Below are 47,976 nucleotides of genomic sequence, written 5' to 3'. Positions count from 1 at the left end.
AGCATTACCATATAATGCAGTAAAGTGAAAGTTAATATTATAATTTAACGGAACGACAATTTGTGTTCGTCCGATAAGATGTCTCACTACAATAGTGTTGTTTTCTTTAATGTTAGCTGCTTTGGTCATGTCAATATGCACATCACCAATACCATGTTGAATTTGTAAGTCTTCCCATTTATAAACATATACCGGCGTACGTTGCTCTCCAAACCATTTTTGCTTAATAAATTCTGGAGAATCCACTTCTTCCTCTGAAGCAATAATCTTGAATGGCTTAAATTTATAAATTAAATATCTAATTATTAAGACGATTAAAAAGATAAATAAAATAATAATAGTATATTTATTCGACAACAGCGTAAATGCTATGAGTAGAGCCCCTATCCAGAAAGATAGCAAACCTCTTACTTTATGAAAATATACATATCCTATATAAACCAATATGCATCCAAGTAATAGCACAAGTAGAAAGCCAATTTTCTCAAAAAATATGTAGTAAAAATTGGCTATAATCATTAATGCAGTAAAAATTATTAACATTTCTGTCGATATATATTTGTGTGTCATGATTCGCCACCCTTCTTTAAGCGACTAAACTTATGCGTTCGATAAAATCACATTCAGTTTCTGTATTGATTTTTTCTTTGGCTTGTTGAGATAGATCTGCTTCAATACGTGCATAGTCTGCTTCCATTTTATTAAGCATTGCTTTAATTGAATCGATTTCTTTATTGTCAATTTCTTGAGCACAATTAACATGAGTATAATCTATCATATCGATGTATTTATTTTCTAATTTTAATGTCAAGCTGTCAATCATGTTACGAATGCGTTCTTTTTTCTCAATCAGATAAGCTATATACTGTTCGATGCTTTCTAATTTTAAATCTAATTTTTCTTTGTAAGATTTTAATCCTATCTCATATGTGTTTTTACAAATGTCATTTAAGTATGTCGTAATATAGTTCATGAAACCACCTCATCATTGATTAGGTTTCATTATAAAAAATTACCGGAACCATTTTAATAGGCTCCGGAACCATCTTACATTAGGACTTTAGACCTAAAATTAAAATTTAATCAATTTTAGTAGTTAATAATGGACCATCTTTCGTTACGATAACCGTATGTTCAATTTGTGCAACCAAACTTTTATCTTTCGTTTCAAATGCCCATTCATTTTTACCTTCTGATACATATGTAGCATGAGTTGAAATAAATGGTTCAACCGCTAATACAGTACCTTCTTTCAGTAACGTTTTATCCTTGGGATCAAAGTAGTTCATTACATGACTTGGTGCTTCATGTAATGATTGACCAACACCATGACCAGTTAAGTTTTTAATAACTGTAACATCGTTTTTTCGTGCTGTCGCATGTACCGCTCTACCAATTTGGCTTAATTTAGTACCTGGTTTAATTTTTGTCATTGCAGCTTCAAAGGCTTCTAAAGCTACATCACATACTTTTTGTTTTAAAGGATTATCTGATTCTCCAACAACAAATGAAATACCTGTATCAGCATAATAACCATTTTTAAGTGCAGATACGTCGATATTAACTAAGTCACCTTCACGAATCACTCTTTTACCAGGAATTCCGTGAGCAACTTCTTCATTCACACTAATGCAAGTTTGCCCTGGAAAATTTTCGTCGTGTATTGGAGCTGAAATTGCACCATGCTGTTCAAATAAATCTTTGGCAATGTCATCAAGCTCTTTTGTAGTAATACCTACTACGGTTGCTTCTTGCATTTTGTCTCTAACAAGCGCACATATATAACCTATATCTTTCAAAGCTGCTAGTTCTTCTTCTGTTTTAACAATCATTTTATCCCGTTCCTTTTTAAATAATTTATCTTACTTATTATTATAGCAGATTTTTTTGTTATAATAATAGACAGTATTTAAGCATATATAGTTTAACATTAACGTATTTTAAATGACACACTTTAAAAATGACTAAATTATGTAATGGAGATTTTCTAATGAATGACAAATGGTATAAAAGATTAGTTGGAGCTCGAACATTAAAAACGGGTTTAGCAACATTTTTAACGGCACTATTTTGTATGTTACTAAACCTAAACCCTATATTCGCTATATTAAGTGCGGTTGTTACGATTGAACCTACTGCAAAGGCGTCAATAAAAAAAGGCTATAGACGATTACCCGCAACTGTAATTGGCGCATTATTTGCAGTGATATTTACTTTTATTTTTGGAGATCAATCACCTTTTTCCTATGCATTTGCAGCCACACTTACCATTTTGGTTTGTACTAAATTAAACTTACATGCAGGTACTACAGTCGCAACATTGACTGCTATGGCCATGATTCCCGGTATACACGATGCATATATTTTTAATTTCTTTTCAAGACTATTAACTGCAGTAATAGGATTAGGCACTGCAACCTTAGTAAATTTTATTATTTTTCCTCCGAAATATTATGATCAAATCGAAAATTTATTACGTGATACTGAAGAAAAAATGTATGCTTTATATAGTGAAAGAATGCAAGAGTTATTATTAAGTCAATTCAAATCAGACTCATCAATTAAAAAATATAATAAATTACTAATAGCGACGCAAAAGATTGAAGCTTTATTAGCTTATCAATCCGACGAATTATCTTACCACAAATATGGTGAAACAGAATGGATTAAATTTAAAAAGTTTCAAACTTTATCTACCACAGACAGACTATTTATTTCACATCTATCAAATATTATTTATTTGCCTAAAAAAACAGTGGTTCATTTTGATAATAACGAAAAATTGGCAATGCTTAAAATAGCTAATAATATCAATCAAATCATTGCGACAGGCCATTTCGAAAGAGAAAAGAAAAGTGCCTCTATATTGAAAAACTCTGTTAAAAATTTAGATGAATTTGATGCTCATCAACTTAAAAGTCATATTATATATGAAATACTGTTAATTTATCGTATTCTTGATGATAGATACGCTTAATAACTTTATTAAACAATTAACAAGGGAACGTGACAAAAATCTATTTTTATAAGAAGAGTATCTCACGGCCCGGCAAGGATGATTAGCGTTGAAAGTAGCTTGTTATAAGCGCATTTTCAATTCAGTCCTGTTCTGCTCATATAAAAGTAGAGCCTGAAGACAATCTGTCTCAGGCCCTTTATTTATTATTATTTTTTCACTCGATCTACTATAACTTGCTTAGCCGCTTCTTCGATGTCATTATCGACTTTTACCGGTGCAAATGGAATACCTTTACGTTCACAAGCCTTAGTTAATAGATAGTCAGTAATTTCATGGTTTTTCGGCAGTATGGGTCCATGTAAATAAGTACCTAATAAGTTTTTATAATGAATGCCTTCTTTACCATCGTTATCATTATTACCAAAGCCATGTGTCACATTACCTAATGTTCCAAAATCATGATAAGTTCTGCCACCATGATTTTCAAATCCAACGATAGTACCAAACGTTTCGCTTTCAATAACGATATCACCTGTTAATCTATCTTTTTGTGACTGAGTATAAAAGTCTAGAATGTTCAGACCTTCTAATTCTGTACCATCTGGCGTAATATATTTACTACCTAAAAATTGGTACCCGCCACAAATTGTTAAACCAGGCATACCCTCTTCTATTGCATCTTTAAGCATTGTTTTAATCTTACTTAATTCTTTAGTAGCAAGTGATTGTTCTCTGTCACTCCCACCGCCTATAAAGAAAATATCACAATCATCTAGCGTAATACCTTCAGTTTCATTAATATCAATCACATTAACTTTGATATTTCTAAGTTTAGCTCTTTGACGAAGGGCAATGATATTTCCTATATCACTATACAAATTTAGTTTATCTGGCATAAAATGATATATATTTAATTCATTCATACTATTTATCCTCCTTAAATGAGCGATTCAATTGTTCTAACATTGGAGATAAAGAGGTATAGTTCGGTATTGCAACAGTGAAACTATTGTAGTTCATTGATAATGCAGTAGCCTTATAGATATCTTTCTCCACAATAACTGGTACGACTACTTCAGCTAATTTCAAGCGTAAATGTAGTTCTTCGGCTCTTGTACCTGTAACTATGATTACTTCGATAGATTGTCTCGAAAGTTTTTCAAAATCGGCGTCATAAATCCAAGAAGTGTCACGTCCATCGGCAGCATTATCATTTAAGCTTAAAAGATAGACCTTATTACCTTCAATTTGTTCACCAACTGATAAACTTGAATTCATGCCTGCAGGGTTTTTAGCAAGATTGATCATAGCCTCTTTTTGGTTATGTTTGAAATACTGCATTCTACCGTTATGTGACGTATAAGATTCAAAACCATTACGAATTGAGTCATTACTTAATCCTAATTCTTTTAATACAGAATATGCGGCTAAAGCGTTATAGGCATTAAAATCACCTGCTATTTTCATGTCAAATTTAGCGTTATTAACTACCATGTCTATGAAAGGTGATAAATTAAAGTTTGTGACTTCATATTTTGGTTGTTCTCTTTTAAATCCACATTCACAATGATAATGACCTATTTGATTGTAGTGAATATAATCATAATGTAATAAGCGACCACAGTTAGGACAATATTTACTTTCATTCATAGTACTTTGTTCGAATTCGTGAACATGCTTTTGCATGCCATAATATAAAACATTGTCACTAGCTATTTTTAATCTACTAACAAATGGATCATCAGCATTAAGTAACAGTTTGATACCTTTATTACTAATAGCTTGAGCGATATTATTTACCATAATATCTATTTCTCCAAAACGGTCCATTTGATCTCTAAAGAAATTTGTAAACACCATCATAGTAGGTGTTACTTCGTTTAATACTCTAGGGATGCTCCCTTCATCTATCTCGATAATTGCTATTTTCGTATTGTTGTTGTTTTGTAAAATAAATGCTGATGTAATACCAGCAGCCATATTGGCGCCTTCATTATTATGTATAATCTCTATATTATTTTCTTTTAATGTGTACCCAATTAAATTCGACGTCGTTGTCTTACCATTAGTACCACTTATAAAGACTATTTCATCTACTTTTGTAGCTAAATTTCTTAATATATTTTTATCTAATTTTCTTGCAACTTGGCCAGGTAAATCTGTACCTTTTTTACCTGCTGCTCTACTTGCTTTACGTGCTAGCTTTGCCAAAGTTGTAGCTGTCCAATGTCTCATAAATAACCTCCCTATATTACTCGCACAAAATATTATAACACGTCTTTTTTTCTTTCTATAGCATTCTCAATTAAAAATATTCAACCCGCCCTAGATTATAATAATTATTATTTACTAATGAGAATAGATTTGCTATACTTATATTAATTAAGTATAGGAGGCCGATTACTTATGTTAAATAAAGAATTATTAAATGCATTAAATGAACAGATGAACCACGAATTCTATGCAGCACATGCATACATGGCTATGGCAGCATACTGTGACAATAAATCTTACGAAGGTTTTGCTAATTTCTATATTCAGCAAGCTAAAGAAGAGCGTTTCCACGGTAAGAAAATCTATGACTATATTAATGACCGCGGTGAGCGCGCTGAATTTTCAGCAATCTCTGCACCTAAATCAGAATTCAACAGTATCTTAGAAACATTTGAAGATGGTTTAGCTCAAGAACAAGATGTTACACGTAGATTTTATAATCTATCTGACATCGCAAATAAAGATAAAGATTATGCTACAATTTCATTCTTAAACTGGTTCTTAGATGAACAAGTAGAAGAGGAATCTATGTTTGAAACACATATCGATTATTTAAAACGCATTGGTGATGATCATAATACTTTATATTTATATGAAAAAGAGCTTGCTGCACGCACATTTGATGAAGAATAAATTTAATACATGTTCGAGTTAGTAATTTCATTTAAGGTTGAACTTAGGTTATAGACGAAACTTATATAGTTATATAAGTAGTTTATCTTGCCTATGTTCATCCTTATTTTTTATTATATAATAAAAAGTGCGTGATGCACTTGAAATATGGTAAAACGATTAATGTTTTATCATCTCATTTATGAAGGGAAGTATTGTAATGGCTGAAAATGCATTTGTAGCATTGGACTTCGAAACAGCTAATGGTAAGAGAACAAGTATTTGTTCTGTAGGTATGGTAAAAGTAGTGAACCATGAAATTGTGGAGACTTTTTATACGTTAGTTAATCCTAATGACTATTTTTCACAACAAAATATAGCCGTTCACGGCATCCATCCAGAAGAAGTAGAAACAGCTCCTAATTTTACTGAAGTATATCCGTATATGTTAGATTTTATTGATGGCTTACCCGTAGTAGCTCATAATGCTGCTTTCGATATGAACGTACTTCATGAAAGTATTAAATCATGCGGTCAAGAAACACCGAGTATGACTTATTTTTGTTCACTTCAATTAGCACGTCGTACTATAAATAATCATCGTTATGGTTTAAATCATATGATGCAGTTTTATAATTTGGATTTTCACGGACATCACGATGCTTTAAATGATGCCAAAGCTTGCGCAATGATAACATTTCGCTTGTTAAAACATTATGATAATTTAGCCACTATGCTAAACGTGTATGGTAAGCAATTGAAAGACAAAGATTAAACGTTTACAAATAATCATAAATTGTCATGTTTTCATAAGTAGATTTTTCCAAGTTCCCTACCGTTACACCTACCAATCTAATTGGAATCTCTGGTTCTTTAAGGTCTGTATATAATGCATATGCAATATTATAAATATCTGTTTCTGAACGTACAGTTTCTCTTAAACTTTTTTGCTTTGAAAAGGTTTCAAACTTGTACGTTTTTATTTTTACTGTGACTGTTTTTCCTGACTTGTGTAAATTAGCTAATCTCTGCGCAGTCTTTTCACTTAACTCCCAAATTTTTTGTAATATTTGGTCGTCGTCATTAACGTCAGTAGCAAATGTACGTTCTGTCCCTACCGACTTGCGTATTCGAGTTTGCTTAACAGGGTTATGATCAATCCCTCGTGCTTTATTATATAAGCCATGCCCTCTTTTCCCAAATAACCTTATCAATTCTCGTTCACTTTGATTATACAAATCTTGACCTGTGAAGATGTTATTATCATGCATTTTTTGTTTTGAAGCCTTGCCGACACCAGGAAAATCACCAATGTCCAAATTCATCAAAATATCATGCACATTATTATAGTCAATAACAGTTAAAGCATTAGGTTTATTCATGCCACTCGCTAATTTAGCTAAAAACTTATTATATGATACGCCTGCAGAGGCAGTTAATCCTGTTTGTTCTGTTATATCACGGCGTATATATTGTGCTATATGCGAAGCAGGCAAATCTTGTCGTACGAGGTGAGTAATATCTAAATAGGCTTCATCCAAGGATAATGGTTCTACAATTTCCGTATAACTTTTGAAAATTTCCATTATTATATTTGAAGCTTCTTTATAAGCTTCAAATCTCGGTGTGACATAATAACCATTCGGACATAATTTATGAGCTTGCGCCATTGGCATCGCTGAATGTACCCCATATTTTCTTGCCTCATAAGAAGCCGTCGAAACTACGCCTCTACCACTAGCTTTACCACCTACAATCACAGGTTTCCCTTGAAGTTTTGGATTGTCTCTCATCTCCACTTGAGCAAAAAAGTAATCCATATCAATATGAATAATGCGTCTTTCTCCCATTTAGATTCACCTCCCATAAATAAAAATTTTATTAATTTAAGTATACTACTGCCCTTTATAGTTCTAAATAAAAAAATCCCCAAAATGTGTTAACAACATTTTGGAGTTCCGCTATATTTTAATGATTAACATTATTTAGCTTCTGTGTGCATTTCGACCGGTGATTGCGTGTAATAATAAATACCCTGTTCTGTATTTTCAACATATTTCACATTTCTGTTTAATAGTCCTATTGTAAAATATAAATCAAATAGACAATATCCAATATGAAAACTGCTAATAAAAATAATTGATGAATAAGATAAAAACGTAAAGGCTACAATGAGTAGTAATGTTAAAACAAACAGTGGCGCTAACATAATGAGTATATATTGCCATTTTTTATAATACGTCACGGGCATATGCGTTGAAATTAATCCATAATGGTAACGGTAAGAAGGTTTTGTTGAATTTTTTGCAAAAACTCGGAACAATATATTATGTATTAATTCATGGATAATAACGACACCAACTAGACCTAAAATGCCATAAATGATATTAAACAATATATCTTGTTCGATGATATGCGTATATAAGTAAGCTATTTTATATGAGATTAAAATAGTCATCATTACTATCGCTACTTGTAAAATCACAAATCGTTCCATCATTTTTTTATTATCAAACAAACTAATTTTAAACACAATATATCCCTCCTAACATATTTATCGAATATTTATACTTTGATTATAGATAGTAGATAAATAAAATTCAATCGAATATATTGCCTGTAATCCAATTTTAATAAACCTAGTCATTTTGCAATATTTTACATATTTTGAAATATTTCATTATTTCAATTCAAATAAGGCTACTGTTTCAACGTGTGTTGTTTGCGGGAACATATCGACTGGTGTAATTTCCATTAAATTATACTTTTCTTGTAACATTGTAGCATCTCGTTGTTGAGTTGCAGGGTTGCAAGAAATATACACTATCTTTTGTGGTGATAAAGTAAGTAAAGTTTGAATAAAGGATTCATCGCACCCTTTTCTTGGAGGATCCACCATAACAACATCTGGCTGAATTCCTTCTTGTTGCCATTTTAATATAGTATTTTCAGCCTTGCCACAGACAAAAGTAGTATTTTCTAATTGGTTTAAAGTCGCATTTTGTTGCGCATCTGCAATTGCTTCTGGAACAACTTCGACACCATAAACATGTTTAACTTGTGATGCCATTGATAAACCTATCGTTCCAATCCCACAATAAGTGTCTAAAACGATTTCATTACCTGATAATTGTGCATAATCAATCGCACGTTGGTACAATTTTTCAGTTTGAGCAGAGTTTATTTGATAAAATGAACGATCACTAATTTTAAATGTTACGTCTGATAAACTGTCTTCTATTTTATCTTTCCCATATAACGTTATTGATTCATCGCCCATAATGACATTGGTATGTATCTTATTGATGTTCTGTTTAATACTTGTTACGTTAGGAAACGTTTCTAACAATTTTTCAATAATTGTTGGAGCTTGTTTAAACTTTTTACCATTTGTTACAAATATTATCATTACATCGTCGCTATGATGCCCAGTACGAATAACAACGTGTCGCATCAGTCCTTGTTTTGAACGTTCGTTATAAATACTTACTTTTAAGTCATTAAATAATTGTTTAACGACATTCATCACTTGTTGATGTTGATTATCTTGAATCAAACATTCATCCATATCGATGATGTCGTGACTACGTTGTCGATAAAAACCCATTTTCACCTCTTTGTCTTGAGTTAAACCAACTGGTATTTGTGATTTATTTCTATAACGCCAAGGGTGCTCCATACCTACCGTATCGTGAATCGTTGTTTCTTTAAAATCAGCTTTACGATGAAACAAATTAACGACTTGTTCTTTCTTCATCGCTAGTTGCGCCTTATAGCTCATATGTTGTAATTGACATCCCCCACACTTAGTGTAATAAACGCAAGGTGGTTCAATTCGTTCCTTACTTTCTAGTACTACATTTATTAATTTACCAATCGCAAAATTCTTTTTAACTTTAATAATTTTATATTCAATTTCTTCGTCAATTAATGTATTAGGTACAAAAATAGGATAATTATCAATTTTTACGACGCCGTGACCCTCATGTGTTAAATCAATAACTTTACCGTTTTTTATGTCATTTTTTTGAATCGTATTCAACTCATTCACTCCAAATTAAAAGAGGTTAGGTTGCAATGATGTTGTGACCTAACCTCAAATGATGATAATTTTTAGTTATTGCTCAGTTAATTCTTTATTTTTAACATCTTTCGGTGTAAATACTTCTATATGTTGTTTCAAGTTTAAGAAATTACCTGGTAGTTTACCGCCATATTCTCCATCCACATTCAATTGCATGTTTGTATAGGAAGATATGTTAATTGAGCTTGCTTTCTCATAATGTACTTTAGGATGTTTGGTATGTTCTCCACGAGATGCCAATGTCATAATATGACCTAATTCTGCTAGATTTGCTTTTTCCACGATTATTAACGTGAATTTACCATCATCTAATTTAGCATCAGGGACTAATTTTTCAAATCCAGCCATAGAATTTGTTAATCCTAATAAAAACAACATTGCTTCCCCTTGAAAGACCTCACCGTCATATTCGATTCTAATATCGACGGCCTTCATTTGTGGCAACATTTCAAAACCTTTAATGTAATATGCAAATGGTCCTACAATCGATTTTAATTTACTCGGCGTTTCATAAGAGACTTGTGTTAATTGTCCACCTGCAGCCAAATTAATAAAATAGCGGCTGTTCATTTTACCTATATCTACCTTTGTAGAGTGTTGATCAATTATTACATCTATAGCACTCATAATATCGCTAGGTAAATGTAAGGCACGGCCAAAATCATTTACTGTCCCCATCGGGATAATACCTAATTTAGGTCTATCAGGTTGTTCTGCAATACCATTTACAACTTCATTCAATGTCCCGTCGCCACCTGCGGCAATAAGTACGTCATATTGACCTTCAAGAGAACGTTGTGCTTCAATTGTGGCATCACCTATTTTTTCTGTTGCATATGCGCTTGTTTCAAATCCTGCTTTTTCTAATTTTATTAGTACATCTGGTAACGTACGTTTAAATAGCTCTTTACCAGAAGTTGGATTATAAATTATTCTAGCTCTTTTTCTCATAGTTTATCCCTCAACTTAGTATACTCATTACCTATATTAAAGTATTTATAGTTCAGTTGAAAGCATTTAAATTATTCAATTTAATAATGCGTTAACTTTTTAATACAACAAGTAACCTGTAAGCAATATAAATTGCTTACAGGCATAAGATTTAACCTTTAATTACGTTAAACAACTCATTTAATAATTAGCGTTTGTCTAACTCTTGTTTTAATAGTTGATTGACTAATTGTGGATTGGCTTGTCCTTTTGACGCTTTCATAATTTGACCAACTAAGAAGCCCATAGCTTTGCCTTTACCATTTTTGTAATCTTCTACTGATTGTGGATTATTATCTAAAGCTTCATTAACAAATTTAAGTAATGTAGCTTCGTCTGAGATTTGTACTAAACCTTTATCTTCCATAATTTGTTTAGCGTCTCCACCATTTTCAGCAAGTTCTGGGAATACTTTTTTCGCAATTTTACTACTCATCGTACCGTCTTCGATTAATTTAATCATACCTGCTAAGTTTTCAGGCGTTAGTTTTGTATCTTGCAGTTCGATTTGATTTTTATTTAAGTATTCGTTAACGCCACCCATTAACCAGTTAGATGTTAATTTAACATCAGCGCCTTCTTTAACTGCGCCTTCAAAGAAATCAGACATCTCTTTTGTAAGTGTTAACACATGGGCATCATATGTTGGTAGACCGAATTGTGAAACATATTTTTCTTTTCTTTCATCTGGTAATTCTGGGATTGTTTGACGTACACGTTCTTTCCATTCTTCATCAACGTAAAGGGGTACGATATCTGGTTCTGGGAAGTAGCGGTAGTCGTCAGAACCTTCTTTGACACGCATTAAGATTGTTTTACCATTTGATTCATCGAAACGACGTGTTTCTTGTAAGATTTCTCCACCATTTAATAGTTCTTCTTCTTGGCGTTTTTCTTCATATTCTAAACCTTTACGAACATAAGTAAATGAATTTAAATTTTTCAATTCAGCTTTAGTACCAAATGCTTCTTGTCCATATGGACGTAATGAAATGTTGGCGTCACAACGTAATGATCCTTCTTCCATTTTACAATCAGAAACACCAGTATATTGAATAATAGAACGTAATTTTTCTAAATAAGCATACGCTTCTTGTGGTGAACGGATGTCTGGCTCAGATACGATTTCGATTAATGGTGTGCCTTGTCTATTTAGGTCTACAAGTGAATATCCATCTTTATGCGTTGATTTACCCGCGTCTTCCTCCATATGCAAACGTGTAATGCCGATACGTTTTGTTTCACCATCTACTTCAATATCAATATATCCATTTTCACCAATGGGTTGATCAAATTGTGAAATTTGATACGCTTTTGGATTATCTGGATAGAAATAGTTTTTACGGTCAAATTTAGATTCTGTTGCGATATCCATATTTAAAGCCATAGATGCTCTCATTGCCCAATCAACAGCTCTTCTATTTACGACAGGTAAAACACCTGGGTAACCAAGATCTATAACATTAGTGTTTGAATTTGGTTTAGCACCAAAGTGTGCTGGTGATGGAGAAAACATTTTTGAGTCTGTTTTTAATTCGACGTGGACTTCAAGTCCGATAACTGTTTCAAAATGCATTATTTCCACTCCTTATAATTTTTCATATTTATCATGAAAGTTAAATTGTGTTTCATATTGATAAGCGACACGGTATAACGTTTTCTCATCGAATGGTTTACCAATGAATTGTAAGCCAATTGGACGATTATTTGAAAGCCCACAAGGTACTGAAATACCTGGTAAACCAGCTAGATTTACTGGAGTAGTTAATAAATCATTCGCATACATTGTTAATGGATCGTCAATTTCCTCACCAATATTAAACGCTGTTGTTGGTGTAGTTGGACCGACAACAACATCATAATTTTCAAAGATATTATCAAAATCATTTTTTATTAAAGTTCTAACTTTTTGAGATTTTTTGTAAAATGCATCATAATAACCAGAACTTAATGCAAATGTACCTAATAAGATACGACGTTTAACTTCTTCGCCAAATCCTTCACTTCTTGACATTTTATATAATTCTTCTAATGATTTAGCTTCAGTCGAATGATAACCATATCTGATACCATCGAAACGAGATAAGTTTGATGATGCTTCAGATGATGCAATTACATAATATGATGGGATGCCATATTTTGTATTTGGTAACGACACTTCATCAACTGTTGCACCAAGTGATTTTAATGTTTCTACTGCACCTTTCACGGCAGTTTTAACATCTTCAGATACACCTTCGCCTAAATATTCTTTTGGTAATGCAACTTTTAATCCCTTAATATCTTGACCAATTTCAGCTGTATAATTTGCATCATTTACAGGTGCACTTGTAGCATCATTTTCATCTACACCAGTAATAGCTTCTAATACTAAAGCATTATCTTTAACATTACGTGTTAATGGACCAATTTGGTCTAAAGAAGATGCAAACGCAACTAGTCCAAAACGTGACACACGACCATAAGTAGGTTTCATCCCTACAATACCGCAATAAGCTGCAGGTTGACGAATTGACCCACCAGTATCTGAGCCTAAACTAAATGGTACTAAGCCTGCTGCAACTGCCGCAGCTGAACCCCCTGAAGATCCACCAGGTACTGCAGTGTGATCGAATGGGTTAACTGTTTTTTTGTAATAAGATGTTTCTGTAGAACCACCCATTGCAAATTCATCCATGTTTAATTTTCCGATTAATACTGCATTTTCATCTTTTAATTTGTTCATAACAGTTGATTCATAAATCGGTACAAAACCTTCTAACATTTTACTTGCACATGTAGTCTCTACACCTTCAGTAATGATGTTATCTTTGATACCCATAGGAATACCAAATAGTTTACCTTCAATTTGGCCTTTGGCTTGTAAGTCATCAAGTTCTTTTGCTTTTGCTAAAGCATGCTCTTTGTCTAATGCAAGAAAAGATTTGATTGTTGGATCTGTTTCTTCTATCGCATCGTATATATCATTAACGATTTGTGACGGTGTTATTTCTTTATTTTCTATAAGTTTAATTAGGTTTTCCACAGATTCGTAACGGATGGTCATTTTAAGCGTCCTCCTCATTCATGATAGATGGTACTTTAAACTGTCCATCTTCCGTTTCTTTCGCATTTTTTAATGCAAGCTCTTGAGGAATACCCTCTTGCGCTTTGTCTTCACGTAATACATTTTGTAAATCTAATACGTGATTTGTAGGTTCAATATCGCTTGTATTTGCAGAATCGATTTGATTAGCAAAATTTAAAATTGTTTCTAATGTTTCTTGCATTTCAGTCGTTTCATCTTCAGAAATTTGAAGTCTAGCTAAATTAGCTATATGTTTAACTTCTTCACGTGTAACTTTAGCCATTATATTAAAAAGCCTCCTTTTACTCATTCACTACAAAATTGTATCAAAATTTCACCCAAAAATCTAAATTTTTCGTTAAAAATACATTGATCATTCAATATATAATAGTTCACATGATCTATTTTTTAATTTTTCAACTGAATTTATATCTATGATGTAATATTTTTATATAAAAACACGTTGCCACAAATTTTCATGCGACAACGCGTCAATACACTAACTTTTGATTATTTAGTTGCTATTCGTATAAATGTGAACTTTTGGTTCATCTTCGTCTTTCGATTTACTAATTAATGCTTTTGGATTATTACCATCTTTGATATGAATTTCATATTCGTCAATATCACTAAAGTATTTATCCGCTTGTTGCGTTACATATTGTGTAATACCGATTGTTTCGGCTTTACTATAATAATCAATAGGTAAATCCACAGATAATGATTTCGCTTTTTTATTTTCAAACTTCACTGTCCCTACTGCTTGCGTAAAATTATTGAAATAAGATTGAAGGTTGTCATTAAATTGTTTAAAGTTATTGTTTAAAGTTTCGTCTATATCACCCGCTTCATCAGAAGGGAGTAATACAGATTTTTGGCTAATATTTTTCCATTCATTTATACGAGTCTTACCTTTTTCAGCAGTTGTACCTGCAACAAATTCACCAGGAATAATAGCATTCTCTCCGGATTGTTTATAAATTGCAAAGTGGATTGGAATATTTTTCAAGTCTTTATTTTCTCTTAATCTTGATAAAATTTCACTAGCCATCTCTTTACCTTGTTTTTTAATTTCTTTATCATCTAACTTTTTACTGAAGGTATCCCCATCTTTTTCTTTTTGATAGTAATAGGTACCATTCATAGCTAAGCCAATTGTCATGCCTTTAATCTTTTTACCTTTAGTATCGCCGTCATCATAAAAATCTTGTTCTAATATATTTGATAAATACGATGGCGCATTTTCAGCTATTTTTTCAGGGTCTGTTTCACCATTATGTGAAGGGTTTAAACCTAAATTTTCATTAGCCTTTTTATCTTTACGTTCAGAACTACTCATTTTATCGATTTCGCCTTTAGTATATTTCGGTTTTAAATAAGCGTTAGTCGTATCTTTATCTAAATATTGTCCATCTTGATAAAGGTAGTCTTTAGTTGGAAAGACTTGCTTACTCAAATCTAACAAACCATCTTCAAAATCTTCGCCATTATAACTATTTGCCATATTATCTTGTAGTAAACCACGACTTTGGCTTTCTTTAAAAGGCAAAATTGTTCTGTAATTGTTGCCTTGAACATTTTTATCTGTAGCAATTTTTTTAACAGAACCCGACTCATTTTTCGTAGATTGTTTATTGTTAGATGCGTCTTTTTTGTCATTGTTATTAGTGCCACATGCTGATAATAAAATTATTGCGGATAAAAATAATATTAACGTCCGTTTCATGTAAGATCCCCTCTAATTAGTAATTTCATTTTGTTTATTTATAAAATCATTTTCAGACCACACTGTCGTGCCAAATTTTTCTGCTTTAGTTAATTTAGAACCCGCATCCGCACCTGCGATGACTAAATCAGTACGTTTAGTCACACTATTAGTCACTTTAGCACCTTGCAATTCTAACCATTCAGCTGCTTCATTTCTGGTCATCTGTTGTAATTTACCAGTTAGTACAATTGTTTTATCTTTAAACTCTGGGTGACCTTCTATATCAGAAGTTCTTATTCCCTTATATTCCATATTAACATGCTTTTGTTGCAATTTATCAATAAGTGAGCGAATGTCGTCATTTTCTAAATAAGTAACGATTGATTGTGCAAGTTTATATCCAAAATCATGTATACTTACGAATTCTTCCTCGGTCACTTCAAATAGACGTTCAATTGAACCATATTTTTCTGCTACGACTTGGCTTGCTTTTACGCCTAAATGTCTGATACCTAGTCCAAATAGTAAGTGTTCCAATGAATTCTCTTTAGATTGCTCAATTGCTGACAATAAATTATCTACTTTTTTCTCGCCCATACGCTCCAATGGTAATAAGTCTTCTTTAGTTAAATAATAAATATCTGCAACGTCTTTAATTTTATTATTATCATAAAGTTGATGAATTATTTTAGTTCCTAGTCCATCGATATTCATAGCTTGTCTTGAAACAAAGTGTATTAACCCTTCTATCAATTGCGCCTGACATTTGGGATTGATACATCTTAAAGCTACTTCGCCTTCTATTCTGACTAACTCGTGGTCACAGCTTGGACAATGCGTTGGCATATGATAAGGAACTGCATCATCTGGTCTTCTTTCAACAATACTGTTTATCACTTCAGGAATAATGTCTCCTGCTTTCTTAATAACGACACTATCTCCGATACGTATATCTTTTTCATGAATTAAATCTTCATTATGTAATGAGGCTCTAGAGACTGTTGTGCCTGCCACTCTAACTGGTTCTAAAATTGCAGTGGGTGTAACGACACCAGTACGTCCGATACTTAATTCAATATCTAACAATTGAGTCACAACTTCCTCTGCAGGAAATTTATAGGCGATTGCCCATCTTGGTGATTTTTGTGTATAACCCATTTCTTCTTGTTGAGATAAATCGTCAACTTTTATTACGATACCATCAATATCATAAGGTAATGATTCACGTTGCGCTGTCCAATATTCTATATAGTCTAATACTTCATCAATATTGTTCACTTTTCTGCGTTCTTGATTAGTTTTAAATCCTAATTCATCTAATTCTTTCAGCGCGTCATTTTGACTCTCTGCAGCAAAATCAGTAAAGTCATTTACACTATATAAAAACACACTTAATTTACGTTTTGCAGCTAATCGTGCGTCCAGTTGTCTTAATGAGCCTGCCGCAGCATTTCGCGGATTCGCGAATGGTTGTTCATCATTTTGTTCTTTTGCTTCGTTTAATTTAAAGAAGGAAGAACGCGGCATATATGCCTCACCACGTACTTCGAAGGTTACTGGTTTATTAATTTTTAAAGGGATTGCATGGATCGTTTTGAGATTTTCGGTTATATCTTCTCCTGTTGTCCCATCTCCACGCGTAAGACCTTGAACAAATCTGCCATTTTCATATTTTAATGATACTGCTAAGCCATCAATTTTCAGTTCGCACATATATGTGACTTCACCAATTTGCTCACGAATACGTTGGTCAAATTTACGTAAATCTTCTTCATTAAAGGCATTACCTAAACTTAACATCGGCGTATCGTGATTTACTTTTTCAAATGTAGCTTGAGCTTCGCCACCTACACGCACTGTTGGGGAATCATCTGTTTTATATTCAGGATGTTGTGTTTCTATTTCTATTAATTCATGTAGTAATTTATCATATTCACTGTCAGGCACAGATGGATTGTCTTTAACATAATATTCGTAACTATATTGATTTAACAATTTGTGCAATTCATCGACGCGCGCTTGAATATTTTCAGTCATAAGTTATTCCCCCTTTTTTTCGATAGGTGCAAATTGTGCTAATAAACGTTTAGGTCCTTCTGATTTAAAAATAATGTCTAGTTCTACTGAACCATTCTTTTCTGAAACATTACTGACCATTCCTTCACCCCATGATTTATGGATAACTTTGTCTCCAATATTCCACGTCGTATTGTTTTGTTGCTTGCTAGAACGAACTTGTTTACTAAATCCTCTTTTTTGAGGTTGTTTTGTCGCGCTGTTAAATTTAGACGCAGCTTTATTTGTACCTTTAACATCTTCTAACAGATTTTCAGGAATTTCTTTAAGGAAACGAGAAGGTAAATTGGATTGAGAACGGCCAAATAACATTCTAGAAGTTGCATGTGTAATATATAATTCTTCTTCAGCTCGTGTAATAGCAACATAGCAAATTCTACGTTCTTCTTCCATTTCATGATCATCATCGCTTTTTATTGCTCTAATATGTGGGAACAATGATTCTTCCATACCCATAATAAAGACAATTGGAAATTCAAGGCCTTTAGCAGAGTGCATTGTCATTAATGTTACGCCATTTTCTATTTGAGCTTCATCTATATCAGCTACGAGAGATAAATCTGTTAAGAAATTAATTAATGATTGTTCTTCTAAAGGCGTATTTTTTTCATAATCTTTAGGAACAGACATAAATTCATCAATATTTTCTAAACGGCTACGTGATTCTAGCGTTTGCTCTTTTTCTAACATCTCTCTATATCCAGATTTTTTCATTATTTCTTCAACAATTTCACTAATTTCTAAGAATTCTTGTTCTTTAATTAAATTTTGAATTAATTCATAAAAATTAATACATTCTTGCGTAACTTTTTTAGATAAACCAATAAAATCAACTTCACCTAAAGCATCAAACATACTAATATCATTATCTACAGCATATTTTTGAATTTTTTCGACAGAAGACGGACCAATTCCCCTTTTAGGAATATTGATAATACGTTGTAAACTAATGTCATCATTACTATTAGCAACTATTCTTAAATAGCTTAGAATGTCTTTAATTTCTTTTCTGTCATAGAACTTTTGTCCACCAACCATTGTATATGGAATGTTTGATTTCATGAATGTTTCTTCTAGCACACGTGACTGAGCATTTGTACGATAAAGTATAGCCATATCTTTGTATTTTTTATTATTTCTTTGTTGCTTCATTATTTCTTTCACTACGTATTCCGCTTCATCACGTTCGGTCATAGCTTCATAATAATGTATTTTTTCTCCTTGTGTGTTTCCTGTCCATAATCCTTTTGGTTTACGCTCTGAGTTATTTTTAATCACTTCGTTTGCAGCAGTTAAAATTGTTTTTGTTGAACGATAATTTTGTTCTAAAAATATTGTTTTAGCTTCAGGATAATCTTCTTCAAAAGACAAAATGTTTTGAATGTCAGCACCACGCCAACCATAAATAGATTGATCAGAATCCCCTACTACACAAAGGTTTTTAAATTTACTAGCTAATAATTTAACTAATGTATATTGTGCTTTGTTTGTATCTTGATATTCGTCGACATGAATATATTGAAATTTATTTTGATAATACTCTAAAACTTCAGGCACACGTTCAAATAAATTAATTGTAGTCATGATTAAATCATCAAAATCTAATGCCTCATTACGTGATAATTGACGTTGATAACCTTTATACACAGTTGCTACCATTTGTGAATGGTAATCATTTGCTTCTTTTTGCGCATCTTCTGGCGTTTTCAATTCATTTTTCAAGTTACTAATTGCCCCAATAAACATTCTTGGCTCAAAACGTTTACTATCAATATTCTCAGATTTAAGTACATCCTTAATAACTGATTTTTGGTCTGTTGGGTCGATAATAGTGAAATTACGTTCAATGCCAATTCTATCTGCATCACGTCGTAAAATTCTTACACACATTGAGTGAAACGTAGACATCCAAATGACTTGGGCTTCTTCCCCAACTAAGGATTCAACTCTCTCTTTCATTTCGCGCGCCGCTTTATTCGTAAAGGTAATAGCTAAAATATTGTATGGAGACACACTTTTCTCGTCTAATAAATAAGCGATGCGGTGTGTTAATACTCGCGTTTTTCCTGATCCCGCACCAGCCATAATTAATAATGGACCTTCTGTAGTTCGTACCGCTTGGCTTTGTTCATCGTTCATTTTATTTACTAACGCGTTCATTTAGGTAACTCCTTTATTTTTACTGTTTTTAATGCTTTTTTAATATCTTTATATATAACGTCACCCACAATTATAGTGTCGGCAATAGCTGCCATTGAGCATGCCGATTCGTAACTGTCAATGCCTCCGCCATAAAACAATTGTGTTGTTGTTAACATATTCGCGGCTGTTTTTACCATATCTAGGTCACCTTGTAGACCACTGTATTCTAAATACATAACAGGTAATTTATACATTTCGTTAATCATTTGTGCATAAGCTTCAATATCATCAGCCGTTAGATTTGTTTTAGCCTGTGTCTTTTGCGCAACCTTACTGTCTGGATTTAATACGACATAGCCTTCAAATATGACTTCATCAAAATCTATGACATGGCCAAATTGTTTCAATGCATCTAATAAAATACCATTATGATATGTAACATCTTCGCTATTTAATACTGTCGGTACAAAATAAAAATCAAAGCCAGGCATTACACTTTCAACATTTGAAACCTCTAACGCTAATGGTAAAGGATATCTTCTAACACGACTCATTAATTGAATGACATTATCTTCTGTCACATTGTCCGTCCCACCTATAACAATGGCATCGGTATTAGACATACACAGTTGCTCTAAATCCTCATCACTGATGGACTTTGCAGGATCTAATTTAAATATATGTTTCCACTCTTTAACGTTATACATTTTTGGTTTCTCCTTCATATCGCATACATATGATTATAGCATTTTTATTATTTGAGTTCTAAAATTGACGCAAAAAAAGTCTGGGAGACCATATAATCTCCAGACTCTATTTTTTATATTTTCAGTAGATGTACGAATTGAAAATGCGCTTGTATCAATTTTTTACTATGCTAGTCATCTTTGCTGGATAAAATCATCTTATACAAATAAGATTTCTGTCTCGCTTCCTGTTCATACTATTTAAATTAATGCTTAATTCGATAAATTGTAATACGTTTCTAAATTAGTATTCGCGTCTTTAATAATTTTCGCTAATTCTGGGCCTACATATCTGACATGCCAAGCCTCATAAGAATAACCCGTTTCTTTTTCTTGTCCTTTTGGATATCGAATTATAAAACCATATTCAGGTGCATGTTGTGCCAACCATTTGCCTTCTTTTGATTTACCAAAATCTTTTTTAAAATCTTTTATAGGCGCATCGGTACCAATATCAAATGCCAAGCCTGTCTGATGTTCAGAATGTCCTGGAACAGCTGTATAATGTTTCGCTTGTTCCTGACCTTCCTCTTTAACAGATTTCTTCATTATGTCTTGCTGATCTTGATAACTTCTATAACCACTACGGAATTTCAAATCAACATTATCTTTCTCAGCTGCTGCTAATAATTTGTTTAATTGCTTTTTGGCATGTTTATCTTCACCAGGTTTATGAGAAGGTGGCAATGCATAATGCTTATTTACTATTACATGCCCATTTACTTTCGTTACACCATGTTCTTTCGTAATGATTGGTAACGCATTTTTTGGCTTAACAATTTGATAAGTTAAATTTTTGTTATCGCCATTATGGCGCGTAAAGAAATAAAAACAAATAAATACAATAAAACTAATGATTAAGACAATAGTTACGCCTCCGAAAAATTTTTTCTTCACTACCAGTAACTTCCTTTCATAACTCTAAATCGAACATTTTTCACTTTAACATTTTAATTTTAATAATTATAAAAATTGCTTACAATTATTATACGAAAAATGTCATATTAAACAAGTGTAAACTTTTAATTAAAATCAAAAACTGAGAGAGTAGCTATAATAGTACTCTCCCAGCTTATAAATAATAAATATGATTATTTATATAGAAATCAACATTATGTAAACATTGTTATATTTTAACAAATGCTGATTAGTCAGTAGTTTCGATATTCATACGCTCTAATATCATTGTATATGCGTCGTTACCCCATTGGAGTGATCTTTTCACGCGTGAAATTGTTGCAGTCGACGCACCAGATTCTTGTTCTATTGTCGCATACGTATAACCTTGCTTTATCATTTTAGCAACTTGTAATCTTTGAGATAAAGATTGTAGTTCATTAACAGTGCATAAGTCATCAAAAAATTGATAACATTCTTCACGTGTCTCAAGAGTCAATATCGCATCAAATAATTCATCTAACGCTTGTCCTCTTAATTTTTCAATTTGCATAAAAAACAACCCCTGTATATTTCAATTTAATCCAATTTTAACGTACTAACGCATTAAAGTGTAGTAATTTCCCTTGAAAAAATTAAAATAATCTCAAAAGCTTACTAAAAGAACTGATATTAAGCTAATCCCGCTCTTTCAAAAATTGTATCTACTTGATTTAAATGATGTTTAGGATCGAAACAATCATCTAGTTCTTCAGGAGTTAATAATTCAGTAACATCACTATCTTGTTCTACTAATTCTCTGAACGGTGTTTTAGTTTCCCAAGATTCCATCGCTTTAGGTTGAACTTTATCATATGCTGCTTCGCGAACCATACCCTTGTTTATTAAAGCTAATAATACACGTTGAGAGAATATTAATCCGAAAGTCTTGTCTATATTCGCAGACATATTTTCTTCATAAACTGTTAGTCTATCAACGATATTAGTGAAGCGATTTAGTCCATAGTCTAATGCGATTGTAACGTCGGGTAACATAATACGTTCTGCAGATGAATGAGAAATATCTCTTTCATGCCATAGTGGAACATTTTCGTACGCCGTAGTAATATATCCTCTTATTACACGTGATAAACCTGTAATATTTTCAGAACCAATCGGATTACGTTTATGTGGCATTGCTGATGAACCTTTTTGTCCTTTAGCAAATGCTTCTTCTACTTCACGTGTTTCTGTTTTTTGTAAGTTTCTAATTTCTACGGCAAATTTTTCCATAGAAGTAGCAATTAATGCAAGCGTTGCAATATAGTATGCATGTCTGTCTCTTTGTAGTGTTTGTGTTGAAACTGGTGCTGCACCAATGCCTAGACGCTCACATACATGTGCTTCAATTTCTGGTGGAATATTAGCGAATGTCCCTACTGCACCACTCATTTTACCTACTTCAATTTCTTCTCTAACACGTTTAAAACGTTCTAAATTACGTTTCATTTCAGTGTACCAAAGTGCCATTTTCACGCCAAACGTTGTTGGTTCGGCATGCACGCCGTGTGTACGACCCATCATCAATGTATATTTATAGTCTTGAGCTTTTTTAGCTAACACTTCGATAAAACGTTCTAAATCTTTTTCAATAATTTCGTTTGCTTGTTTAATAACATAACTTAATGCTGTATCAACGACATCTGTTGAAGTAAGACCATAATGTACCCATTTACGTTCTTCTCCTAACGTTTCCGATACTTGACGTGTAAATGCTACTACGTCATGTCTAGTTTCCTGTTCGATTTCTTGTGCTCTGGCAACATCTACTTTAGCGTTGTCACGTATTTTTTGTACGTCTTCTTGTGGTATGTACCCTAATTTACTCCACGCCTCACAAGCCAAAATTTCTACTTCTAGCCATGCTTCATAACGGTTTTGGTCTGTCCAAATATTAGACATTTCTTCTCTAGAATAACGTTCAATCATTTTATTAAGCTCCAATCATCTTATTTTATATGTTACAAACAGCAAAACATGTACATTATAGATAACTTTATCTATAAAGTTCGTGTTTGTAAGTTCAATTTTAGTTTAACAGAATTAGCGTCAAAAGTATAAACCTTTAAAGCTAACATGTCTTAACATTAAAAATGGCTGAGATACAAAACTTCGTTATCTCAACCATTAGCTGATAATTTATTCGATTAATTTGCCGACAAATTCTATTTCTTGTTTTAAAACGTCAATGCTTCCATTATTATCTTCTTTGTACACTGGTTTTTCAAAACGTTTTACAGGCATGTAACCTTGTTCTCTCATACGTTGTAAACAGTCTTGAATAGTTTCGTCTTCTGCGACTTGAAATTTTTGTTGTTTCTTCATATAGATTCAACTTCATCCGTATCATATTGTTTAAGTTTTTTCGTTTTTAATCCTTTTGCCCAGAAACCACCATGAATTGTACGCGGTTCATATGCAATTACGAAAGCTTTTGCGTCTATTTGTTTGATCGTTTCAATTAATTTAAATTCAAATCTTCTAGGCGTTAAAATTTGAACTACTAAACGATAACCATCTCTACCATGCGCAGTGTAGTGTGTAACCCCATATCCTAAATCTCTTAGTTGCGTTGCTAAATCTAATTCATATTCAGAAGAGGTTACATTCACGACTGTATAGCCAAGTGCCAACTTCTCTTCAATTTTCATTCCTACAATAATACCAATTGAGAAACCGAAGGCATAAGCAACTATATTTTGAATTTGATCTAAACTAGACATGACTAATCCTAGTCCAACTACATAAACAAGTACTTCGACAAAGCTCACTACTGCAGCAATGTAACGATAGCCTTTTAACGTTAAAATAGTACGCATAGTTAAACAAGTGACATAGGCAACATTAATTACAAATATTGCCAATACCATTAACCATGGATTTGATGCTATAACAGACATGACTCTTTCCTTCTTTCATTACATTAAAATCTAGATTATTTTATCAGCGTAATCATCATTTGTCACGATAAATTAATTTTTAGGCCAACTATAACGGGTATAGGCTAACTCTCTTTTATGTGCGTTTTTAACATAATGTTGTTCTATTTTGTCTTTTGCATCACTTGCCACGGCTTTATTTTCTAAATAATCATCTATTTGAGCGTAAGTTACGCCTAAAGCTTCTTCATCGGGTAACTGTGGTTTATCATCTTCAAGATCTGCCGTCGGTATTTTATTATAAAGTTGTTGTGGCGCATTTAAATATTTTAACAATTGGCGTCCTTGACGTTTATTCAAACCAAAAAGTGGTGCAATGTCAGCTGCGCCATCACCGTATTTAGTATAAAAACCTGTTACATTTTCTGCTGAATGATCAGTTCCGACAACTATACCTGATTGATTTGCAGCAATCGCAAATTGCACTTTCATACGCTCTCTAGCTTTTTCATTTCCTTTTTGGAAATCTGTCAGCGTATAGCCTGCTTCTTTTAATGAATCAATACTTTGGTCTACTGCTGGTTTAATATTGACTGTAACTATTTCATCAGGTTCAATAAATTTCAGTGCTTCTTCTACCTCGTTAGCATCTTTTTGTTGTCCATAAGGTAATTTAACTGCAATGAACTTGCACTCTCTATTTTCGTTTCTTAATTCAGTCACAGCTATTTGAAGTAATTTACCCATTAGTGTTGAGTCCTGACCACCGGAAATTCCTAGCACTAAAGACTTTATAAATGAATGTGATTGCACATAATTTTTTATAAAACGTAAGATGTTTCTCATTTCCACTTCATTATCAATTTCAGGTTTAACTTGCATTTCTTTCACGATAATATCTTGTAAATTACTCATGTTCTTCCTCCATCTTTTTAACATGTTCTGCTACTTCAAAGATACGCTTATGTTTATTTTCCCAACAAGCTGTACTTAAATCGACTGGGTATTCTTGTGGATTTAAATAACGCTTATTTTCTTCCCAAAAATAGGACAAACTATCTTTTAAATATGATTGAGCTGCTTGTTCATTTGGTAAATCATAAACTAATTTACCTTCTTTAAAAATATCATGATGTAAGTCTTTTGCGATAAATGATTTTATAAATTTCATCTTATAAGTATGCACAGGATGAAATAATTTTAATGGGGATGTTGCTTCTGGATTTTCATCTTGTAAAGTAATGTAATCGCCTTCTGCTTTTTGCGTATTTTTATTGATTATGCGATAGACATTTTTCTTACCTGGTGTTGTTACTTTTTCAGCATTATTAGAAAGTTTAATTCTATCTGAATAATTGCCTGTTTCATCTTCAATAGCAACCAATTTGTAAACTGCACCTAAAGCAGGTTGATCATATCCAGTAATTAACTTAGTACCAACTCCCCATGAATCTACTCTAGCGCCTTGTGTTTTCAAACTAGAAATTGTTTCTTCATCCAAATCATTTGAAACGATAATTTTAGCTTCTGTAAATCCTGCTTCATCTAACATAGCACGTGCCTCTTTCGATAAATAAGCTATATCACCAGAGTCTAAACGAATACCAATAAAATTTATTTTATCGCCTAATTCTTTAGCTACTTTTATAGCATTTGGCACGCCTGATTTTAAAGTATGGAAAGTATCGACTAAAAAGACGCAATCTTTATGACGTTCAGCATATTTTTTAAATGCTACGTATTCATCGCCATAAGCCTGTACCATAGCATGTGCATGTGTACCTGAAACTGGTATATTGAATAACTTACCTGCACGCACATTACTAGTAGAATTAAATCCACCTATATAAGCTGCTCTCGCTCCCCACAATGCTGCGTCTCTTTCTTGCGCTCTACGCGTACCAAACTCCATCAATGTATCGTTATTAGCAACATGTCTGATACGACTTGCTTTAGTACTAATTAAAGTATGAAAGTTAACAATATTAAGTAACATCGTTTCTATTAATTGTGCTTGAATTAATGGTGCTTCTACTCTAATTAGCGGCTCATTACCAAAGCATAGTTCTCCCTCTTGCATTGAACGGATGTTGCCGGTAAATTTTAAAGTTGCCAAATAATTTAAAAAATCTTCTTTATAACCAATTGATTTTAAATAATCAATGTCAGTTTGTGAAAATTGAAAAGAATTAATATAGTCAATTACACGTTTTAAGCCATTAAATACTGCATATCCACTATTAAATGGCATATTTCTAAAATATAAATCAAAGACCGCTAATCTTTCATGTATCCCGTCATTCCAGTATGTTTCTGCCATATTTATTTGATATAAATCACTATGTAATGTAAACGTGTCATCTTTATATTGGTACACGGTAACCTCTCCATTCGACCTTTTTTCCCATTTTATCATAAATAAGGATATTAAAGCACCTTAAATAACATGGATAAATGTACGTTTTAAATGACATGATTTGCGACAAATTGATGACATTTTGTTTTATTATTATTTATCTTTTAAGACATGAATTATAATATGATTGAGGTGTGAATATGTTAAACGAAGCGAAAAATTTTATTAAAACAATGTACACTGAATTAGATTTTGAACCTGATACTATTACACAAAGATTAAAAGAAGTTGAAAACGAAATTATTCAAACTGGTACTTATTATCATACTCAGCAAGAACTTGAATACGGTGCAAAAATGGCATGGCGTAATTCAAATCGTTGTATAGGTAGATTTTACTGGCAATCTTTAACAGTTAAAGATGCACGCGATATAAATCAAGAACAGGACTTTATCAATACAATCGAAAATCATATTATCCAAGCTACAAATAATGGCAAAATCAAGCCTTACATTACAATATTTCATCCAGAGCATCCACCAAGAATATATAATAATCAACTAATTCGGTATGCAGGTTATACTGATTGTGGAGATCCCGCAGAAAAAGAAGTTACTCGTTTAGCAGAACATTTAGGATGGACTAGTCAACATACACAATTTGATGTGTTGCCATTGATTTATAAATTCCCCAATGGTGCAATGAGTTATCACGACTATCCAAAAGAAATAATTAAAGAAATAACTATTGAACATGATCAATTTCCAAAATTAAAACAACTAGGTTTAAAATGGTATGCAGTACCAATAATTTCAAATATGGAATTAAAGATTGGCGGTATTACTTACCCTACTGCCCCATTTAACGGTTGGTATATGGTCAATGAAATAGCCGTTCGAAATTTTACAGACGTTTATCGTTACAATTTATTGGAAACTGTTGCACACGCTTTTGAATTTGATACACTTAAAAATAATTCATTTAATAAAGACCGTGCTTTAGTCGAATTAAATTATGCAGTCTATCATTCATTTAAGCAGGCAGGCGTTTCTATCGTTGATCATTTAACCGCTTCAAGACAATTTGAAGTTTTCGAAAAAAATGAAGCGAAACGTCAAAGAGAAGTGACAGGAAAATGGTCATGGTTAGTTCCTTCATTATCTCCTACACTGGTTTCGAATTATCACCATGGTTATTCAAATATTATGAAAGATCCAAATTTTCATTACAAAAAAGCACAATCAACCGGTTGTCCTTTTCATTAACACTATTTCATTGAACTTGAGGAGTAAAAATTATGAATTTATATTATTTAGGACCTAAAGGAACTTTTTCCTATTTAGCAGCACAACAATATTTAACCGAAGACGAAGCGACATATATTCCAAAATCTAATTTATATGAAGTTGTTAGTGCGGTATCAAAAGATAATAATGCCGTCGCTGTCGTTCCAATCGAAAACTCGATTGAAGGTACGATAAACATAGTAGCCGACGGATTAACGCAAGAAAATATTTATGCTAAAGGCGAAATTCATTTAGACATACAATTTGCGCTATACGGTAGGGACAATGCAGATGCTTCTAGTATCGAAAAAGTTTATTCCATCGCTCCCGCAATTAGTCAGACAAGCAATTATATACAACAACACAACTTTAACTATGATTACGTGGATAGTACTATCAAAAGTTTGGATCATATCAAACCTGGCGTGGGTGCTATAGCACCACTTGGTAGCGGTGAAGCTTATGGGTATTCTCCAATTGAAAAAAATATTCAAGATTATCCACATAATGTCACACGTTTTTTAGTTGTTAGTAACGAACCGCAACATATCGATGATGCTTCTGACACTATGTTGTTGATTACGCCTGAATATGATAAGCCCGGATTACTAGCTAGCATATTAAATACTTTCGCATTATTTAATATTAACTTATCTTGGATTGAATCACGTCCGCTTAAAACGCAATTAGGCATGTATCACTTTTTTGTTCAAGCAGATGTGCCTACAGGTGCTAATTTAGACAAAGTCGTAACCATACTAAGTACATTAGATTTCCAAGTAAAAATCATCGGTTCTTTCAATAAAATAAATTAAACTGAACTACAAAAAAGCAAGTGTAATTAATTTGAACTGATTCAGCATGTAACTTTAGAAGTTTTTAGTAATAAAGCGAGTCACTTTTTTATAAACAAGCTGATTTCAACTGTTGTTCGATTTAAAACTATTATGATTAAAAGTGAATATTTTAGTAACTTTGCATTCTTAGCCGCTACGATGTTATAATGTGCTTAACAAGGAATCCAATATGGATGCACCAATCCCCTCACTACCGCAAATAGTGAGGGGATTTTTGGTGTGGCTATTTGTCGCCTATTTGTCATTACGATTACGCAGCCAATGCGTAAATAACGCAATAATACAACCATTGATGACTACGGTCATATTGTGAACAAGGAAATCCAACATGAACAACACCTCCTCCCTACGTCAAATTGACGCCTGGGAGATAGGCGACTTCATTATTATATCATTTGTAACTACACAGGTATATTTCAATAAGCGTGCATAAGTAACAGCCGTTTTTGCACCACTCCCGTTGTTAGAATTTAAAACAATTAAGCTACACATTTCCTATAAAATTCAGTAAATGAGTAGCTTAGAAATATTTTATTTAATTATCCATGTAAGTGAAATTATCACCAAATTTTGCGTACTTTTATTATTGTAATTTAACTAATATTAATTCTCTTCATTCGTCGTTCATCAATATCTTGAATAATAAACTGTTCTATATCTTCTGCATGAATTGTTTGTGATACTTCAGAAAAGTTATTTTGTGCTATCATCACAAGCCTATGTTTCACATCATTATAATTTCTTACATGTATAGCGTCATATTTCATTTTGCCCTTAAATTCATTGTGATAAATATTTAAATTTTCTCCCGCTTGAGACGGCTGCTCTATACCTTCAAGATCTTTAGCGTTTTTACCGTCTTTTATACCTAAATACCGTATACCGCCTTGGCAATGTTCAAATAAATTATGATGAATATAGATATTTTTACATTTTAAAGGTGTTAAAGCATAGTATTGTAGATCTTCAAAAATATTATATCGGATATGTACATTTTCATAATATTGGTTATAACGACTTGCATGTGAACCAATCGCCCTATTCCATGGTTGCATATCTTCAGTCGTAGAATTCCCAAAATAGCATCGTTCAATGATAACGTTTTTAGTTATAGTACCATCCGTTGCACCAAACTTCGGAAATGCACCTTTAACTTGAATATCTAATTGAATCGCTTCTGAAAAACCCCTATCTCCTTTTAAGTCATTGAAGCCGACAAAACGACAATCGCTGATATGTAATCCATTAACACCACAGGCATCTAAGGCATGACCACCAACAACATCTTTAACCGTGACGTCAGTAATGGTGATTTCTTGCGCATGTCCGATACACATCGCAGTATTATTAAAAGGTTTTAGCTTACCATTCATATCTAACGTGCCACCGACTATCGTTATATAACTATTACCGTTATATCCATAGTAACGATGAGGTCTTTTACCATTTTTTATTAACGCATCTTTGCCTTGGCGTTTTAATACTGTGTTATTTTCAAGTTTTAATGTCGTACCTGAATATATAACTAACGCTTTTTTTATATAATATTCACCGCTGGGTACATTTATAGTAGTACCGAAATGCTTTTTAGCAAAATTGAGTGCTTTTTGTAAGGCCGCTGTATCTTTTTTAGCATTTTGTCCTTTCAAACCAAATTCGCGCGCGTCAATGTCCAATCCTAGTACCTCCCTATTTTATCTTCTCAATTCACATTTCCTATTTTAAACAAAATAAACTCGCTTATTATTACTATATAAGTTATGCTACTAACTATATTATTGTAAAACATTTTTAACTAATGAGGTGTAAATATTATTATGGCAAACAAGGCATTAATAGTAGTAGATTATTCAAATGATTTTGTGGCTGACAATGGCAATTTAACTTGTGGTCAACCAGCACAAAATTTAGAAGCTTATATTGTTTCTAGAATTGAAAAATATAATAATCAAAAGCAACCTATTTTCATTATGATGGATTTACATTTCGAGAATAACCATCAACATCCTGAAAGTAAATTGTTTCCGCCACACAATATTATCGGTACGCCCGGTCGAGAACTTTATGGCAAAGTGAATGATATTTATCAAAAAATTCAATTTAGTGGCCATGTACATTTTCTAGACAAGACACGTTATGACTCTTTTTGTGGCACTGCTTTAGATTTAATGTTGCGCGAGCGTCACATCGACAGCATTGAAATTGTAGGCGTTTGTACCGATATTTGTGTATTACATACTGCGATAACTGCATATAATTTAGGCTATAATTTATTTATTTCATCTCAAGGGGTAGCCTCTTTCAATCAAACAGGTCACACGTGGGCGTTAGAACATTTTAAAAATTCCTTAGGTGCTTATGTAGAATATCAGTCTTAAATCGTGCTAAAATGATAGAAACTAATTTTTTAAGGAGAATTGATTTATGGCTAAAACTTATATTTTCGGACACAAAAATCCAGATACTGATGCTATTTCATCAGCTATTATTATGTCAGATTTTGAAGCTCAAACTGGAAACAACGAAGCACAAGCATTTCGTTTAGGTGAAGTTGGACCAGAAACTCAATACGCTTTAGATTATTTCAAAGTTGAAGCGCCTGAGTTACTTAATGATAACTTAGCAGATCAAAACGTTATTCTTGTTGACCATAACGAGTTCCAACAAAGTGCTGATACTATTGCAGATGCAACTATCCAACACGTTATCGATCATCATAGAATTGCTAATTTCGAAACTGCTGCTCCATTATATTATCGTGCTGAACCAGTTGGTTGTACAGCAACGATTTTATACAAAATGTATCAAGAGCGTGGCTTTGAAATTAAACCAGAAATTGCTGGATTAATGATTTCTGCAATTATTTCTGACAGTTTATTATTCAAATCTCCAACTTGTACTGAAGAAGATGTAGCTGCTGCAGAAGCATTAAAATCTATTGCGAACATTGATTTAGAATCTTATGGCTTAGAAATGCTAAAAGCAGGTGCTTCAACGGTAGATAAAAGTGCCGAAGAATTATTATCGTTAGATGCCAAATCATTTAATATGGGCAGCCATGTTACACGTATTGGTCAAGTAAATACTGTTGATATTGACGAAGTATTCGACAGACATGATGAACTTGAAACTGCAATGTTAGCAGCAAATAATGAAGAAAATTATGATTTATTTGTACTTTTAGTTACAGACATTATTAATAGCGACTCTAAAATTTTAGTTATCGGTGACGATAAGGATAAAGTTGGAGAAGCATTTAATGTTACACTTGAAAATGGTACTGCCTTTTTACCTGGTGTAGTTTCAAGAAAAAAACAAGTCGTACCACAAATTACTGACGTATTAAGCTAATCAAGTTAAAGCTTGTTTATAATTTTGATGATAACTGGGACATAGCAATGTCCCAGTTTTTATAAATTTATACGTGCTATTTTATTTTCATACGGGAGGAATAACTTTGAACTCTGTCGAACAAACTTTTGAGCAAAGTAAACAATATTTTAAAACGCATGTGACGAAAGATGTTAAGTTTCGTAAACAACAATTAAAAAACTTGAGTAAGAGTATTAAAAATTACGAAACTGAGTTATTAGAAGCTTTTAATGCTGATTTAGGTAAAAACAAAGTTGAGGCCTTTGCTACTGAAATTGGTTTCGTTTTGAAAAGTATTAAGTTAGCACGCAAAGAACTTAAAAATTGGACTAAACGCAAACAAGTTAATACACCTTTATTTATGTTTCCAGCTAAAAGTTATATTATGAAAGAACCATACGGTACCGTATTAATTATTGGGCCTTTTAATTACCCACTTCAACTGGTGATTGAACCTTTAATAGGTGCAATTGCTGCAGGTAATACAGCCATTATTAAACCGTCTGAATTCACACCACATGTCACTAAAGTTTTGCGTAAAATTATTGAAGCAGTGTTCAACCCAGAATATGTAGCTGTAATTGAAGGTGAAGCAGAAACGACACAACAACTTACAGCCTTACCTTTTGATTATATTTTCTTTACTGGTAGTGAAAATGTCGGCCGTTCTGTTTATCAAGCTGCTAGTAATAATTTAACGCCAGTAACATTAGAATTAGGTGGCAAATCCCCTGTCATTATAGATGAATCTGCTAACATCAAAGTTACAAGTGAACGTATTTGTTTTGGTAAATTCACTAATGCTGGCCAAACTTGCATAGCGCCCGACTATATATTAGTTAAAAAATCGATTAAATATAATTTAATCAACGCGCTGAAAGCAACAATATCTGAATTTTATGGTACAGATGTACAACAATCTGAAGATTTTGGCCGTATCGTTAATGAACGTCATTTTTCAAGACTTACTGAGTTGTTAACAGAACAACAGCATAATATTGTTTTTGGTGGTACTACAAATAAAGATACTTTATATATTGCACCAACAATTATAGACAACGTGGACGTTGATGCTAAAATAATGCAAGAGGAGATTTTCGGTCCGTTATTACCAATTGTTACTTATGAAGACTTTGATGAGGCATTAGCATTCATTCAATCTAAACCGAAACCACTGAGTTTATATTTATTTAGCGAAGATGAAAATGCTACTGAACGTGTATTAAACGAACTTTCATTCGGTGGTGGTGCCATTAACGATACATTGATGCACATTGCTAATCCAAATTTACCATTTGGAGGCGTTGGAAATTCTGGTATTGGCCAGTATCACGGCAAATATAGTTTCAATACGTTTAGTCATGATAAATCTTACATTTTCAAAACTACACGTTTAGAATCTAGTGTTATCTTCCCTCCTTATAAAGGTAAATTTAAATATATTAAAACGTTCTTTAATAAATAGTAACTACTAAAAAAAGAGCAACTCAAGATGAGTTGCTCTTTTTTATGTAATGGTTAGTTTTACTATCCAACTTTTTATTGTAAAAATTTAACACATACACCTTCTGCCGCTGCGGCATGGTTATCGATTTGAGTTAATTCGCCAGTATTTTTATCTCTCCTAAATACCGTTAATGCATAGTCGCCTTCTTGGTGTGCACAAACAAGAAAGTCATCCGAATTTGTTATATTAAAGTCACGTGGGAATTCTCCACCACTGTGCGTAAAATTAACTAACTCAAGAGATGAACCATCATTGGATACTTTAAAAATTGCTATACTGTCTTGTCCTCTATTACTTATATATAAAAACTGTTGGTCTCGAGAAAGTCTGACTCCAGCTAATTTTGTATCTCCTGTAAAATCTTCAGGTATTGTGCTATGTCTTTCGACTTCTTTAAATTTACCGTCTTGATAACTAACTACACTGACAATATTTGATAATTCATGTACGACATAAGCGTATTCATTATTAGCGTTAAATGTAATATGACGTGGGCCATCCGCCGGTTCAAATTGAGTCACAGCATATTCAGTCAAACCTTGTTCCCCATATTGATAAGTCACTACTCTATCAGTTCCTAGATCCATAGCCACTACATAATTATCAGGCGTCGTATCTAATAAATGTACATGTGGATGCTCTTGTCTCTCACTAGGTCCCACAGGATAAGTATGTTGTAATTCTTGTATAAGTTTGACTACTTTTCCTGTCGTCGTGTCTAATTCATATATACGCGCTAATCCTGCGCCATAAACAGATTCAAATAAAAATTGGCCGTTTGGAGAAACTGACACATAACAACCTGTTCCAGCAGTAGATTCAAGACATTTATTTATTAAAGTTAGCTGACCATTATCACCGATTTTGAAACTTGCGATACCGCAATCGTCTCCTTCTCGAGTAATGGCATATAAATATGAGTTATATTGAGTTAAGTATGTAGAAGCTTCAACTTCATATCCAGTCTCTATTGTAGCGATTTTACCTGACACTTCATCTAACTCAAAACGGTAAATGCCTTTTCCTTCTTTTTTAGTATATGAACCAACATAACCTATTGTTGCCATGAAAACCCCTCCATTATTGATATAACTTCATTTTATTAAAGTTAGCTAAGAATAACAATTAATTAAATCTCATACTTAACCATTTAACTATAAACTTTTATAGCAAGCATTGTTCATTACTATTCAAATAGACAAATTAACGTTACGATGTTAATCTATGTAAGTTAAATCGCATCGTTTTTCATGCTCATATTAAGAAAATTCGTCGGTGCCTGAGCACTGTTAAAACTACGAAATCGGGTGAATCTAATCATGACATTTTTGGCAATTATCATTTTTGTCTTAACTCTCGTCTTAGTCATTTGGCAACCGAAAGGACTAGATATAGGTATTAGTGCTATGATTGGCGCTTGCCTTGCTTTACTAACAGGTGTTGTTAATTTTGCAGATGTTGTTGAAGTAACACAAATTGTGTGGAATGCTACGTTAACTTTTGTTGCACTTATTTTAATTTCTTTAATTTTAGATACTGTTGGTTTTTTTGAATGGTCTGCTGTCTATATGGTTAAGGCATCACGTGGCAATGGTATTAAAATGTTTATCTATATTATGTTACTTGGAGCAGTTGTAGCTGCTTTTTTTGCTAATGATGGAGCTGCGCTTATTTTAACGCCAATTGTTTTAGCCATCGTACGTACATTAGGTTTTAATAAAAAAGTAATCTTTCCATTTGTTATTGCAAGTGGGTTTATTGCAGATGCCACTTCATTACCTTTTACGATTAGTAACTTAGTTAATATCGTGTCTGCTGATTATTTTAATATTTCTTTCATGCAATATTTTAGTCGCATGATACTACCTGATTTAAGTGCGTTGTTAGCGAGTATAGCCATCTTATGGCTTTACTTTAAACGTTCGATACCGCTTCGATTCGATGCACAACAAATTGAAAACCCTCGCGCTGCCATTAAAGATGATCGCTTGTTTAAAGTTTCTTGGATCGTATTGGCACTTTTACTTGCAGGTTATTTAATCAGTGAATTTGCGCACATACCCGTTTCATTTATTGCCCTATGTGTAGCTTTTATTTTTATATTATTAGCTCGTAAATCACAGGCAGTGCATACTAAAAAGATATTAAAAGAAGCACCATGGAATATCGTTATTTTCTCTATCGGTATGTATCTTGTTGTCTTCGGTTTGAAAAATGTAGGCATCATTCATCTACTAGGCAATGTATTAACATTTATTTCTAATCATAATTTATTTCTTAGTATTATAGGCACTGGTTTTATTTCTGCGTTCTTATCATCCATCATGAATAACCTCCCAACTGTATTAATCGATGCACTTGCCATTAACCAAGCAAACGTTACGAATATGGTTAAAGAAGGTATGATTTATGCAAATGTTATAGGATCAGATTTAGGTCCTAAAATTACACCAATTGGCTCCTTAGCTACATTGCTATGGTTACATGTCCTCACTAATAAAGGTATCAAGATATCGTGGGGTACTTATTTTAAAACAGGCATCGTCATTACGTTACCTGTGCTATTTATTACTTTATTAAGTTTATACTTAACACTCATACTTTTTTAAATCATATATTTTTAGCGGGCGGGACAAAAATCTTATTTTTATAAGAAGCTTTTGTAGCCCTTTCCCGGCAAAGATGACTAGCGTTGACAGTAACTTGATATAAGCGCATGTTCAATTCAGTCATCTATTGTTCGAGTCTGAAGACAATATGATGTCTCAGACTCTTAATTTTTATTGGTAGAACTTTAATTTATTGCCATATCAAAAGTTCTTTCAATATTTCTTTTACTATTTCTGAAAAGTACTTGCATTAATACGAACATATGTTCTATTATTGTAGTGAGGTGATTCGATGATTCCAGATAAATATAAACACGAAACTGATTATAGAAAGATTCCAAGAGAATATCTATGTAAAGATATTCCTATGGGTAGAGGCATGGTTAAGTGGGCACCCTTTGCCACGCTGCCCGAACAGTTTGAAACAATTCAAAACTATATCATTGATCAAAATAAAATTGACCGCCCTATCTTATCGGACGATCAATTAAATGACTTAAATATTCATTTACATCAGTCTTTGCACAACAACCGACCGGTGCAACTTGAGTACTACCAAGCAGGTTGGCTCAAATCATTGTCATTAACGATAAAACACATTGATATGATAAATATGTATCTTACTGGCGTAACACATAATGATAGTGAAGACATTAAAATTCCACTATTAGACGTTACGAAGATACAACAACTTTAGTACTAATAAATAACATATTGAATAATTTATTTACCCAACTTATTTATTGCAATTGTTTTCGTGTGGTTTTTCATTGATTACATTAGCATTAAGCATTTTAAAGATGAACAAATAGCAACACCGTATTAGTAAATTTCATAGACACTCTAAAATTATACAAAAAAATAGAACACATCACGTGTTCTATTTTTATAATTAATTATTAGCTTCAATATCTGATACAATTTCTTTTGTTTTACTTTCAATATCTTCAAAGTCTTTTTTGAAAATATAAGCAAATACTACTGCACCAACACCAGCTAAAAGTGATACAGTTAAGATTGTACCTAGTACAAATTTAATTAAACCTTTAATAAAATTCAACATTCTGATTCACCTCAATAATTTATTAACATCGCTATCATTAATGATAGCATACTTAAAAGCATCAATAAAAGTATACCCATTATTTAGTATATATATTCTAGTAAAAAAACATCATCTTCTATGATATGCTTAAACTATTAAAAGTATATTGCTGTTAAAGGTATAATATTCGATACTTTGTTTAGCATTTATATAATATCATAAATTAAAAAATAGCGATATTATTATTAATCAGGGACATAATAAAAACGACTACTATACAAGTAGCCGTTTGTTTTAAATATTTTTAGTTGTTCCACCAAGTTGCAACTGCTGATTTAACTGCATCATAATAATCTCTCATAATATCACCTCAAAGAGTTAATAAATAATTTATCATCGATGTTATATTCATCATATACACAACTTTTAATAATTGCAATTAATATAAAATTACATTAAAGTTACAATTTTGTCATATAAAGTAACGATAGGAGCGTAGTTAATCATGCAAGATGTAAAATCAGACATAATGACCCATAGAGGTTCTCATTTTGATTTAGGAATTAGAACTGCTCAATGGATGCAACAAACCCCTCTCTTAAAAAATAGAGAACAAGAATGGCGTAAACGTATGCCACGCTTTGATATCAATATCAATGAAACATATAATATATTTCAACATTATGCGCCGCATATATGGGAGGAAATTATGGGGATGCAAGAAGTATTAAATTTACCTACTCGCCAGATGATCTTAAACTTTGCACACTATCGTTTTACACCATTAAAAAATAGTGGTTGTACTGTCTTTCTCGGCAATGATTATATGGTTAGAAACTATGATTATCATCCGGCAACATATGATGCACGTTATTTATTATTCCAACCGAATGATGGTGGTCTAGCACAAATCGGTCCTACTTCACGCGTTACAGGTCGTATGGATGGCATGAACGAAGCAGGATTAGTTATGGCATATAATTTTATGCATCGTAAACATCCTGGTGACGGTTTCGTCTGTTATATGATCGGACGCTTAGTATTAGAATATTGTAAGGACGTTCCCGAAGCAATCCAATTGTTAAAATCATTACCACATAGAAGTTCTTTCAGCTATATTGTGACGGATAAAAATTTAAATCACGCTATCGTCGAAGTAACACCGAGAGGTATAGATGTTAGATATGATAAAACATGTACTAATCATTTCAAATTGCTCACACACGAAAATAGAAACTATACAAAAGAATCCTCAAACCGTTTAGATAGGCTTATCGCCCACTCACCAGAGCAATTCTCAAAGTATGAGGCGTTTAAACTTTTTAATAATCCAGATAACGAAATCTACAGCAAATTATTTAATAGTTGGTCTGGCACAATACATACTAGTATGTATGAACCACAATCCATGTCGGCTTGGATTGCTTTAGGTGAAAATAATAAGCCTACACACTTTAATTTCCAACATTGGTTAGATGGTCAATCACTAGAACTACAAAATTTTACAGGTCACATAGACACAGAGCTAACCTTTGCCACTTATTAATTAAAATGCTCCTTTCAAAGCAATACGCTAATACGTACTTTGAAAAGAGCATTTTTTATTATTTAATATGAATATTACCTGAATTTGTATAAAATTCTAAAACATTATCGCTATTGCCGACTTTACCATTTTTAAAATATTTATTATCTACTTGCGCTTTACCGTCATCAGGATTTAATTTTAACAAAGTATCTTTAGGTTTCGTTGCATAAGACATCAAAATATTTCCTTCGTTAGTCGATGCTTTAATATCAGAAGCGCTTTTCATATGAGTCAATTTAATATTGCTATGTTTTGATAATAAAATCGCACTTTTTAACAGTGAATCTTTTATATTAATTTCTCTTGTTGTTTTAATATCACTATTTTTTATAACACAATTATTTAAATACACTGGCGCGGATTTAGAACGATATTTTAAGTTTTCAAACTGCGTATTTTTCACGAATAAACCATCGCCTCCACTGTAAGTCGTTTTTATATTGACTCTACTCAAATTTAAGTCACTAATATTAATTGTTTCCGAATTTAAATACATGTTTAATGATTTTTCTTGCTTTTTAGGTACAGTAATCGTTAATTCACTATCCATTTTTTTAAAAGGATTAAAGTTCAATCCATAATGGTCTTCATTGTTATTAATTTCATTAATTTTCAAATTACCATTCTGCTTATCAACTTTAATATCTTTCGTACCTTTATAACTGATTGCCAAACGTTTACCGTGTTTCACATTAACTTTAGCTAATTTAGTATTTACATTTAAATAGTTAATAGTTTTATGGTCAAAGTTTTCATGCGTTTTATTCGTTTTATTATCTTGTTTTTCAAATGTAAACCAGGAAATGCATGCCAGTGAAAAACAAATAACAAACAACACCAATCCACTGATGAATAGCTTCTTCATTTAACTGCACTTCCCTTAATGTTTTTTATGTTCCATCGTAAATATTTTAAAATAATACGATAGACTAACTCAGCTAGTTTTAAAATCAACACAAATAATACGATACCTAGCCCTGAGTAAGAAAAGGCAAATAAATAATTGCTAACTGCTAAACTAATATTGCCATTAATTAGTCCGTGTACAATAAGTAAAACTGGTGAAATAAAAAGTAACAAAGCGATTAATAACAATATAAACATAAAAAAGGCAACAAAAACCATAGGAATCAAAATAATAAGCAATGAGACGATCCCCATTCCTAATGAAGCCATAATTGCTTTAAAGATAGTTTGCGCATTTGTTCTATACTCAGCATAGCTAATAGCATTTTGGGCCATTATTTCTTTTCCAATCACTTTTGGTGATTCTAACTCACCCATAATTTGATATTCATTTTTACCTTTTTGCTCTTCTTCAAAAAAATACTCTTCGTACTCATACATTTTTTTATCCCTATCTTTTCTAGGTAAATGATTGAGTTCTTGCTCGAGTTCATTCAAAAAAGTAATTTTATCCATAATACCAACCGCCGTTTAAAATTAGATTATATTAACTAGTCTTACCTTACTAAACACTATAATTTCCAGTTATTTATTAAGTCTATTATTGTTTATAAAACTCAAACTTTTTAATTTTTTCATTCTTAATAACCACGGATAATTTAATATGATGGGTTTTATCCACATAAAGAATCAATTTATATCCCTTTCCTACTTTACGTTCAGTAAAGTTACAACCTAACTTACGCTTAAGTACCTTGAAAGAATCATTAATGTGTAAATGATCGATTGTTTTAATACCTTGATCTTCGGTTAAAGTAATTCCTATTACATCTTTAGATTTCTTAGCAATCTTAACTACTATATTAGGATGATTTACTTTATTATAAAAAGTAAATCTATCCAACTTTATTTTATTATTCTTTTCATATCCTGATTGTTGAAATTGATCACCTACAGTTATACCATCTATTTCAAAAGAGGATAAATCAGTCGATTTTTCATCTTTTATATGTTGGCCAATTACTAATCCAACGATGCTTAGAACAAGAAAAATTATAAATATCATTATTTTGATATATAAATTTTTGTTCATCAATATTTCACACTCCGCCCTTATAATTTTAATATAGCATAGCCTCTTTTCAGTTGCATCTCTCAACCTAATTCGTTAATTTAAAAAGGTATTTTTTAAAGTTTAAATAATTCCACATAATATATTAATTTGCTATAATAACATCAATATCTAAAGGGGGTTACATAATGACAAGCTTGAAAACTTATTTTAATGATAGTCAACCACTCAACGACTATATTGAACAAATGAGTGAAAATAAAGAAGATTTACTTACTATTTACAAATCATTTTCACTGCCTGAAGACGATGATAGACTTACAAAAATTAAGTCATTAAATTATAGTAAAGTATTAGTTATTACGGAAGACTGGTGCGGAGATGCCATGATGAATCTCCCTATATTAAAAAATATTACTGAACAGTTAAACTTAGAGGTTCGTGTTTTCCATCGTGATGATGATACGAATTTAATCGACCAATATTTAACGAATGGAACTGCACGTAGTATTCCAATTTTCGTATTTTTAAATGACGATGATCAACAAGAAACGGTGTGGGGACCGCGCGCAAGACAAGCACAAAAATTTGTTGATGAAAGTCGAGCGCATTTACCTTCAAAAGATGATCCTTCTTTTGAGGAAAAATCAAATGAAGTTCATGCTATTATCGCTAATCGTTATAAAACTGACTCTCAATTATGGAAAGCAGTTTACGATTCAATAATAGAACAGCTACTTCATAAATAACTTATAATTGATATGCGTAAAGCATAATATCGATGTTAACGACTAATAATAATTAAAAGCCCGTTAGATTATTTAATCTAACGGGCTTTTTCCCTATTAGCTGTACCTGTTAAATATCCTTTTTAGCCACGTAAAATAGATTGATAACAAATAATATTATGATTGACGCACTAGAAATAAACCATTGCCAATGCGTAAATGTATAATCTCCAGAAGTTGTTTTATCTGTTAAATAACTAAACGGTATATATTTAAGTGAATCATGAATGTTGTCACCTATTTTAGGAATCATAGGAATAAAGGGCTCAGCAAAAGGTACGATAAATACTAAAAATATGCCTAATGTAAAAATCAATGCCGTTTTGGGCACAATTAATGAGAATAAGTATAACAATATGCCATAAAACAGATGGAACACAATGTAAAAAACTAATAGTTCTAAAAACTTGTTAGTTTCAACATTTTTACCGTCGCAAATGTTTTGAACTACTAAGACAAAAATAGTTAATAAGGCTGTCATAATTATAGCAATTAAAACAATTGAAATAACTTTTGCTATTAAGTAACCAATTCGGCTACCTTTTTTATTCATAAATAATTGAATTGTCCCTTGTGAAATATCACGTGTAATTGTTTTGATTACAAATAGTAAACCAACGATTGAGAAAAACCAACTACCAATAGATAAAATAGTATTACCATTAACTTTATCTAGTTGCTGCATAAATAGTGCTGTCATACCACCTAATGCAAGATAAGTTAAAACAATTGCTAAATAAGTAAGCGGACTTCTCAAAATACTATAGATGTCATATTTTACCAATTGAATACTGTTCATTATTGGCCACCTCTCTGGTTGATATTAAAGTAAGTGTCACGTAGCGAGCTCTTACGTGTTTCAATATATGTTGGATAAACGTCAACACTTGCTAAACCTTTTAATAATGATTGATAATTATTTTGTGCTTTTAATATAATTTCATTTGCAGTTTGGTCAGATTGAATGAAATCACTATGGTCGTTCATATAAGACAATGTTTTTTCAAAATCTGCAGCTTCTACTTTTACAACTGTAGAATCGGAAGTAGTCCCCTGCTTCATATTAATATCTTGAACAAATTGACCATCTCTTAAAAATATTGCTCTATCACAAATTAACTCAATATCTTCTAATTTATGACTAGAGATAAGAATTTTCATATCTAAATCATTTACTAAGGATTGAATCGTTGTTAGCACATCAATTGAACCATCTGGATCCATACCATTCGTTGGTTCATCCAATATTAAATACTTTGGTTTGTTCATTAAAGAAACTGCAATTGCAAGTTTCTGTTTCATACCCATCGAATATTTTTTTACTTTTTTCTTAATATATTCACGCATACCAAATGCATCTATAATACGATTGGCATATTGTTTATCAAACCCTTTACCTAGGACTTGAGCAAATAACTTCAAATTATAAAGACCCGATTTGTTATTGTATAACTTTGGATGTTCGATTAAATAACCTATATTTTCATCTTTAGCAATATCAACTTTACCTTTGAAATTAATAATATTGCCGTTCATAACTTTCATTAAAGTTGTTTTACCAACGCCGTTTTTACCTATTAAACCTACAATTTTACTATCTCCAAAATCAAATTCAATATGATCTAAGACATTGTTACTACCGTAGGTTTTAGTTATATCCTGCAGTTTCATAAGTTCCTCCTCGACACAATGATTTAGTATTTAATACAGTTCACTATTATAGATTAAATCTTAGTAATTTCAAATATACAATTAAAATTTATTTAAAATAAATAGAACAACATACATTTTTAATATGAAGTTTTTAACTAGGACTACATACTATCATAAAAATAGTGCTAACAATACAAAAGTATTAACTTCCCTACCATTAGCACTAAATTTATTTTTTATTGCGTTGCTTAAGTCGATCATTTCTTCTATTTATAAAAGCACAAATCATAAATAAAATTGCAGCGATAAGTAATTTTATCCCCGAAGATTCATTACCAGTAGCTTGTAAATAATAACCAGCTATAAAGACTACAATAGCGATGATGACAAATATTTTAGTTAGATGCTTCATTTTATTCACCTCGGTCACTTTCATTTTATCAAAAATAGCACCATTTTTAAAATTCAGTAAATATAACAAGCTTGCCAGTACACTAATAAATAACGTGTTTTAATATTTAAGTAATAATTATTTAGACCAATTATTTTCAAAATTGCCGAGTTTCCAAACTAATGTAGAAATTAGCCATGCAATTATAAATAAAATAACTAAAACATAACCTAAATAATCAAATTTAATAGCTTGCACGTTAGACCAAAAAGCATTATTTAAATGTAATTGATCTGCAGCCAATTGCAACAATTCGATAATACCAATAATTAATGCTGCAACGACTGAGATTGCAGTAATCGTCACATTATAGTAAATCTTACGTACTGGATTAAAGAATGCCCAATTATAAGCTGATTTCATCAATATTCCATCTAATGTATCGAGTAAACTCATACCCGCTGCAAATAAAATAGGCAACGCTAAAATACCTATGAATGGTAATGCTTGTTGAGAAGCACCAGAAGATAAAGCTAATAACGCAATTTCACTCGCCGTATCAAAACCAAGACCAAATAAAAATCCTAATGGCAAAACATGCCAACTTTTGCTAATTATTTTAAAATACGGTCCAACAAATCTAGTTAAGAAACCTCTTGCCGCTAATAATTCGTCAATTTCTTCATTCTTTATATGTTGATGTCGTAGTTTTATGAATAGTTTAATTAGCGACACTAAAATAATTAAATTCAAAACCCCAATTAATAATAAAAATGCACCTGACACAATCGTGCCTACCGTACCGCCTATTTCTTGAAAATGAGGTAATGCTTGCTTTGCCCATGTTACCGAAATTCCTAACAACACAGCCATGATAAAGACCACGGATGAATGACCAATTGAAAAATAAAATCCTACCCCTGCTGGGTCTTTACGTTGTTGAATTAACTTACGCACAGTATTATCAATGGCAGCGATATGGTCTGCGTCAAACGCATGTCTTAAACCTAAAGTATATGCTAAAATACCCATACCGATTAATATTGGATGTTCGTTTCCAACTATCCATAAAAAGCTAAAACCTAATATATGCAATAAGATGACTATCAATATATAAGGCAACCAACTGATATTATTCTGACCAAAAAGATTCACTTAGGTACCCACTCTCTATAACAATTTTTGTAATTAATTAAAATTATATTTTTAAGAATAGCATTATTGTATAACTTGACAACAACCGTAAACAAGTATGATTCCTTTTTAAAGAGATAAATAATTTAAAAAGCGTACATTATAACTTATCGCAAATGAATTGTTTGCACTAGAATAGAAGTAATGCTACACTAAAATTGTATCCACAGATTATACTACACAAACCCCAAGTCTGATTGCGCCAGACTTGGGGTTTTTTTGTGCAAGGCCACTACTTATCTTTCCATTTGTGTTCTAACCAAATTCGAAAAACAACTAGCACACTCCCCGATAATAAAGTTGCCATTGCCTCTTGCCACCACGTCATATACTACACCTCCTACAAAATTTGACATGCAGGATTTCGATGGCCTATCCATATTCTAACATAAAAACAGAACGTATGTTCGTATTTTAATTGATAAATTCTATTTTTTTAAATTAAATAGTGCGAAGACTTTAACTTTAATTCATTTCAAGATAATATAAGTAATGAGAATGAAATAGTAAAAGAGAGGTTGAGTCCAACATGAATCCTTTAGCCTTAGACTTAAATGAACAATTATCTAATGCGAAGCCAGAAATTGCGGATATGTTATCTGATCTTGGTAAATTAATGTATTACCCAAAAGGCATCTTATCACAATCCGCTGAAGCTAAATCAACACAATATAACGCTACCATCGGTATGGCTACATACAAAAATAGTAAAATGTATGCTGATACTTTAAATGACGTTTTTAACCATTTAGAACCTGATGATATATTTCCTTATGCTCCACCTCAAGGTATAGAACCATTACGTGACTTATGGCAACAAAAGATGTTGAAAGAGAATCCTGATTTATCACAAGCATCAATGAGCCGTCCTATATTAACGAATGCCTTAACTCATGGTTTATCACTTGTCGGTGATTTATTCGTTGATAGTCAAGATACTATCCTTTTACCAGATCACAATTGGGGTAATTATAAATTAGTCTATTCAACAAGACACGCAGCTGAAATACAAACTTATTCAATCTTTGACGATGAAGGTCATTATTCTACAAATTCTTTAGTAAAAACGTTAGATAATTATGATCAAGAAAAAGTTATTTTAATACTTAACTATCCTAATAACCCAACTGGTTATACGCCTACTAAAGATGAAGCTAACACAATTGTAGAAGCGATTAAAAACTTAGCACAAAGAGGCACTAACGTTATAGCTGTCGTTGACGATGCATATTATGGATTGTTCTATGAAGATGTATTTACACAATCTTTATTTACACCATTAACCAACTTACAATTAGATAATTTATTACCTATTCGTTTAGACGGTGCTACAAAAGAATTTTTCGCTTGGGGATTACGTGTAGGTTTCCTAACTTTCGGATTACATGATGATATTACAAAATCAGTATTAGAGGCCAAAGTAAAAGGACTTATTAGAAGTAATATATCAAGTGGTCCAATGCCATCCCAAAGTGCTATTAAATATGTATTAGAAAACAACGATAAATTCGACCAAGAAATTCAACATAATATAGATGTATTAGAAGCACGTTACAAAGTAACTAAAGACGTTGTCTACGATGATAAATATGCAACATCTTGGCAACCATATGACTTTAACTCTGGTTATTTTATGGCTTTAAAAGTTCATGGTGTTGATCCAGAACAATTACGTGTTCACCTTATCGAGAAATATTCTATTGGTATTATCGCACTGAACGATACAGATATTCGTATAGCATTTAGTTGTGTAGAAAAAGACGATATCCCACATGTATTTGATGCTATTGACAAAGCTATTAAAGATTTACAAAATACTTAATTATATAAAAAGCGCTTAATGGTATTTAACCATTAAGCGCAATTTTTTATCTTTCTGATTTTAAAACTCTAGTCATTTCTTCAATTTTACCTGCATGTAAAGGTATATGAACCGCGTTTAAAGTAAGTAATTCATCTAATGTATTACAACCAGCAATCGTTTCTGATAACTTTTGTTCAAGTTGTACGTCAGTTAGGTTTCTCGCACGTTCAGGTAATGTTTTAATATTTTTAATGATTTCATCAATAGCTGGCACTTCTGCAGAGTCCCAATCTTTAGGATTAGTTCCATAACCAAATAGACTTGAATACAAATTAATATCTACTACATTTTGTTCACTTAGTGATAAGGCCGATTCAAAAATGGTTAATACATGACCATATTGCCAATGTAATGTATTTGGAAATACATCATTTTGATAATCAAGCACCTCTTCTACTCCCCATTTATCATATACAGATACAATATATTTCGTGCCCATCTCAATTACATCAAAAACGTTTTTTTTCGTCATAACGTAGACATCGTCCTTTCTTTTATTAGTAATTTTAAGTAACATTAACTTACTAATTTTATTCTACATCAAATAACTTAACTTTACCTTTTATAGAGTCTATATATTTGTAAATATTATTGATGTTATTTTTTTTTGAAACAATAAACTATCGGCTTAATAATTAAAATAATAACAATAATAATGATGATTGATAATAATATAAGTAATGATTTCCCATATCTTTTTAGGATTAATATTTAAACCTATGCCATGTCCTTTTTTGTAAAAAGGCTCCCTCTTACTATTCCTAATTTCTAAACACCTCGATGTTTGTGCATGTTACCGCAAATTTAATGAAGAAATTATTTAGAATAGATAAATCTTTTGCTGTTATTCCTTTAACCCTTATTCATATCCATCTAAAAATCAGTTTAATCGTCTTTTTAAAATTTCATATAATTCGAACACGTTTTTCTTTCAAACGGTGTCTTACTTTGTTTTCAATTTTGGCTTTAGATTGTCCTCTTTTCATAAGCACTTAAATTGCTCATACATTATTCT

The 47,976-nt window shown here is 32.1% G+C and carries 49 protein-coding genes; 13 read left to right on the top strand and 36 right to left on the bottom strand.

The genetic code is table 11. The features are described from left to right. The 3 genes from liaF to map all read right to left on the bottom strand — a co-directional run. Positions 1-570: cell wall-active antibiotics response protein LiaF (gene liaF, locus RPL90_RS02545; protein WP_313542908.1), on the bottom strand; the 570-nt coding region annotated here is incomplete at its 3' end. A gap of 16 nt (positions 571-586) precedes the next feature. Next, entirely contained in the window at positions 587-973 is a 387-nt protein-coding gene (locus tag RPL90_RS02540; RefSeq protein ID WP_313542893.1) for a hypothetical protein, read from the bottom strand. Positions 974-1,079: 106 nt separating this feature from the next. Further along, entirely contained in the window at positions 1,080-1,832 is a 753-nt protein-coding gene (map, locus tag RPL90_RS02535) for a type I methionyl aminopeptidase (RefSeq protein WP_313542878.1), read from the bottom strand. A 158-nt stretch (positions 1,833-1,990) separates the two neighbouring features. Here map and RPL90_RS02530 point away from each other — a divergent pair, with 158 nt between their 5' ends. Next, complete coding sequence (locus tag RPL90_RS02530; protein WP_313542864.1) at positions 1,991-2,977, top strand: FUSC family protein; 987 nt, start codon at positions 1,991-1,993, stop codon at positions 2,975-2,977. A 188-nt stretch (positions 2,978-3,165) separates the two neighbouring features. Here the strand turns inward: RPL90_RS02530 and gatD are convergent, their stop codons facing one another. Together gatD and murT are read right to left on the bottom strand one after the other, a co-directional pair. Next, a complete protein-coding gene (gatD, locus tag RPL90_RS02525) occupies positions 3,166-3,882 on the bottom strand; it encodes a lipid II isoglutaminyl synthase subunit GatD (RefSeq protein WP_313542850.1) in 717 nt (238 codons plus the stop codon). A gap of 1 nt (position 3,883) precedes the next feature. After that, on the bottom strand, positions 3,884-5,194 hold the full coding sequence (murT, locus tag RPL90_RS02520) for a lipid II isoglutaminyl synthase subunit MurT (protein ID WP_313542836.1): 1,311 nt from the start codon (positions 5,192-5,194) through the stop codon (positions 3,884-3,886). Positions 5,195-5,365: 171 nt separating this feature from the next. On the opposite strand from murT, the gene ftnA reads away from it, so the two are divergent. Together ftnA and RPL90_RS02510 are read left to right on the top strand one after the other, a co-directional pair. Then, positions 5,366-5,866, top strand: coding sequence for an H-type ferritin FtnA (ftnA, locus tag RPL90_RS02515; protein ID WP_313542824.1), 501 nt, complete (start codon positions 5,366-5,368; stop codon positions 5,864-5,866). Between the two features lie 199 nt (positions 5,867-6,065). Continuing rightward, positions 6,066-6,620 carry a 3'-5' exonuclease gene (locus tag RPL90_RS02510; protein WP_313542808.1) on the top strand — a complete coding sequence of 185 codons (555 nt, stop codon included), beginning with the start codon at positions 6,066-6,068 and terminating at the stop codon, positions 6,618-6,620. A gap of 4 nt (positions 6,621-6,624) precedes the next feature. On the opposite strand, the gene dinB is transcribed toward RPL90_RS02510, so the two are convergent. From dinB to RPL90_RS02420, 18 genes are all read right to left on the bottom strand, one after another. Beyond that, positions 6,625-7,695, bottom strand: coding sequence for a DNA polymerase IV (dinB, locus tag RPL90_RS02505; protein ID WP_313542791.1), 1,071 nt, complete (start codon positions 7,693-7,695; stop codon positions 6,625-6,627). Positions 7,696-7,826: 131 nt separating this feature from the next. Further along, a complete protein-coding gene (locus RPL90_RS02500; protein WP_313542758.1) occupies positions 7,827-8,378 on the bottom strand; it encodes a DUF3267 domain-containing protein in 552 nt (183 codons plus the stop codon). 147 nt (positions 8,379-8,525) lie between these two features. Next, entirely contained in the window at positions 8,526-9,887 is a 1,362-nt protein-coding gene (gene rlmD, locus RPL90_RS02495) for a 23S rRNA (uracil(1939)-C(5))-methyltransferase RlmD (protein WP_313542745.1), read from the bottom strand. 75 nt (positions 9,888-9,962) lie between these two features. Further along, a complete protein-coding gene (locus tag RPL90_RS02490; RefSeq protein WP_313542732.1) occupies positions 9,963-10,880 on the bottom strand; it encodes a diacylglycerol kinase in 918 nt (305 codons plus the stop codon). Between the two features lie 187 nt (positions 10,881-11,067). Continuing rightward, a complete protein-coding gene (gene gatB, locus RPL90_RS02485; RefSeq protein WP_313542724.1) occupies positions 11,068-12,495 on the bottom strand; it encodes an Asp-tRNA(Asn)/Glu-tRNA(Gln) amidotransferase subunit GatB in 1,428 nt (475 codons plus the stop codon). 12 nt (positions 12,496-12,507) lie between these two features. Continuing rightward, the gene (gene gatA / locus RPL90_RS02480) at positions 12,508-13,965 is read right to left on the bottom strand and encodes an Asp-tRNA(Asn)/Glu-tRNA(Gln) amidotransferase subunit GatA (protein ID WP_313542713.1); all 1,458 of its coding nucleotides are present in this window, start codon (positions 13,963-13,965) and stop codon (positions 12,508-12,510) included. Between the two features lies 1 nt (position 13,966). Continuing rightward, positions 13,967-14,269, bottom strand: a complete 303-nt coding sequence (gene gatC, locus RPL90_RS02475; RefSeq protein ID WP_061855621.1) for an Asp-tRNA(Asn)/Glu-tRNA(Gln) amidotransferase subunit GatC — start codon at positions 14,267-14,269, stop codon at positions 13,967-13,969. A gap of 231 nt (positions 14,270-14,500) precedes the next feature. Further along, positions 14,501-15,712, bottom strand: coding sequence for a CamS family sex pheromone protein (locus tag RPL90_RS02470; RefSeq protein ID WP_313542681.1), 1,212 nt, complete (start codon positions 15,710-15,712; stop codon positions 14,501-14,503). A 12-nt stretch (positions 15,713-15,724) separates the two neighbouring features. Further along, positions 15,725-17,731, bottom strand: a complete 2,007-nt coding sequence (gene ligA, locus RPL90_RS02465) for an NAD-dependent DNA ligase LigA (RefSeq protein ID WP_313542670.1) — start codon at positions 17,729-17,731, stop codon at positions 15,725-15,727. 3 nt (positions 17,732-17,734) lie between these two features. Next, positions 17,735-19,930 (bottom strand): DNA helicase PcrA, encoded by a 2,196-nt coding sequence (gene pcrA, locus RPL90_RS02460; RefSeq protein ID WP_313542656.1) that lies wholly within the window; start codon positions 19,928-19,930, stop codon positions 17,735-17,737. Further along, the gene (gene pcrB, locus RPL90_RS02455; RefSeq protein WP_313542642.1) at positions 19,927-20,619 is read right to left on the bottom strand and encodes a heptaprenylglyceryl phosphate synthase; all 693 of its coding nucleotides are present in this window, start codon (positions 20,617-20,619) and stop codon (positions 19,927-19,929) included. Before pcrB ends, pcrA begins: the two co-directional genes overlap by 4 nt. Positions 20,620-20,871: 252 nt before the next feature. Then, complete coding sequence (locus RPL90_RS02450) at positions 20,872-21,555, bottom strand: M15 family metallopeptidase (protein WP_313542628.1); 684 nt, start codon at positions 21,553-21,555, stop codon at positions 20,872-20,874. Positions 21,556-21,805: 250 nt separating this feature from the next. Then, on the bottom strand, positions 21,806-22,108 hold the full coding sequence (locus RPL90_RS02445; protein WP_048793263.1) for a YerC/YecD family TrpR-related protein: 303 nt from the start codon (positions 22,106-22,108) through the stop codon (positions 21,806-21,808). A gap of 119 nt (positions 22,109-22,227) precedes the next feature. Continuing rightward, entirely contained in the window at positions 22,228-23,523 is a 1,296-nt protein-coding gene (gene purB, locus RPL90_RS02440; protein WP_313542602.1) for an adenylosuccinate lyase, read from the bottom strand. Between the two features lie 210 nt (positions 23,524-23,733). Next, complete coding sequence (locus RPL90_RS02435) at positions 23,734-23,919, bottom strand: NETI motif-containing protein (RefSeq protein WP_313542588.1); 186 nt, start codon at positions 23,917-23,919, stop codon at positions 23,734-23,736. Further along, positions 23,916-24,494 (bottom strand): DUF2179 domain-containing protein, encoded by a 579-nt coding sequence (locus tag RPL90_RS02430; protein ID WP_195719474.1) that lies wholly within the window; start codon positions 24,492-24,494, stop codon positions 23,916-23,918. The genes RPL90_RS02435 and RPL90_RS02430 overlap by 4 nt, the downstream gene beginning before the upstream one ends. A gap of 72 nt (positions 24,495-24,566) precedes the next feature. Beyond that, entirely contained in the window at positions 24,567-25,388 is an 822-nt protein-coding gene (gene nadE / locus RPL90_RS02425) for an ammonia-dependent NAD(+) synthetase (protein ID WP_313542561.1), read from the bottom strand. Then, positions 25,381-26,850, bottom strand: coding sequence for a nicotinate phosphoribosyltransferase (locus RPL90_RS02420; protein WP_313542533.1), 1,470 nt, complete (start codon positions 26,848-26,850; stop codon positions 25,381-25,383). The genes nadE and RPL90_RS02420 overlap by 8 nt, the downstream gene beginning before the upstream one ends. Before the next feature lie 179 nt (positions 26,851-27,029). Between RPL90_RS02420 and RPL90_RS02415 the strand changes: the two genes are divergently transcribed. Continuing rightward, a complete protein-coding gene (locus RPL90_RS02415; protein WP_313542517.1) occupies positions 27,030-28,094 on the top strand; it encodes a nitric oxide synthase oxygenase in 1,065 nt (354 codons plus the stop codon). Positions 28,095-28,126: 32 nt separating this feature from the next. After that, positions 28,127-28,930 (top strand): prephenate dehydratase, encoded by an 804-nt coding sequence (locus tag RPL90_RS02410; protein WP_313542502.1) that lies wholly within the window; start codon positions 28,127-28,129, stop codon positions 28,928-28,930. A 276-nt stretch (positions 28,931-29,206) separates the two neighbouring features. Here the strand turns inward: RPL90_RS02410 and RPL90_RS02405 are convergent, their stop codons facing one another. Both RPL90_RS02405 and RPL90_RS02400 read right to left on the bottom strand, forming a co-directional pair. Then, positions 29,207-29,302, bottom strand: a complete 96-nt coding sequence (locus RPL90_RS02405) for a type I toxin-antitoxin system Fst family toxin (protein WP_313542462.1) — start codon at positions 29,300-29,302, stop codon at positions 29,207-29,209. Positions 29,303-29,565: 263 nt separating this feature from the next. After that, positions 29,566-30,648: a glycosyl hydrolase family 28-related protein gene (locus RPL90_RS02400; protein WP_313542446.1), complete on the bottom strand. Its 1,083-nt coding sequence runs from the start codon at positions 30,646-30,648 to the stop codon at positions 29,566-29,568. Positions 30,649-30,789: 141 nt separating this feature from the next. On the opposite strand from RPL90_RS02400, the gene RPL90_RS02395 reads away from it, so the two are divergent. The 3 genes from RPL90_RS02395 to RPL90_RS02385 all read left to right on the top strand — a co-directional run bounded on the left by RPL90_RS02395 (position 30,790) and on the right by RPL90_RS02385 (position 33,809). Continuing rightward, positions 30,790-31,350, top strand: coding sequence for a cysteine hydrolase family protein (locus RPL90_RS02395; protein WP_313542429.1), 561 nt, complete (start codon positions 30,790-30,792; stop codon positions 31,348-31,350). Positions 31,351-31,396: 46 nt separating this feature from the next. Then, complete coding sequence (locus tag RPL90_RS02390; protein WP_195709241.1) at positions 31,397-32,323, top strand: manganese-dependent inorganic pyrophosphatase; 927 nt, start codon at positions 31,397-31,399, stop codon at positions 32,321-32,323. A 106-nt stretch (positions 32,324-32,429) separates the two neighbouring features. After that, complete coding sequence (locus tag RPL90_RS02385) at positions 32,430-33,809, top strand: aldehyde dehydrogenase (RefSeq protein ID WP_313542393.1); 1,380 nt, start codon at positions 32,430-32,432, stop codon at positions 33,807-33,809. Positions 33,810-33,883: 74 nt separating this feature from the next. Here the strand turns inward: RPL90_RS02385 and pglS are convergent, their stop codons facing one another. Continuing rightward, positions 33,884-34,918, bottom strand: a complete 1,035-nt coding sequence (gene pglS / locus RPL90_RS02380) for a 6-phosphogluconolactonase (protein WP_313542373.1) — start codon at positions 34,916-34,918, stop codon at positions 33,884-33,886. A 252-nt stretch (positions 34,919-35,170) separates the two neighbouring features. Here pglS and RPL90_RS02375 point away from each other — a divergent pair, with 252 nt between their 5' ends. Then, entirely contained in the window at positions 35,171-36,460 is a 1,290-nt protein-coding gene (locus RPL90_RS02375; protein ID WP_313542357.1) for an arsenic transporter, read from the top strand. A 292-nt stretch (positions 36,461-36,752) separates the two neighbouring features. Next, a complete protein-coding gene (locus RPL90_RS02370; RefSeq protein ID WP_313542340.1) occupies positions 36,753-37,157 on the top strand; it encodes a YolD-like family protein in 405 nt (134 codons plus the stop codon). Between the two features lie 195 nt (positions 37,158-37,352). Here the strand turns inward: RPL90_RS02370 and RPL90_RS02365 are convergent, their stop codons facing one another. After that, positions 37,353-37,523, bottom strand: a complete 171-nt coding sequence (locus RPL90_RS02365) for a hypothetical protein (RefSeq protein WP_103295289.1) — start codon at positions 37,521-37,523, stop codon at positions 37,353-37,355. 487 nt (positions 37,524-38,010) lie between these two features. Here RPL90_RS02365 and RPL90_RS02360 point away from each other — a divergent pair, with 487 nt between their 5' ends. Beyond that, positions 38,011-39,051: a C45 family autoproteolytic acyltransferase/hydolase gene (locus tag RPL90_RS02360; protein WP_313542303.1), complete on the top strand. Its 1,041-nt coding sequence runs from the start codon at positions 38,011-38,013 to the stop codon at positions 39,049-39,051. A 58-nt stretch (positions 39,052-39,109) separates the two neighbouring features. On the opposite strand, the gene RPL90_RS02355 is transcribed toward RPL90_RS02360, so the two are convergent. From RPL90_RS02355 to RPL90_RS02345, 3 genes are all read right to left on the bottom strand, one after another. Then, positions 39,110-39,958 (bottom strand): DUF4097 family beta strand repeat-containing protein, encoded by an 849-nt coding sequence (locus tag RPL90_RS02355; protein WP_313542301.1) that lies wholly within the window; start codon positions 39,956-39,958, stop codon positions 39,110-39,112. Beyond that, a complete protein-coding gene (locus RPL90_RS02350; protein WP_313542299.1) occupies positions 39,955-40,515 on the bottom strand; it encodes an HAAS signaling domain-containing protein in 561 nt (186 codons plus the stop codon). Before RPL90_RS02350 ends, RPL90_RS02355 begins: the two co-directional genes overlap by 4 nt. 85 nt (positions 40,516-40,600) lie before the next feature. Further along, entirely contained in the window at positions 40,601-41,095 is a 495-nt protein-coding gene (locus RPL90_RS02345; RefSeq protein ID WP_313542297.1) for a hypothetical protein, read from the bottom strand. A gap of 164 nt (positions 41,096-41,259) precedes the next feature. Here RPL90_RS02345 and RPL90_RS02340 point away from each other — a divergent pair, with 164 nt between their 5' ends. Beyond that, positions 41,260-41,820, top strand: coding sequence for a thioredoxin family protein (locus tag RPL90_RS02340; RefSeq protein ID WP_313542295.1), 561 nt, complete (start codon positions 41,260-41,262; stop codon positions 41,818-41,820). Positions 41,821-41,929: 109 nt separating this feature from the next. Here the strand turns inward: RPL90_RS02340 and pmtD are convergent, their stop codons facing one another. The 5 genes from pmtD to RPL90_RS02315 form a co-directional block, all read right to left on the bottom strand. Further along, positions 41,930-42,658: a phenol-soluble modulin export ABC transporter permease subunit PmtD gene (gene pmtD, locus RPL90_RS02335; RefSeq protein ID WP_313542293.1), complete on the bottom strand. Its 729-nt coding sequence runs from the start codon at positions 42,656-42,658 to the stop codon at positions 41,930-41,932. Next, positions 42,658-43,530 carry a phenol-soluble modulin export ABC transporter ATP-binding protein PmtC gene (pmtC, locus tag RPL90_RS02330; RefSeq protein WP_313542291.1) on the bottom strand — a complete coding sequence of 291 codons (873 nt, stop codon included), beginning with the start codon at positions 43,528-43,530 and terminating at the stop codon, positions 42,658-42,660. Before pmtC ends, pmtD begins: the two co-directional genes overlap by 1 nt. A 211-nt stretch (positions 43,531-43,741) precedes the next feature. Next, positions 43,742-43,924 carry an SE1626 family protein gene (locus RPL90_RS02325; protein WP_313542289.1) on the bottom strand — a complete coding sequence of 61 codons (183 nt, stop codon included), beginning with the start codon at positions 43,922-43,924 and terminating at the stop codon, positions 43,742-43,744. A gap of 117 nt (positions 43,925-44,041) precedes the next feature. After that, complete coding sequence (locus tag RPL90_RS02320) at positions 44,042-45,058, bottom strand: HoxN/HupN/NixA family nickel/cobalt transporter (RefSeq protein WP_313542287.1); 1,017 nt, start codon at positions 45,056-45,058, stop codon at positions 44,042-44,044. A 271-nt stretch (positions 45,059-45,329) separates the two neighbouring features. Next, positions 45,330-45,425, bottom strand: a complete 96-nt coding sequence (locus RPL90_RS02315) for a Trp-rich small protein (protein ID WP_313542285.1) — start codon at positions 45,423-45,425, stop codon at positions 45,330-45,332. Positions 45,426-45,626: 201 nt separating this feature from the next. Here RPL90_RS02315 and RPL90_RS02310 point away from each other — a divergent pair, with 201 nt between their 5' ends. Then, the gene (locus RPL90_RS02310) at positions 45,627-46,919 is read left to right on the top strand and encodes an aminotransferase class I/II-fold pyridoxal phosphate-dependent enzyme (RefSeq protein ID WP_313542283.1); all 1,293 of its coding nucleotides are present in this window, start codon (positions 45,627-45,629) and stop codon (positions 46,917-46,919) included. Between the two features lie 46 nt (positions 46,920-46,965). On the opposite strand, the gene RPL90_RS02305 is transcribed toward RPL90_RS02310, so the two are convergent. Further along, positions 46,966-47,433 carry a DinB family protein gene (locus tag RPL90_RS02305; RefSeq protein WP_313542281.1) on the bottom strand — a complete coding sequence of 156 codons (468 nt, stop codon included), beginning with the start codon at positions 47,431-47,433 and terminating at the stop codon, positions 46,966-46,968. Between the last annotated feature and the right edge of the window lie 543 nt (positions 47,434-47,976).

Origin of the sequence: Staphylococcus kloosii (assembly GCF_032139365.1) — a bacterium.
In the GTDB taxonomy this organism is placed as follows: domain Bacteria; phylum Bacillota; class Bacilli; order Staphylococcales; family Staphylococcaceae; genus Staphylococcus; species Staphylococcus kloosii_A.
The sequence above is the reverse complement of the archived record's forward strand: the minus strand, read 5'-3'. Positions and strand labels throughout refer to the sequence as shown.

Bases quoted from the DNA above. Each gene is read 5' to 3' on its own strand.
- RPL90_RS02540 (WP_313542893.1), bottom strand. From the start codon at position 973: ATGAACTATATTACGACATACTTAAATGACATTTGTAAAAACACATAT.
- map (WP_313542878.1), bottom strand. From the start codon at position 1,832: ATGATTGTTAAAACAGAAGAAGAACTAGCAGCTTTGAAAGATATAGGT.
- RPL90_RS02530 (WP_313542864.1), top strand. From the start codon at position 1,991: ATGAATGACAAATGGTATAAAAGATTAGTTGGAGCTCGAACATTAAAA.
- gatD (WP_313542850.1), bottom strand. From the start codon at position 3,882: ATGAATGAATTAAATATATATCATTTTATGCCAGATAAACTAAATTTG.
- murT (WP_313542836.1), bottom strand. From the start codon at position 5,194: ATGAGACATTGGACAGCTACAACTTTGGCAAAGCTAGCACGTAAAGCA.
- ftnA (WP_313542824.1), top strand. From the start codon at position 5,366: ATGTTAAATAAAGAATTATTAAATGCATTAAATGAACAGATGAACCAC.
- RPL90_RS02510 (WP_313542808.1), top strand. From the start codon at position 6,066: ATGGCTGAAAATGCATTTGTAGCATTGGACTTCGAAACAGCTAATGGT.
- dinB (WP_313542791.1), bottom strand. From the start codon at position 7,695: ATGGGAGAAAGACGCATTATTCATATTGATATGGATTACTTTTTTGCT.
- RPL90_RS02490 (WP_313542732.1), bottom strand. From the start codon at position 10,880: ATGAGAAAAAGAGCTAGAATAATTTATAATCCAACTTCTGGTAAAGAG.
- gatB (WP_313542724.1), bottom strand. From the start codon at position 12,495: ATGCATTTTGAAACAGTTATCGGACTTGAAGTCCACGTCGAATTAAAA.
- gatA (WP_313542713.1), bottom strand. From the start codon at position 13,965: ATGACCATCCGTTACGAATCTGTGGAAAACCTAATTAAACTTATAGAA.
- gatC (WP_061855621.1), bottom strand. From the start codon at position 14,269: ATGGCTAAAGTTACACGTGAAGAAGTTAAACATATAGCTAATTTAGCT.
- RPL90_RS02470 (WP_313542681.1), bottom strand. From the start codon at position 15,712: ATGAAACGGACGTTAATATTATTTTTATCCGCAATAATTTTATTATCA.
- ligA (WP_313542670.1), bottom strand. From the start codon at position 17,731: ATGACTGAAAATATTCAAGCGCGCGTCGATGAATTGCACAAATTGTTA.
- pcrA (WP_313542656.1), bottom strand. From the start codon at position 19,930: ATGAACGCGTTAGTAAATAAAATGAACGATGAACAAAGCCAAGCGGTA.
- pcrB (WP_313542642.1), bottom strand. From the start codon at position 20,619: ATGTATAACGTTAAAGAGTGGAAACATATATTTAAATTAGATCCTGCA.
- RPL90_RS02445 (WP_048793263.1), bottom strand. From the start codon at position 22,108: ATGCAAATTGAAAAATTAAGAGGACAAGCGTTAGATGAATTATTTGAT.
- purB (WP_313542602.1), bottom strand. From the start codon at position 23,523: ATGATTGAACGTTATTCTAGAGAAGAAATGTCTAATATTTGGACAGAC.
- RPL90_RS02435 (WP_313542588.1), bottom strand. From the start codon at position 23,919: ATGAAGAAACAACAAAAATTTCAAGTCGCAGAAGACGAAACTATTCAA.
- RPL90_RS02430 (WP_195719474.1), bottom strand. From the start codon at position 24,494: ATGTCTGTTATAGCATCAAATCCATGGTTAATGGTATTGGCAATATTT.
- nadE (WP_313542561.1), bottom strand. From the start codon at position 25,388: ATGAGTAATTTACAAGATATTATCGTGAAAGAAATGCAAGTTAAACCT.
- RPL90_RS02415 (WP_313542517.1), top strand. From the start codon at position 27,030: ATGTTAAACGAAGCGAAAAATTTTATTAAAACAATGTACACTGAATTA.
- RPL90_RS02410 (WP_313542502.1), top strand. From the start codon at position 28,127: ATGAATTTATATTATTTAGGACCTAAAGGAACTTTTTCCTATTTAGCA.
- RPL90_RS02405 (WP_313542462.1), bottom strand. From the start codon at position 29,302: ATGTTGGATTTCCTTGTTCACAATATGACCGTAGTCATCAATGGTTGT.
- RPL90_RS02395 (WP_313542429.1), top strand. From the start codon at position 30,790: ATGGCAAACAAGGCATTAATAGTAGTAGATTATTCAAATGATTTTGTG.
- RPL90_RS02390 (WP_195709241.1), top strand. From the start codon at position 31,397: ATGGCTAAAACTTATATTTTCGGACACAAAAATCCAGATACTGATGCT.
- pglS (WP_313542373.1), bottom strand. From the start codon at position 34,918: ATGGCAACAATAGGTTATGTTGGTTCATATACTAAAAAAGAAGGAAAA.
- RPL90_RS02375 (WP_313542357.1), top strand. From the start codon at position 35,171: ATGACATTTTTGGCAATTATCATTTTTGTCTTAACTCTCGTCTTAGTC.
- RPL90_RS02370 (WP_313542340.1), top strand. From the start codon at position 36,753: ATGATTCCAGATAAATATAAACACGAAACTGATTATAGAAAGATTCCA.
- RPL90_RS02365 (WP_103295289.1), bottom strand. From the start codon at position 37,523: ATGTTGAATTTTATTAAAGGTTTAATTAAATTTGTACTAGGTACAATC.
- RPL90_RS02360 (WP_313542303.1), top strand. From the start codon at position 38,011: ATGCAAGATGTAAAATCAGACATAATGACCCATAGAGGTTCTCATTTT.
- RPL90_RS02355 (WP_313542301.1), bottom strand. From the start codon at position 39,958: ATGAAGAAGCTATTCATCAGTGGATTGGTGTTGTTTGTTATTTGTTTT.
- RPL90_RS02350 (WP_313542299.1), bottom strand. From the start codon at position 40,515: ATGGATAAAATTACTTTTTTGAATGAACTCGAGCAAGAACTCAATCAT.
- RPL90_RS02340 (WP_313542295.1), top strand. From the start codon at position 41,260: ATGACAAGCTTGAAAACTTATTTTAATGATAGTCAACCACTCAACGAC.
- pmtD (WP_313542293.1), bottom strand. From the start codon at position 42,658: ATGAACAGTATTCAATTGGTAAAATATGACATCTATAGTATTTTGAGA.
- pmtC (WP_313542291.1), bottom strand. From the start codon at position 43,530: ATGAAACTGCAGGATATAACTAAAACCTACGGTAGTAACAATGTCTTA.
- RPL90_RS02325 (WP_313542289.1), bottom strand. From the start codon at position 43,924: ATGAAGCATCTAACTAAAATATTTGTCATCATCGCTATTGTAGTCTTT.
- RPL90_RS02315 (WP_313542285.1), bottom strand. From the start codon at position 45,425: ATGACGTGGTGGCAAGAGGCAATGGCAACTTTATTATCGGGGAGTGTG.
- RPL90_RS02310 (WP_313542283.1), top strand. From the start codon at position 45,627: ATGAATCCTTTAGCCTTAGACTTAAATGAACAATTATCTAATGCGAAG.
- RPL90_RS02305 (WP_313542281.1), bottom strand. From the start codon at position 47,433: ATGACGAAAAAAAACGTTTTTGATGTAATTGAGATGGGCACGAAATAT.